Here is a 55147-nt window from a genome sequence, read left to right on the forward strand (position 1 = left end):
GGTCGGTGACGCGGACGAACTGGGATTCGCCTTCCGGCCGGCCATCCTCGAGACGGGGCGGGCCGTTCGCCGCGCCGAGCACGCTCGGGAAGTAGCGGCTGTGCCGATGGTCCATCGAGAGGTGGCGGAAGGCCTCCAGGGCCAGGATCTGGTTGTTGCGCGACGGCACGGCGGGATCGGGCCGCCGCCGCAGGCGCACGACCAGGCGGAACTCGCGGCTGGCGACCTCGAGCGGCCCGGCGATCGCACCGAGCGCGGCGAGGGTCGCCGCATCGAGGCCCGGCGCGTCCAGCGTGACGCTGCCGTTCGAAGGGTCGGTGCGCCGCGCCTTGAGCCGCACGGAAGCGCCGGTCGCCGGGTTGGCGACCTCCAGCAGCGTGCCCGGCTCGACGCCGGTCAGGCTGCTCAGGCGCACCTGCAGCGGCGGATTCAGCGCGACCGTATGGGCGCGCGCCAGGAGGCCGTTCGGCTCGTCCTCGACCGAGACCAGCAGCCGGTTGCCCCAGGCGCCGACGTCGAGGGCCTCTAGCTCGATCAGGGCCTGCCGCTCGACCGCGGTCTCGCCCATCTCGTGGGTCCGGGCGAGACCGGCGTTCAGGGTGACGAGGCCGGTATTGGCAGGCACGGCGCTGCCCGCGATCCGATGATAGCTGACTGCGCCGTCCGGCAGCCGCAGCCGGACCGCGTCGCCGGCGGCGTAGTTCTGGCCGGCGGCGACCAGCAGCTCGCCGTCACCGGCCTCCGCGGTCAGCAGCGTCGCCGTCGACTGGTGGCCGCCGCCGGGGAAGGCCGGCGGGTCCTGCGCCACGACCGCGGCGCCCGCGGCGTGCTCGCCCGACAGGCCGTGCGCCAGGGTGACGTTGCCCGCGTCCGGGGCCGCGCCGCGCTCGCCGGGGATGGCGATGACGGTGCCGAACTCCTCGTCCAGGCCGGCGCCGACGCGCAGGACCTGCCCGACCGCGAGGTCGACCCGGTCGTTCAGGGCGAGCACGCGGGTTCCGGGGCCGGCGGCGCCGGTCAGGGTCTTGGCGGCGATGGCCCCGTCGGCCAGCGTCACGTGCGCCACGGCGCTGCCGGCCGGGGCCGGCTGGGGCAGCGGCTGCTCCAGCGCCAGCGTGCGCAGCTCGCCCAGGCGGCGCACCTCGTGGTTCGGCGTGCCGGCATCCAGCTCGACCAGCATGTCGGCGAAGGCGACGTCGGCGTCGGCAAAGACGACAGCGTCGCCGGGCGCGGCCGGCACCGCCAGCGTGCTGGCGCCGGCGGCGCTGGAGAACAGCTCGACCGCCGTGCCGGCCGGGTAGGCCTGGCCGAGCTGCTCGTTCAGGGCGACGCGGAACAGGCTGCCGCCGAGGCTGACCGGCGCCGCGATCACCGCGGCGAGATCGCTGGCGCCGTTCGCGCTCATCTGCAGCAGGAAGGGCAGCGCTTCGGCGGCCAGGTTGACGGGGCTGTCGACCACGACCACCCCGGCCCCGGCCGCGACGTCGGCGTCGAGCGAGAAGGGACCTCCGGCGATCGCCGCGGGGGCGTGGATGCTGAGCGCGTTCGCGGTCGTCGCGTGAGACCGCGCCAGGGGCCGGCTGAGCGGGACGTGACGGTCGGCGGCAAGCGGCGCGCCCACCACCTGGAGGTACTCGGCGCGGCTGCCGTCGCCGATCCGCAGGAACTCCCCGGCAGCGACGCCGGATGTATCAAGCAGGTAGAGCAGCGGCGTTCCGGCGGCCCCCTCGCCCTGGCCGGCCCGGCGCAGCAGCACGGTCTCGGCGTCTCCGGGGGCGCCGCGGTCGAACAGGGCCATCCGTGCCCGCTCGGCCTCTTCCGGTGCCACCCGCACGACGTAGAGCCGCTTGCCGCCGTTGGTGAAGAACCCGCGGACCGCGTCCGGCAGGTAGCAGTGCGCCCGGTCGGGGTCGGCCGGATCGGTGAACTCCCCGATCGGCAGGGGTCCGCCGAACCAGCGCTCGAACTCGCCCGCGCTGGTGATCAGGATCGGGCGGTCCAGCGGCCCGCGCTCCGCGAGCCCGACGACGCCGGCGGTCGAGGTGCTGACGCCCTCGATCGGCTTGGCGCCGGTGTCGATCTCTTCGAGGTAGACGCCGGGCGCGAGATACTCAGCCATGGAAGGCCTCCTTGGTGTCGGGGCGGAGCGCGGATGCTGGCGGGCGGAGCATGAGGGTCCTCACGGGAAGACGAGGTCGGCGATGGCTTCGGCCTCGCCGACGAGGGTGACGAGGCGGCGCGCCGGCTGCGGCTGGCCGCCGCCGCTGGCTGTCAGCTCCAGGTGCGCGAGGCGGTGGATCGGCGGCAGCCGGTAGCGGCCGTCCGGGCCGGTCGGCGCCTGCCACAGCGCGAAGCCGTGGTATTCCTCGGCCGCCGGCCCGCCGGAGATCTCGATCGTCGGGTTGCCGGGGGACAGGCCGGCCAGTCCGGCCATGAGCAGCGTCCGGTCGCCGCGTCGCCCGTCCCGGACGAGCGGGTTCGCGGCGCCCGGCACGTTGAAGCCGGTGCGGGCGACCTCGACGCCGGCGGGGTGCGGACGCGCCAGCGGATGGTGCAGGGTGACCCAGGCCGGCTGGTCATCGCTGGAGGTCGTGTCGATGGCCGCGACCGACAGGTATTCGGTGCGCTCCGGGTCGCCCGGCTCGATCGCCAGCGGCCGGTTCAGCAGCAGCCCCTGGCGGTTCGAGAGCTTCAGCCGGGTCGCGCCGGCAGCGGCCGCCTGCAGCAGCCTCTTCGGTCCGGCAAGGATGCTGAGCGTGCGTCGCCGCAGGGTGGCGCCAGCCGGCCTGTCGGCGTAGAGGCCGGCCCACAGGCTGACCCCGTTCGGCGCCGCGCTCGGCCCGAGCAGGGCCTCCACGGTGGCCCAGGCGCCGGTCACAGCGACGGTGGCGCCGGCCACCGGCGCGCCGGCCGCGTCGACCGCCCGGCCGCCGATCGCGGTCGGCCGTCGGTGCAGGCCGACGGTGCCGAAGTCGAGCGGCAGGAAGCTCGCCGGAAAGCCCGGCTGCGGCGGCAGGTCGGCGGCCAGCGAGAGGGGCAGGAAGCCCGCCGCCTCGACCGCAAGCGCGACGCGCGGCGCCACGCCCGGCCAAGGATCCGGATAGAGCGCCGCGGGCCGCCCGGCTAGGCCGACGAGTCCGCCGGCGCTGGCGCAGGCGTCGAGCCCGCGAAGCGGCGTCGAGGCCCGTGCCGGCACCCGCGGCGGCGCGCCGGTCAGCTCGTCGACGAGCTGGGCCCGGGCGATCACCTGGTAGCGGGCTGCGGCCGGTGGCGCGGTCTCGGCCCAGTACTGCCAGTCGAGTCCGCCGGCGGTGACGAGGGTGCTGGTCATGGCAGCGCCCCCTCGAGCAGGAGCGGTCGGGCCTGCCCGAGCTCGGGCTCCGAGCGCAGGACCGGCGGCCCATGGGCGTCGGGCTGCTCGCTCTCGACCTCGACGACGCTGACCTCGTAGCAGAGGCTGGCCCGGTAGGGCTGGTCCAGGGTGTCCCAGACACGGGCGAGCTCCTCCAGGCCGGGACTCTCCAGGCGCACGCTGATCTGGCGGTCCGTGCCGCGAAGCGCGCCGGCGAGCGCCGCGCCGGCGAGGATCGGCTGCTGGTGGAAGCTCCGCAGGACCGCCCCGAGCACGTGCTGGTCGGTCTCGGGGGCGGGCTCGCCGGCGTTGCCGCGCATCATCGGCGTCATCAGGTAGTGGAGCCGCATCGGCAGGGGCGGCGGACGCAGGCGATCCGGGGGCAGGCGGGACGGCGGCCGGTTGAGCAGCTGCTCGTCGCGGACGACGCGATAGAGCCAGACCGAGACCCCGGTCTGGTCCTGGTCGACCATCCCGTCGGGCGTCGCCAGGGAGACCACGGAGGGGCCGAGCGGCGGAAACAGCACGCTCAGGATGCCGTCGCCCTGGAGGGCGGCGAGCAACACGGCCTGAAGCGTCTGGCTGGCGGCGAGAAGGGCGGTGCTCATGCGCACCCTCCGGGGCACGGGCTAGGCCCAGTCGGGGCCTGGGTCGGAGTCGGAGTCGGGGTCGTTCGCGGACCACAGGACGGTCGAGTCGGGGTTGACCCGGCGCCGTACCTGTCCGGCCTCCGCCAGGAGGGCGAGCGCGGCCTCGACCTGCTCGGACGTCGGCGGCGGTTGCATCCCGCGGAGCCACCACTCGCGCACGCCGCGCGCGGTATCGACGGCGGCCGGCTGGACCCTGAGATAGGCCAGGATCTCGCGCGCCGCCTTTGCTGTGCTGTCACCCGCATCGGCCTCGGTCATCCCACGGTTCCCGCCGGTTCATCAGCAAGGCCCATGCCATTTTGCGAAACCGTGTGAATGCAAGGGGTTGGCCTTGCCGTCGGACAGGCCTGGGGGTGTCGCGACCCACCCGGTCCTGGTCGGGCGACGGCGGGCTCGCGCCCGGAGCTGCGCGGGCTGCCGGGTGGCTCGCCGGGCCGGCGAGGCCGGGGCGGTATCGGCACAGTGGGTGCGGAAAGACCCGCCCTCGGCGGCGCTCTCAGATGCTCGGCAGCAGCAGCTTCGCGCGACGCAGGTAGGCGGCGCGGTCGGCCAGGCCCGTGAGGCCGCCGTTGACGCGGCGGGTGACGGCCGCGAGGTCGTCGCGGTCGGCCAGCTCGTTGAGGGCGTGGCGGGTCCAGAACCAGATCGCGGCGGCGACCGCGAGCGCCGGCTCGACGGCGAGGCGACGCGCGCCGGCCTCGCTCAGCAGGTCCTGGCCGACCGCCTCGCCGAAGGCGCGGTAGTTGGCCCGGCCGGTCAGCTGGATCAGGCCGCGGCCCTTGAAGCGGCGGCCGTCGCCGGGCTCGCGATTGCCGAGGTCGCGGCGACCCTCGTAGGCGTCGCCGGAGGCCAGCTCCTCGGTCCAGCGCAGGCCGCCGCTCTCGTGGCCGATCTGGGCCAGGAAGTGGGCCCGGCGCAGCGGCGTTGCGATGCCGGCCGCGGTCATGGCCCCGACCAGCGGCGCATGGAACTGCGCGACCCGCGCCCGGTCGGAGGCGAGCACGCAGGCGAGCCGCTCGAGGGACAGGCCGGGCGGCAGGGCGGCGCAGAGGCCGGCCAGCTCTGCCGCGCCCGGCCGCACCAGACCGTCGGGCCGGCAGCGGCGCAGGGCGCTCTCGGTGCGCGCGCCCCACAACCCGTCCTCGGCGAGCGGTACGGCGAGGCCGAGGCGGCGGCGGTTGGCGTTGAGCAGGATCTGCAGGAGGCGGACGTCGTGGCTGCGGTTCGGGCAGGCAGGCCCGACCGCCTGGTCGATCGGCATGGCGCGGGGGTTCCCCTTGGCTGCGCCGTCCTCCCGGCCGCCTCGGGTCCGCCCAGGATAGCGCCAGCCGCCGCGCGTCGCTCCTGCGACGGCCCCTTAGCCGCGCGGCGCGGCGGCGCGGGCCAGGCGGTCGCGGATCGCCAGGCCCAGGCCCTCGGCCGGCACGGCCATGGCGGCGATCGCCCGGCCGGGGCCGGCGTCGAGGCGGCGCAGCGCCTCGAACAGGTGGGCCGCCGCTTCGCGGGTGTCGCCGGTGGGGCTCAGGTTGATGGTCGCGGCGGCGCCCGCCGGCACCTCGGGGCCGAAGGCGAGCAGCGCTTCGTCGGGCGCGACCGCGGTCGATTCCAGGCGCAGCGGCTTGCTCGGCGCGTAGTGACTGGCGAGCAGGCCGGGCGACAGGCGCGCGGCCCGGCTTCCGCTCGACTCGAGCCGCCCGAGCGGGCCGGCCAGCGCCTCGATCTCCTCGAGCGGCAGGCCGCCCGGGCGCAGCAGCAGCGGCTCGGGTCCGACCAGGGAGACGACGGTGGATTCCAGGCCGATCGCGGTCGGGCCGTCGTCGAGGTAGAGCGCGACCGCGCCCCCCAGCTCCTCGGCGGCGTGCTCGGCGCGGGTCGGGCTGATCCGGCCCGAGCGGTTGGCGCTGGGCGCCGCAACCGGCCGGCCGACCGCCTGCAGCAGGGCGCGGGCGACCGGCTGGGCCGGCACGCGCAGGGCGACGCTGTCGAGTCCCGCCGAGCAGAGCAGGGCGATCCGGCTGTCGGCGCGGCGCGGCAGCACCAGGGTCAGGGGGCCCGGCCAGAAGCGCTCCGCCAGGCGCACGGCGAGCGCCGGGAAGACCGCTTCGCGGGACGCCGCCTCGAGGTCCGGCAGGTGGGCGATCAGCGGGTTGAAGCTGGGCCTGCCCTTGGCCGCGAAGATCGCCGCGACCGCCGCCGGGTCGGTGGCGTCGCCGCCCAGGCCGTAGACCGTCTCGGTCGGGAAGACGACCAGGCGGCCGGACCGCAGCGCCGCCGCCGCGCGCTCGATCGCCGCCGGGCTCGCCGGCAGGATCGCGCCGGCCTCGAGCGCCGTCGCTGCGTTATTGCCTTGGGTCCGGCTCATCCGCCTATTATGTTGCAGTTGCGAACAATCTGCGCTCACCACGCCGATGCGGCGTCATAGGGGGAAGAGGCGATGGCAGCAACGGTCATCACCGTGGCCCAGCAGAAGGGCGGCGCCGGCAAGACGACCCTGGCCGCGCACCTTGCCGTCGCCTTCACCGCCATGAAGCGCTCGGTCGCGATCGTCGATATCGACCCGCAGCAGTCCCTTAGCGCCTGGTACCGGATGCGCGAGGCCGCCTTCGGCGATGCCGGCGCTGGCGTCCTGGCCAGCCAGATCAAGGGCTGGCGGACCAAGAACGAGGTCGACCGCCTGGCCCGCGACTACGACATCGTGCTCATCGACTCGCCGCCGCACATGGAGACCGAGGCCAAGATCGCGGTGCGTGCCGCCGGCCTCGTCGTGGTGCCGGTGCAGCCCTCGCCGATGGACCTTTGGGCGACCCAGCCGACCCTCGAGCTCGCGCGGGCCGAGAAGGTGCCGGTGCTGATCGTGCTCAACCGCGTGCCGCCGCGCGGCACCCTGGCCGAGGCCATGATCGCGGCGATCGGCGAGCTCGGTGTCCCGGTCGCCCGCACGCGCGTCGGCAATCGCGCCGTCTTCGCCTCGGCGCTCGCCGAGGGCCGCGCGGTCGGCGAAGTCCAGCCGCGCAGCAAGGCGGCCAAGGAGATCGCGGCGTTGGCCAAGGAGATCCTGAAGGCCGCAGGGTAGGCAGCGGGCCGGGGCTTCCACGCCCTCCGCCTGTCGAAGGGCGTGGGCGCGCGGCCGGGCGAGGAGCCCGCCGCTTCAGCCGCCTTCCTCCCCCGGCAGGGTCAGGCCGGCGTTGCGGGCGTAGACCTTGGCAACGGCGGCGTCGTCCTCGCGGCCCAGGCCCAGGCCGCTGGCGGCCAGGAACTGCTGCAGGGCGGCGGCGCTGAGCGGCGCCGAGAAGCGGGCCGCGCGGGCGATGTCGGAGACGATGCCGAGGTCCTTGACGAAGATCTCGACCGCCGAACGCGGCCGATAGTCGCCCTCGGCGATGTGAGGTCCCCGGTTCTCGAACATCCAGGAGCTGCCGGCGCACTGCGAGATCACCCTCAGGCAGTCGGCCGGCGCCACGCCCTGGGTCATGCCGAAGGTCATGGCCTCGGCGGCGGCGGCGATGTGCACGCCGGCGAGCAGCTGGTTGACCATCTTCATCGCCGAGGCCGGCCCGGCCGTGTCGCCGAGCCGGAAGACCGTCGCCGCCATCGCCTCGAGCAGCGGCTCGGCGGCGGCGAAGGCCTGGGGGCTGCCGGAGGCCATCATGGTCAGGGCGCCCTCGGCGGCCTTGGCGGCGCCGCCGGAGATCGGCGCGTCGAGATAGAGCAGGCCCGCCTCGCCCAGGCGCTGCTCGAAGTCGCGCGCCGCCGCCGGCGCGACGGTGGCGCAGCCGAGGACGAGCGCCCCGGGCTTCAGCGCCGCGGCGACGCCGGACTCGCCGAACAGGACGGTCGCCATCTGCTCGGCGTTGACCACGACAAGCACCAGGGCGTCGAGCGCGCCGGCGACCTCGGCGAGCGCGCCGCCCCGGCCGCCCTCCGCCTCGAAGCGCGCGACCTGCTCGGGGGCGAGGTCGAAGCCGTGCACGGTGAGACCGGCGCGCAGCAGCGAGCGCCCCATGCCGTAGCCCATGGAGCCGAGACCGACCAGACCGACCGTGGACATCTTCCTTCCTCCCTTGGCGGCGACGCCGGGAGCCTCGCCGAGCGCTACTTGCCGCCGAAGGCGACGAAGTGCGGGTTGCGCCAGCCCGGCTTGCCGTAGGCCAGGCGCTGGCCGTCGAGCGTCTCGACGCGGCCGCCGGCGGCCTCCAGCACGGCCTGGCCGGCGGCGGTATCCCATTCCATGGTCGGGCCGAAGCGCGGGTAGAGGTCGGCGCGGCCGCTGGCGATCAGGCAGAACTTGACCGAGGAGCCGGCGGCCAGGGTCTGGCCGATCTGGAAGCCGGCCAAGTAGTCCTCGATCTGCGCGTCGTCGCCGTGACGCCGGCTCGCGACCACGGTCAGGCCCTCCTCGGGCACCTCGCGCACGGTGATCGGCATCGGCGGCTGGTCGGTCTGGGAGAAGGTCGCCTTGCTCTCGCTGCCGGCCCAGGTCATCGCCAGCGCCGGCGCGTGGACGACGCCGGCGATCGGCCGGCCGTCCTGGATCAGCGCGATGTTGACGGTGAATTCGCCGTTGCGCGACAGGAACTCCTTGGTGCCGTCCAGCGGGTCGACCAGCCAGAACAGGTCGTGCGGGCCGATCCGCGGCTCGACGCCGTTGCTGAAGGACTCCTCCGAGACCACCGGCACGTCGGGCGTCAGCTTGGCCAGGGCGTCGAGGATGAACTCCTCGCAGGCGACGTCGGCGGCGGTGACGGGGGAATCGTCGGCCTTCTGCAGGACCTCGATGGCTTCACCCTCGGCATAGTAGCCGAGCACGACCTTGCCGGCCCGCTCGGCGATCAGCCGGAGGACGGAGAGCAGATCGTCGGCGGTGGCGTCGTCATCGTTCACCGGCGGCTTCATCCTCCGTGCGACTCGTCTCACGCCGCGCTGCGCTGCCCGGCGCGGATCGCGCGCCAGATCTTCTCGGGCGTCGCCGGCATGTCCAGCCGCTCGACGCCGACCTCGGAGAGAGCGTCCAGCAGGGCGTTCATGATCGCCGGCGGCGCGCCGATCGCCCCGGCCTCGCCGGCGCCCTTCACGCCCAGCGGGTTGGTCTTGCAGGGGTAGTCCTGGATCAGTTTCAGCTCGATCTCCGGCGAGTCGTCGGCCCGGGGCATGCAGTAGTCCATGAAGGAGGCGGTTAGCAACTGCCCATCCTCGTCGTAGACCGTGTGCTCGAGCAGCGCCTGGCCCAGGCCCTGGATGGTGCCGCCGTGGACCTGGCCGGCGGCCATCAGCGGATTGACCACTGTGCCGAAGTCGTCGGCGATGCAGTAGCGCAGGATGCGCACCTGCCCGGTGTCGGCCTCGACCTCCAGCTCGCAGACGTGGCAGCCGTTCGGGAAGGTCATGCCCTCGGCCGTGTAGTCGCCCTTCTCCTCGATCGGGCCGCCCAGGCCCTCGGGCAGGGCGTCGCCCTGGGTCGCCCGCGCGACCTCCTCGAGCGACAGCCGCCGGTCGGTGCCGACGATGGTGAAGGTGCCGTCGGCGAACTCGATGTCGCCGGCCGCGGCCTCCAGCAGATGCGCGGCGACCTGCTTGGCGCGCTCGACGATCCGGTCGGAGGCGCGGTTGACCGCGACGCCGCCCATCAGCAGCGAGCGCGAGCCGCCGGTGCCGCCGCCGCGCTCGACGACATCCGAGTCGCCCTGCAGCATCCGCACCTTCTCCGGCGCGATCCCGAGTTTGTCGTTGATCAGCTGGGCGTAGGCGGTCAGGTGCCCCTGACCGTTGGTCATGGTGCCGATCACCAGCTCGATTCCGCCCTCGGGCGTCAGCGTCATCCTGGCCTCTTCCTCGCCGATGCCGCCGCAGGCCTCGACGTAGCTGGCCAGGCCGATGCCGCGCAGCTTGCCGGCCTTGCGGGACTCGGCCCGGCGTGCCGCGAAACCCTCCCAGTCGGCCATCGCCGTCGCCTCGTCGAGCAGCCGCGGGTAGTCGCCGGAGTCGTAGAGCCGGCCCATCGGCGTCTCGTAGGGCAGGTCGGCCGGGCGGATGAAGTTGCGCCGACGGATCTCGCGCCGGTCCAGGCCGGCGACCCGGGCGCACTCGTCGACCAGCCGCTCCATCATGTAGGCGGCCTCGGGGCGGCCGGCGCCGCGGTAGGCGTCGATCGGCACGGTGTGGGTGAAGGCGCAGCGCACGTTGGCGTAGATCGCCGGGATCCGGTAGAGCCCGCTGAACATCTGGGTCGAGGCGCCGGTCGGGATGAAGGGCGCGAAGTTCGAGAGGTAGGCGCCGAGGTTGGCCGCGGTCGAGACGCGCATGCCCAGGAAGCGCCCCTCGGCGTCCAGCGCCATCTCGACGCCGGTGACGTGGTCGCGGCCCTGGGTGTCGGACAGGAAGGCCTCGGTGCGCTCCGAGACCCACTTGACCGGCCGCTCCAGCTTGCGCGCCGCGTAGAGGCAGAGGATCTGCTCGGGATAGGAGAAGATCTTCATGCCGAAGCCGCCGCCGACATCGGGGGTGACGATGCGCAGCCGCTCCTTCTCGACGCCCAGGATCTCGGCCAGCTGGCTGTGCAGGCGGAAGATGCCCTGGCTGCCGGTGTGCAGGGTGCTGCGGCCCGACGCGGGATCGTAGTCGCCGATCGCGACGCGCGGCTCCATCGAGTTGACGACGATGCGGTTGTTGACGAGCTCGAGGCGCGCGACCTGGGCCGCCGCGGCGAAGGCCTGCTCGGTCCGCTCCCGGTCGCCGTGCTCGTAGTCGAGGCAGAGGTTGCCCGGCGCCTCCTCGTGGACCTGCGGCGCGCCCTCGGCGAGCGCCTTGTCGGCCTCGGTCACCGCCGGCAGTGCCTCGAAGTCGGTGACGATCAGTTCCAGCGCGTCGCGCGCCTGGGCCAGGGTCTCGGCGACCACGCAGGCGACCGGCTGGCCGACGAAGCGCACCTTGCCCTGGGCCAGGGCGGGATAGCGCGGCGCCACCGGCTTGCTGCCGTTGCGCCCCGGCACCATCGCCAGGCAGGGGATCGTGCCGATGCCGTCGGCCGCCAGGTCGGCGCCGGTAACGACCGCCCGCACGCCCGGCGCCCGCCGCGCCTCCTCTACGTCGATCGGGCCCACCTCGGCATGGGCGACGGGGCTGCGCAGGATCGCCAGGTGGAGGGCGCCGGGCAGGGAGATGTCGTCGGTGTAGCGGCCGTCGCCCGTCAGGAACCTCGCGTCTTCCAGGCGTCGCAGGCCTTGACCAACACCGAACTGACCCATGCCGTCGCTCCGTCTTCCGTTGCTGGCCGAGTGGGGAGGGCGCCTGCCGGGGAGGCGCAGGGAGGCATGATAGGCAAGCCCTCGACGGGGGCGAAAGGGAAAACTGGCCGCCGGCCGTGGCGCGGGTCAATCCTCGGCGAGGCGCGGCGCCTCGATGGAATCCAGGGCGTCGCCGCCGCTGGGCGGGGCGGCGTCGAAGCTGGCCCAGCCGTACTTGCGGCCGGTCGGTGGCAGCAGTTCCTGGGCGCCGTGGGCGTGCAGGTAGGCCTTGGCGACCATGTGGGCGGTGATCGGCGCGGTCAGCAGCAGGAACAGCGTGATCAGCAGCTCGTGCAGCGTGAAGGTGCCGCTCGACAGAAAATAGACCATCGAGGCGAGCAGGGCGCCGCCGACGCCCAGCGTCGTCGCCTTGGTCGGGGCGTGCAGCCGGGTCATCAGATCCGGCAGCTTGGCCAGGCCGTAGGAGCCGACCAGGCCGAAGACGCCGGCGATCACGATTAGCAGCACGACCAGCAGCTCGGCGAGGACGTCCAGTGGAAAGCTCTCCATCGTCATGCGCTCCCGGTCACTCGATGATGTCGCCGCGCAGCACGAACTTCGTGAAGGCGACGGTCGAGATGAAGCCGACCATGGCGAACAGTAGCGAGGCCTCGAAGTAGACCGTCGTGCCGAACTGGATCCCGAACAGCATCAGGATGGCGATGCCGTTGATGACCATGGTGTCGAGGGCCAGGACCCGGTCGGCGATGGTCGGGCCCTTGGCGAGGCGCCAGAGGTTGAGGCCGAGCGCCAGGCCGAAGCAGCCGAAGCCGAAGAGCAGCGCGTACTCGATCATTCGAAGATCTCCTTGAGCCGGGTCTCGTAGCGTCGCTTGATGGCGTCGCGCGCCGCCTCCGGGTCCGGCTCGTCGAGACAGTGCACCAGCAGGCTGCGGCCGTCGGCCGAAAGATCGGACGAGACCGTCCCCGGCGTCATGGTGATGGTTCCGGCCAGGACCGTGATCGCCTCCGGCGTGCGCAGGTCCAGGGGGATGGTCACGAAGCAGGGCGCGAGCCTCCGGTTCGGCTTGAACACGATGACTTTGGCGACGACGACGTTGGCGACGACGATGTCCCAGAGCACGAGCAGGACGTAGCCCGCGATTTTGAGCGGTCCGCGCGGGGTCGCCCGGTCGGGCCAGAAGCGCTGCGTCGCCAGCGGGATCAGCAGGCCCAGGATCGCGCCCAGAAGCAGCCCGCCCAGGGAAAAATTGTTGAGCAGCAGCAGCCAGACCACGGTCAGCGCGACCGAGAGCAGCGGGTGGGGCAGGAGCTTGCGGAACATGGCCTCGCCTCCCTCCGGTCAGCCGCCGGCCGCGCGCTCGGCGCCGAGCACGGCCTCGATGTAGCCGGCTGGCGCATAGAGCTGCTCGGCCGTTCCCTCCAGGAAGCCCGTCACCGGACCGGCCAGCGCGCTCAGCACGACCATGCCGGCCAGCACCGCCGCGGTCGCCACGATCGGCAGCACCGGGCGCGCCGCCGCCGCGGCCTCGATCCGGCCCTCGAGCGCCGCGCTCTTCCAGAACAGCGCCGAGCCGGCGCGCGCGAAGCCGACGATGGTGACCAGCGAGGTCGCCAGGATCAGCGTCCAGATCACCGCCGTCGCCTCGCCGCCGCGCGCGCTGTCGAGCACCAGGAGCTTGCCGAGAAAGCCGCTGAGCGGCGGCATCCCGGCCATGCCGATCGCGGCCAGGAAGAACAGGCTGGCGAGCAGGCCGGTCTGGGCGAAGCGCGGTGCGGCCTCGAGCCGATCGCCGAAGCGGCCGCGGCGCGCCGCTACCAGGTCGGCGACCAGGAACAGCGCCGCCGCCGCCAGGGTCGAATGGACGAGGTAATAGAGCGCCGCCGCGGTCGCCGCCGGCGTGAACAGCGCGACCGCGGTCAACAGCGTGCCCATCGAGGCGATCAGCGCGTAGCAGATCAACCGCATCAGGCCGCCGGCACCGAGCACCCCGGCCGTGCCGAGGACCAGGGTGACCAGGGCCGCCGGCAGCAGCCAATCGCCGGCCGAGGCGGCGCCGTCGCCGGCCCCGGCGCCGAAGACCAGGGTATAGACCCTGATGATCGAATAGGCCCCGACCTTGGTCATGATGGCGAAGAGCGCGGCGACCGGGGCCGGCGCGTTGGCATAGGTCCCGGGCAGCCAGAAGTGCAGCGGCACCAGCGCCGCCTTGACCGCGAATACGACCAGCAGCAGCAGGGCGCCGACGCGCAGCAGGGCCTCGTCGCCGGGCGCCACCTGCTGCACCTTGACCGCGAGATCGGCCATGTTGAGCGTGCCGGTGACGGCGTAGATCGTGCCGACCGCGAAGAGGAACAGGGTCGAGCCGGCCAGGTTGACGACGATGTACTGGACGCCCGCCTTGAGGCGCTCGGCGCCGCCGCCGTGGAGCATCAGGCCGTAGGAGGCGATCAGCAGGACCTCGAAGAAGACGAAGAGGTTGAAGAGGTCGCCGGTCAGGAAGGCGCCATTGACGCCCATCAGCTGGAACTGGAACAGCGGGTGGAAGTGCCGCCCCCGGGCGTCCCAGCCGCTGGAGATCGCGTAGGTCAGCACCGCCGCCGCGAGCAGACCCGTCAGCAGGAGCATCAGGGCCGAGAGGCGATCGAGCACCAGCACGATGCCGAAGGGCGCCGGCCAGTTGCCGAGCTCGTAGATCTCCGGCCCGCCGCCGGCCGCGCGCAGGGCGAGGCCGAGCGAGACCGCGACCAGCGCCGCCGTGCCGACGGCCGAGAAGACGCGCTGCAGGGTCAGGCTGTGGCGCACCGCCAGCACCAGCAGCGGCGCGAGCATTGCCGGCAGGATGACGGGGACGACGATCCAGTGGTTCATCGGCGCTCGGCCTCCGCCGCCTCGCCGGCTGGACCGGTTTGGATCCCCCACTCCTGCGCCGTGGCGTCGAGCTCGGGGGTGTCGACGGCGTCGGTGCCGCACTCGAGGTAGGCCCTCAGCGCCAGGATCGTGACCAGGGCCGTCATGCCGAAGGAGATCACGATCGCCGTCAGCACCAGCGCCTGGGGCAGGGGATCGGTGTAGCCCGCGGCGTCGTCGGAGATCACGGGCGGGCGATGGACCGCAAGGCGGCCGGTCGCGAAGAGGAAGACGTTGACGGCGTAGGACAAGAGGGCGACGCCGATGATCACGGGAAAGGTGCGGGCGCGCAGCAGCAGGTAGACGCCCGCGGCCGTCATCGCGCCGATCCCGCTGGCGACCAGCAACTCCATGTCAGCTTCTCCCTGCGGTGCGCGGGTCGAGCGAAGGATCGATGTCCATCGGCCGGTCGCTGACCGGGCCCTCGGTGCGCCTGAAGACCCTAGACAGGTTGGCCAGGGCCAGCATCACAGAGCCGACGACGGTCAGGAACACGCCGACGTCGAAGCCCATGGCGGTGGCCAGCTCGAACTTCTCGAGCGGCGGGATGGTGACGTAGCCGAAGTCGCTGGTCAGGAAGGGCCGCCCGGCCAGCCACGCGCCGATGCCCGTGAGGCCGGCGATGATCACGCCGGCGGCCATCACCCCGTGGTAGTTGAGCTGCATGCGCTGCTGCGCCCAGGCGAAGCCGCTGGCCATGTACTGCATGAGCAGCGCGATCGCCACGACCAGGCCGGCGATGAAGCCGCCGCCCGGCGAGTTGTGGCCGCGCAGGAAGATGTAGAGGCCGACCATGATCGACAGCGGCAGCATGACCCGCGTCGCCACGACCAGCATCAGCGGATGGAGATCCTGGGCGCGCCGCTGGTCCGGCTGCCAGTTGCTGAGGCGTCTGAGGGCGGGCCCGTGGAGGGCGCCGTCGAGCAGCGCGAAGATCGCCAGGGAGGCGATGCCGAGCACGATGATCTCGCCGAAGGTGTCGAAGCCGCGGAAGTCGACGAGGATGACGTTGACGACGTTGGTGCCGCCGCCGCCCGGATAGGACTGCGCCAGGTGGTAGTCCGAGATCGTCTCGAAGTCGCGGGTCATGAAGGCGAAGGCGAGCGCGCCGGCGCCCAGGCCGCTGAGCACCGCCAGCAGGCCGTCGCGGCTCCGGCGCGGCAGGCTGCTGTCGAGCGGCGTCCGCTTGGGCAGCAGGTTGAGCGCCAGCAGCAGCAGGATCGTGGTCACGACCTCGACCGAGATCTGGGTCAGCGCCAGGTCGGGCGCCGAGAGGTAGATGAAGGCCATCGAGACGGTCAGGCCGACGACGCTGGTGGCGATCAGCGCGAGCAGGCGGTTGCGGTGCAGCAGCACCAGTGACAGGCAGGCGCCGACCAGCAGCGCCCAGGCCAGTACCGGCAGCACCGGCGCCGTCAGCATCGGCCGGGTTCCGGCGCCGTGGCCGCCCTGCAGGAAGGCGCCACCGCCGACCAGCAGCACGGCGGTCACGAGGATCGCCAGGTAGCGGCGCAGCGAGCCGTCGTGCAGCGCCTCGGTGGTGCGTTGGCAGATCGTCGCCGCCGCCTCGACGCCGCGGTCGAACAGCCGCTTGGCCTCGGGGCGCGGCAGCGCCAACCACCAAGCCTCCAGCGGGCGGTGGCGCCAGAGCAGCACCAGGCCGCCGAGCACCGCCAGCAGGCTGACGCCGAGCGCCGGGGTCAGGCCGTGCCAGAGCGACAGGTAGTAGTCGGGCAGCGGCCCGCCGATCACCGCGCCCGCGGTCAGCGCGACCAGCGGCCCGGCGACGAGCGCCGGGAGCAGGCCGATCGCCACGACCGCGGCGACCAGCAGGGCCGGGGCCAGCCACATGCCGGTCGGCGGGTCGTGCGGGTGGTGGGGATAGTCGTCGCGCTTCGGCCCCAGGAAGACGTGGGCCACGAAGCGGAAGGAATAGGCGGCCGAGAGGAGGGCGCCGAGGGCGACCAGCGCCGGCAGGATCCAGGGATTGCCGGCCCAGGGCGTGTGCAGCGCCTCCTCCAGCATCATCTCCTTCGAGATGAAACCGTTGAGCGGGGCGACGCCGGCCATCGAGAGCGCCGCGACGATGCCGATGGTGGCGGTCACCGGCATCAGGCCGGCGAGGCCGCCCAGGCGCTTGATGTCCCGGGTGTGGGTCTCGTGGTCGATGATGCCGGCGGTCATGAAGAGCGCCGCCTTGAAGGTCGCGTGGTTGAGGATGTGGAAGACCGCAGCGACCGCAGCCATCGGCGTGCCGAAGCCGAGCAGCATGGTCACCAGCCCGAGGTGGCTGACGGTCGAGTAGGCAAGCAGCGCCTTGAGGTCGTCCTTGAACAGGGCGATCCCGGCGCCGACCACCAGGGTGACGAGGCCGGTCGTGGCGACCAGGTAGAACCAGGCCTCGGTGCCGGCCAGTACCGGCCACATCCGCGCCATCAGGAACAGCCCGGCCTTCACCATGGTCGCCGAGTGCAGGTAGGCACTGACCGGCGTCGGCGCCGCCATGGCGTGGGGCAGCCAGAAGTGGAAGGGGAACTGAGCCGACTTGGTGAAGCAGCCGAGCAGGATCAGCACCAGGGCCGGCAGGTAGAGCGGCGAGGCCTGGATCGCCTCGCGCTGCTGCAGGATCGTCGTCAGGTCGTAGGAGCCGGCGATGTCGCCCAGGATCAGCATGCCGGCGATCATCGCCAGGCCGCCGCCGCCGGTCACCGCCAGCGCCATGCGCGCGCCCTGCCGGCCCTCGGGCAGGTGCTTCCAGTAGCCGATCAGCAGGAAGGAGCTGAGGCTGGTCAGCTCCCAGAAGACCAGCAGCAGCAGGATGTTGTCCGACAGCACGATGCCGACCATCGCGCCCTGGAACAGCAGCAGGAAGACGTAGAACTGACCCATCGGGTCGTCCTTGGAGAGATAGAAGCGGGCGTAGAGGATGATCAGCAGCCCGATCGTCAGGATCAGGCCGGCGAAGAACAGCCCGAGGCCGTCCAGGAAGAAGGTCGCCTGCAGCCCGAGCAGGGGCACCCAGTCGAAGCGGTTCTGCACGACCTCGCCGTTCAGCACGGCCGGCGCCTCGGCGAGCAGCAGCACCAGCGCGGTCAGGGTCACCGCGCCGGTCGAGAGGGCGCAGGCGTTCCGTCCCGCCCGAATCATCAGCGCCGGCAGCAGGGCGCCGGCGAAGGGAAGCAAAGCGATCAGTACCAGCGACATGCCCGGCCTATCTGTCCCACCCCATCCAGCGGCCGCGCGCTTCGAAGGCCCGGCGCGCCGCCGACGCCCCGCGACGGCGCTCGCGGGCCATAGCTACCATCCTTGCGCACGATTCCTCTAGCTTGCGCGGTCTCGCGGCCCGGCTAGGGCCTAAACGGTCCGGCTGTCCGGATCAATTCCCCCTGCGCCCCGCCGCTCGTTTTTGTTCGATCTGGGGCAGGGACCCAACCCGGCAAGCTGAAGTGCGCGCGAAAGGGCGCGGCGCGTTGACCTGCGACTGAAGCGGGCGTTCAATTCGCCGTACCCACAACCAGTGCCTGGAATCGGCACAGAGGCGAACAGGGGAGACAGAGATGGGACAGGACCAAATGAAGGAATCGGCCCGAGCGCAGGAAGGGGAGCGGCCCGCCGATCCGCAGGTGACCTCGGAGGCGCGGCGCCGCTTCCTGCTCTCGGCGGGCGCGACGGTGGCCGGCGCCGGTTTCCTGGCGCACCAGCTGAGGGGTGCCGGGTCGGCGCACGCGGCCGGTCCCGGCCCGACGCAGCTGGCCCAGGCTGCGGAGACGCCCGTCGGTCCGCAGTGGTGGCCGTCCAAGTGGGGTGCCGACGACCAGCTCGGCGCCTCCAACCACATGACCCCGGCCAAGACCATGGAAGCGGCGAGCCTGATCAAGACGGGCAAGGTCTACCCGATCGGCCACGTCTACGAGCCGGAGATGCCGCTGTTCGGCCAGCGGGTCTGGGCCCTGCGCATTCCCGGCGCCCCGACCGGCGGCGCCTTCGCCGACAACAAGGTGATCTGGAACGACGAGTTCCTGGCCACCGAGATCGGCCAGGTCGGCACCCAGTTCGACGCCCTCGGCCACATCGGCGTCGAGATCGACGGCCCGGGAAACCAGGCCGAGAAGCGCTTCTACAACGGCCACGCCATGTCGGAGATCGCGACTGCCTACGGCCTCACCAAGCTGGGCGTCGAGCACGTCAGGCCCTTCTTCACGCGCGGCATCCTGGTCGACGTCAAGGGCCTGAAGGGCGGGACCCTGACGGCCGGCCAGGAGGTCACGGTCGCCGACATCGAGGCGGCGCTCGATAAGCAGGGGCTCTCGGCCGAGGAGATCCGGCCCGGCGACGCGGTCTTCTTCCGCACCGGCTGGACCGACCACTGGATCGTCGACAACGAGACCTACAACGGCGGCGAGCCCGGCATCGGGCGGCCGGCCGCCGAATGGCTGGCCGAGAAGGACGTCTGCCTGGTCGGCGCCGACTGCTGGGGCGTCGAGGCGGTGCCAAATCCCGAAGGGCTGGCCTTCCCGGCGCACCAGATCCTGCTCGTCATGCACGGCATCTATCTTCACGAGAACCTGCAGTTCGAGGCGCTGGCGGCCGACGGCGTCTCGCTCTTCGCCTACATCTTCGCGCCGCTGCCGATGAAGGGCGCCACCGGCTCGCCGGGCGCGCCGATCGCGGTCGTGTAGCGCGGGGGTCTCAGGCCGCCGCCTCCTCCAGGCGCTCCAGCACCAGCTGGGCCAGGGCCAGGGAGGCGGTCAGGCCGGGGCTCTCGATGCCGTAGAGGTTGACTAGGCCGGGCACGCCGTGCCCGGCCGGTCCCTGGACGAGGAAGTCCGCCGGCGGGCGGCCCGGCGCCTGCAGCTTCGGGCGCATGCCGGAGTAGCCGGGCAGCAGGGCCCCGTCGGGCAGCTCCGGCCAGTAGCGGCGCACGGCCTCGTAGAAGGCGTCGGCGCGGCGCGGGTCGACGTCGAAGTCCTCGGGCCGCTCGACCCACTCGACGTCGGGGCCGAAGCGCGCCTGGCCGCCCAGGTCGAGAGTCACGTGGACGCCGAGGCCGGCGCTTTCCGGCATCGGGTAGATCAGCCGCCCGAAGGGCGAGCGGCCGGCCAGGGTGTAGTAGTTGCCCTTGGCGAACCAGGTCCTGGGGATGCTCTCGGCCGGCAGGCCGGCGATCCGCCCAGCGACCTCGCTGGCGTGGAGCCCGGCGGCGTTGATCACCGTGCCGGCGAGCAGCGCCATGGGCGCCGCGCCGCCGACCTCCAGGCGAATGCCGCCCGGCTCGCGCGCGCCGGCCTCGACCGGCGCGTCGAAGGCGAGCATGGCGCCGGCGGCCTCGGCGTCGCCCCGGTAGGACAGCATCAGGCCGTGGCTGTCGAGGATGCCGGTCGAGGGCGACAGCAGGGCCCCCGCCGAGCGCACCGCCGGCTCCAGCGCCGAGACCTCCTGCGGCGTCTGAAAGACCAGGTCCCCGACGCCGTTGGCCGCGGCCTTGTCGCGGAGCGCGCGCAGCGCCGGCAGCTGGCTCTCGTCGGTCGCGACGATCAGCTTGCCGCAGCGCCGGTGCTCGACGCCGTGGCTGGCGCAGTAGTCGTAGAGCGCCTGCTTGCCGGCGACGCAGCTCAGGGCCTTGAGGCTGCCGGTCGGGTAGTAGATGCCGGCGTGGATGACCTCGGAGTTGCGCGAGGAGGTACCGGTGCCGATCGCACCGGCGGCCTCGAGGAGGATCACCTCGCGGCCGGCGAGCGCCAGCGCGCGGGCGCAGGCCAGGCCGACCACCCCGGCCCCGATCACCACGGCATCGATGGGTTCCGCGCTCATCGGCTCTAGCTACTCCATGCGCCCCGCGGCGGGGAAGAGCCGCGGGCGCAAGCCCCTTTGCACTGGCGCACCTGCGCGCCATCTCTGCTAGTGTCGCCCACCCACGTGACCCTTCGAGAGGACCGCCCGCAATGAGCGTGCAGACCGCCCCCGCCCCGACCCCCGCGACCGCTTCCGCCACGCCGGAGGCGCTGCTCGAGAGCCTGCGCGAGCTGCTCGGCGAGCGGCTCTCGACGTCGGCGGCCGTGCGCGAGCAGCACGGCAAGGACGTCTCCTTCCACGAAGGCTTCCCGCCCGACGCCGTCGCCTTCGCCCACTCGACCGAGGAGGTCCAGGCGATCGTGCGGCTCTGTGCGAGCCACAAGACGCCGATCGTGCCCTTCGGCACCGGCACTTCGCTGGAGGGCCACATCGCCGCGCTCAAGGGCGGCGTCTGCATCGACCTTTCGCAGATGAACAGCGTGCTCCAAGTCAACGACGAGGACCTGGACTGCCGGGTCCAGGCCGGGGTCACCCGCAAGCAGCTCAACGAGTACCTGCGCGAGACCGGCCTGTTCTTCCCGATCGACCCCGGCGCCGACGCCTCGCTCGGCGGCATGGCCGCCACCCGGGCCAGCGGCACCAACGCCGTGCGCTACGGTACCATGCGCGAGAACGTGCTGGGCCTGACCGTGGTGCTGGCCGACGGCCGGGTCATCAAGACCGGCGGGCGGGCGCGCAAGTCGGCGGCCGGCTACGACCTGACCCGCCTGTTCGTCGGCTCGGAGGGCACGCTGGGCGTGATCACCGAGATCCAGCTCCGGCTCTACGGCATCCCGGAGGCGATGTCGGCGGCGGTCTGCTCCTTCGACACGCTGGAGGGCGCGGTCAATACCGTGATCCTGACCATCCAGACCGGCGTGCCGGTCGCGCGCATCGAGCTGATCGACGAAGTCCAGATGGACGCCATCAACCGCTACTCCAAGTTCGACTACCCGGTGAAGCCGACGCTCTTCTTCGAGTTCCACGGCACCGAGGCGAGCGTGCGCGAGCAGTCCGAGACCGTGGCCGCCCTGGCCGAGGAGCTCGGCGGCTCGAACTTCGTCTGGTCGACCCTGCCGGAGGAGCGCTCGAAGCTCTGGCAGGCGCGCCACGACGGCTACTGGGCGGCCAAGGCGCTGAAGCCCGGCGCCGGCGGCTGGGCGACCGACGTCTGCGTGCCGATCTCGCGTCTCGCCGAGTGCATCCTGGAGACCAAGAAGGACATCCAGGCCTCGAACCTGCTGGCCCCGATCGTCGGCCACGTCGGCGACGGCAACTTCCACCTGACCTACCTGATCGACCCCGACGACCCGGACGAGCTGAAGCGGGCTTCGGCGGCCAACGACCGCATGGTCATGCGCGCCATCGGCATGGGCGGCACCTGCACCGGCGAGCACGGCATCGGCTACGGCAAGATCGGCTTCCTCCAGGCCGAGCACGGCGAGGCGGTCAGCGTCATGCGCACCATCAAGCAGGCCCTCGACCCCGACGGCCTGATGAACCCGGGCAAGGTGCTGCCGGCCTAGAGGCTCGTCCGCCGGCAGCTCCCGCCGGCCGCACCGCCTCCACCAGTTACCTCCGGTTTACTCCGACGCTCGTCTGTACTACTCTTAAGTCCATTCGCGGCTGGCGGACGGAATGCACGAGCGCGTGCCTGGGGCGCAATCCCCGGAGCGCACGGCGGAGGCAGAATGGGCAAGCGCGAAAGTCCGGGATTCTCCCGGCGCCATCGGGCTACAGCGACGTCGCGCTCGCCATGAGCGACGCCGGTTTCGGGAGGCTCCTCGGCCAGATCTACGACGCCGCCCTCGATGCCGATCTCTGGCCGGGCGTGATCGCAGAGATGGCCGAGCTCGCCGGGGCCAAGTCTCACTTCCGTCATCCGACCGCAGGAGCGGCCCCCGAAGACCCGAATCCCGGGGCTCAAGGTCCTGGAGCCCGCGATGACTGAAGAGGAAGACGCCGAATTCAGCCGCACCATCGCCGCGCTCTACGAGGCCAGCGCGGCTCCCGACCTGTGGCCCGCGGCTGCGGCGGCGATGGCGCTCTATTGCGGCGCCGACGCGGCGCAGTTCATCCAGGTTCACGCGCATTCGCCGGTCCAGGTGCTCTCCTACGCCGGAGGGCCCGGCCATTCCCCCGCCGCCGAGAAGGCCTACGTCGACTACTATTGGAGGATCGATCCGCGCCAGCGGCATATGGATCGGGCGCCCGGCCGGCTGTTCCTGTGTCATGAGGTCTTCGACGAGGCCTTCGTCCGGACCAGCGAGTTCTACAACGACTTCTCGATTCCCCACGGCTTCCGCTGGATCATCGGCGGCCAACTGGTTTCGACAGGCGACGCGAAGCTCCAGCTTGCGCTGCTCCGCTCGACCGGCCGGCCGCATTTCACCCGCCGTGAGCTCGATCGCGCCGGCCGGGTCGTCCCTCACCTCGCCCGGGCCGCCCGCCTGGGCCACGGCTTTCTCGAGGCCCAGCATCGCTCCGGCGTGGCCCAGGCGGTGCTCGACAGCCTGCCCTGGGCCGTCGCCGTGGTCGCGGCCAGCTTGAAGGTTCTGGCGGCCAACGCCATGGCCGCCGCCCTGATGGAGACCGGCAGGCTTCCCTTGCGCGGAGGTCGGCTGTCGATGCCGGACCCGGCGACCGAGGCTCGCCTGAGAGAGCTCGTCGGCGATGCGATCCGCACGGCGGAGCGTCGTGGCGGCCGCGGCGGCGGGGCGCTGGCGCTCGATCGATCCGACGCGCCGCCCTGCCGACTCTTCGTCTCGCCGCTGCCGCCGCAGGCCGAGGCGGGCCTGATCGCCCCGCGGTCCGGCGACGGCTGTGCGCTGATCGCCGTCCAGCAGGCGGATGCGCGCGCCCGCCCGACCGCCCGCGCCCTGATGGATCTCTTCGGCCTGACCCAGGCCGAGGCGCGAGTCGCGCTCGAGCTGGCGGAAGGGCAGCGACTCGGGGAGATCGCCGAGAGGCGCGGCCTCTCGCCGAACACCCTGCGGAGTCAGGTCAAGGCGATCCTTGCGAAGACGGGGTGCCACGGCCAGGCGGACCTGCTCCAACGCCTGGCCTCGATGCCGTCGCTGTAGCCAGTCGGCACCGCCGAGCCCTCCCGCGCCGCCGCCCGGGCTTCCCTCCAGGCGGTTGTCTCCCCTGCGCCTTTGGCGTCGCCAATCCTTCGCCCGCGGCCGGAGAAAGCGCTTCATCACCCATCCGAAGGATGAACGCAGGGGCCCGTTGCGGAAGGATCGTGGCGGGGCAGGTTTCACGACCGTCCTGTCCCGGGGTGGGGGGCATTCCGGGGCCAAGCCCTCGGACGGACAGGGAGAGACGAGATGAGGAACTTGATCCTGGGCACGATCGTGGGACTGGCGCTCGCCGCCTGCGCGTCCAAGGCGGAGCAGATGGCCGAGGCCGGCAAGGAGCCGCTCGGATCACAGGCGGCGCTTCGCTTCATCGCCGATACCACGGAGCGCGGGACCGCGGATAACGGCAGCGACTACGTGATCTATTGGGATCCCTCGGGGGAGATGCGCGGACTGGCCACCTGGAGCGGCGGCAGCGAGACGGATCGCGGCCGCTGGTCTGTGAGCGAGGACGGGCTCTTCTGCCGCCAATGGCAGGAGTGGCGCGATGGCGGCGAAGGCTGCTGGCGCCTTTACGACGCGGGCGAGGAGGTGGTCTTCGCGCGCGTCTCCGGCACGGCCAGGGACGGCACGCTGAAGAAGGAGGAGATCGTCCAGGGCAACGTCGACAACATCTGACGCCGCGATGGCTCCGGCCCGGGGGCGTCGCAAGCCTGCTCCTGGGCCGCAGGACGGAGAGTGAAGCTGCCATTTCGCCGGCCACTTCACGCTCTCCGGCAGGCTCGGGACGAAGCAGCTAGGTCCCAATCGCTTCGTTCCGAGCTTGTCCGAGGCGCCGTCCCCCGACGGCGAAGCCAACTCCTTCGCTGCCGCCCGGACTTCCGGAAGCGGGTCTCGACACTCGGGCCGGGGCCGCCGCGGCCGGGCTCCTACTCTCGCTGCAGCGGCGCCGTCGCGGATTCCAGCCAGCGCCTGTCCGCTTCCCCGAGCAGGGGCGACAGGCTTTTGCGCACGCGGGCGTGGTAGGCGTCGAGCCAGGCCAGCTCCTCCCCGCTCATCAGCGAGGGCTCGATGGCGGAGCGGTCGATCGGCGCCAGGGTCAGGGTCTCGAAGGCGAGCATCGGCTTCTCGTCGTCCGGCCGGGCGTCCTCGACCACCGCGACGAGGTTCTCGATGCGGATGCCGTAGGCGCCCTCCTTGTAGTAGCCCGGCTCGTTCGAGACGATCATGCCGGGCCGCAGCGCCACGGCGTTCGGCAGCTTGGAGATGCGCTGCGGGCCCTCGTGCACGCCGAGATAGCTGCCGACGCCGTGCCCGGTGCCGTGATCGAAGTCGAGGCCGTCCTGCCAGAGGCGGCTGCGCGCCAGGGCGTCGAGCTGGCTGCCGGTGGTGCCGGCGGGAAAGCGCTGGCGGGCCAGGGCGATGTGGCCCTGGAGCACCCGGGTGAAGCGCTGCCGCAGCTCCACCGCGACCGGCCCGATGGCGACCGTGCGGGTGACGTCGGTGGTGCCGTCGAGGTACTGCGCGCCCGAATCGACCAGCAGGAACTCGCCGCTCTTCAGCCTCCGGTTGGTCGCCGGCGTCGCCCGGTAGTGGATGACCGCGCCGTTCGGGCCGCTGCCGGCGATGGTGTCGAAGGACAGGCTGCGGAAGCGCTCTTCGGCGGCGCGGAAGCGGGCCAGGCGCTCGATCGCCGCCAATTCGTCCAGACTGCCGTTCGACGCCTCCTCCTCGAGCCAGTGCAGGAAGCGGCTGAGCGCGGCGCCGTCGCGCCGGTGGGCGGCGCGCGCGCCCTCCAGCTCGACGGCGTTCTTGCAGGCCTTGGGCAGCAGGCAGGGGTCGTCGCCCTCGACGATCTCGCTGCCGCCGTCGGCCAGGCGGTCGAAGATCCAGGCGCCGGCGCTGCCGGGATCGGCCAGCACGCGCCGCTTGCCGAGGGCCTCGAGGGCAGCGCCGAGCGCCTCGGGCGGGCGCAGGGCGACGCCGTTGCCGAGGTGCTCGGCGAGCTGCGGGTCGGCGACCTTGGCGGAGGCCACGAACCACTCCACGGTGGCGTCGTCGCGCAGGATCGCGAAGGACAGCGGCAGCGGCGTCCTGGTGACGTCGCCGCCGCGCACGTTGAGCAGCCAGGCGATCGAGTCCGGCTGGGTCAGCACCGCCGCCGCGATCTTCTCGGCGCCCAGCCGCTCGGCCAGCTCCGCCCGCTTCTCGGCCGAAGGCCGGCCGGCGAAGTCCAGCGGGTGGGGCACGACCGGCGCGGCCGGCGGCGCCGGGCGGTCGTGCCAGACGGTGTCGAGCGGATTGCTCTCGACTGGCACCGCCTCGCCGCCGGCGCGCCGGCAGTCGGCCTGCAGCCGGCGCACCTGGGCTTGGCTGTGCAGGTGCGGGTCGTAGCCGAGGCGGCGGCCGCCCAGGTGCTCGCCGAGCCAGGCCGAGAGCGGCTGCTCGCTCATGTGGCGCGGCTCGAAGAGGGCGGTGTCGACCTGCTGGCGCGCCTGCAGGGTGTAGCGGCCGTCGACGAAGATCGCCGCGCGCTCGGCCAGCACGGCGGCGCTGCCGGCCGAGCCGGTGAAGCCGGTCAGCCAGGTCAGCCGCTCGGCCGAGGGCGCCAGCTCCTCGCTCTGGTGTTCGTCGGCATGGGGCACCAGGAAGCCGTCGAGGCCGCGCCCGGCGAGCTCGCGGCGCAACGCCTGCAGGCGCTGCGCGCTCTCGGACGTGGCGGTGGCGCTCTCGGACGTGGCGGTGGCGGTCTCGGACGTGGCGGTCTTGGGCGGGGCGGTCGGGGTCGGGGCGGCGCGGGTCTGGGGAGAGGCGGGGTTCATGAGCGAAAGCTATGCGCGCCGCCTCGGCATCGCAAGCGGGCCCCCCGCAGGAAGTCCTTGCGCACCAGCCACGGGGACCGTGGCAAGCCTTTCGTTGGGCTTAACGCAAGGCATGACGGCCCCGCAATGCTGCAGTGCAAAATGCCCGCTCACGCCCGACGCGCCGGAGGCTTATCTCCTTTGAGTGAACGCTCGCTCCTACCAATTTCTGATGGAAGCGGGCCCAGCAGAACGCGCTAAAATTGGAAGGACAGACTTGTGACCCGCCTTATCGACCTCGAGGGCCAGCGCCGCATCGACGCGGCACTCTTGCCCTTCGAAAGCCCCGAGCGCCTGATGATGCGTGCCCGCCGCGAGCAGGCCCGCTACATGGGCGAGTTGACCCGGATGACGGTCTCGGCCGTGACCCGCGTCACCGGCCTGGCCGCGCTCAGCGACTCGCTGCGCCGCCACACCGTCTACCGCCGCACGGTCGACGAGCTCAGCCAGCTCGACGACGCCGTGCTCGCCGACATCGGCATGACCCGCTCCGAGATCCGGCGCCGGGCCCTCGAGTGCTCGCGCGATGCCGTCCCGGCCCGCCAGCGCTGGTGGAACCGCGCCGCCGCCTGGCTGGCCACCGTGCGTGACGAGCAGCGCACCGTGCGCGAGCTCTCGGCCCTCGACGAGCGCATGCTGCGTGACATCGGCATCGAGCCCGGCAGCCTGCGCGGCACCGCCGAGCGCATGACCGGCCCGAGCCGTCCGATGGTCATCGAGGCCGTCTCGGCCCTGCGCGAGGCCGCCGTTGTCATCTTCACGCCCTTCAAGCAGGCGCGCGACCAGCAGATCAGCCAGGCGCTGACCGAGGTCGGCCAGACCACCGGCAAGCGGGCGGCCTGAGGCATGGCAGCAGGCCCACGGGCGAAAGCTTCGTACTGAGCGGGGCGAGTCGGGATCGGCTCGCCCCGTTTGGTTTTGCGCTCACCCCGGCCGCTGCAGCAGCAGCACCGACCACTCGTTGAAGTGCCAGCGCCCGAGCAGCCGCAGGCCGACCGCCCGGTGCTTGGCCAGGACCCGGCGCTCCTGGCGCACCAGCAATCCCGACAGCACGACCAGCCCGCCCGGCGCCAGGTGCCGCGCCGTGCCCAGCGCCAGCCGGCAGAGCGGCCCCGCCAGGATGTTGGCGACGATCAGGTCGTAGGGCGCCGCGCCGCGCAGCCGCGGGTGAGCGTAGCCCGTGGCGCCCAGGGTCTCGATGCCCGGTGCGCCGTTGGCGCGGACGTTCTCCCTGGCGACCCGGACCGCCGCCGGATCGATGTCGGCGGCAAGCACGCGCGCCGCCGGCCACAGCCGGGAAACCGCCAGCGCCAGCACCGCCGAGCCGCAGCCCAGGTCGAGCGCCCGAGCGACCCGGTGCCGCTTGGCCAGCTCGGTCAGCGCGACCAGGCAGCCGTAGGTCGTCTCGTGGCGGCCGGTGCCGAAGGCCTGGTTGGCGTCGATGCGGAGCGGCAGGGTGCCGGGCGGCGGCGGCGTCGTGACGTGGCTGCCGTGCACCCAGAAGCGGCCGGCCTGGATCGGCTTGAGCTCGGCCTGGCTCTCGGCCACCCAGTCGGTCTCGGGCAGCAGGCCGAGCTCGAAGTCGGGCATGGCGCCGCCCGTGGCCAGGGACGCCGCGGCGAGGCGCGCCGTCACCCAGCCGCGGTCGGGCTCGTCGCCGAAGTACCAGGTCATGCGCACCCGGCCGTCGCTGCCGGGGACGTCGGTCGCCAGCGCGCCCTCGAGCGCGGCCAGGGCGCGGTCGAACAGCTCGGCGGCGGCGGCGGGCGCCTTCAGGCTCAGTCGGTAGATCGCGGACATCGGCCAGCCTCTGGACGAGGCGGCGCCGCCGGTCAAGCGGCTTCACGCGCGTCCTGCCGGATCGCCCGCCGCCAAGCCTTCGGTCGCGGTCAGTCCAGCTTGTCGGAGAGGTAGCCGGCCCCGGCGCCGAGCGCGCCGCCGATCGCCGCGCCGCAGGCGACGCAGCCGCCGGTGACCACCGTGCCGACGGTGCCGACGGCGGCGCCGATGGCACCGCCCGAGAGGGTCCGCTGCTCGCTGTTGCTCATGCCCGAGCAACCGGCGAGGCCGAAGGCGGCAACCAGTGCCGCCGCGAGAGTCCAGGTGCGCATTGCGATCTTCTCCTTCGTCCCCTGAAGCGTCCGCGCCCTTAAGCGCCGTTGCTCCGAAAAAGTTGCAGCGGGGTAAGGAGATGGCCGCGATTGGGTCGTCGGCGAGTCCCTCGAGCGGCCGAAATGAGGCGGCGAGCGGCCGCTCCGGCTTCAGCCGGCCTGGTCGGCCGGCACCAGGAAGGCGGCCATGACCTTCTTCTGGTCGCCGTGGTCGAAGGCGACGGTCAGGCGCTCGCCCTCGACGGCGGTGATCGTGCCGTAGCCGAACTTCTTGTGGAAGACCCGCTCCTCGCACGCGAAGCCGTGAGCCACCCTGGCGGCGCCTTCCACGCGCCGCGCCTCGAGGTCCAGCGTCGGGCCGCGGCCGGCGAAGCGCTCGCCGCCCTCGGCTGCGCGTGCCTTCTGGGCGCGCAGCATGCCCGGCGTGGCGCGCGTCTCGCCCCACTCCTTGAAGCCGCTCCCGAAGCCGCCGCCGGAGCCGCCACTGGCGAAGGCGGTGCCGCCCCAGGCCGCCGCCGAGGCGCCGTAGAGGCCCTGGTCGCTCTCCTGCTCGACGTGCTCCGCCGGCAGCTCGTCGACGAAGCGCGAGGGAATCGCCGCGTTCCAGGAGCCGTGCAGGCGCCGGTTGGCGGCGAAGGAGACGATCGCGCGCTTGCGGGCCCGCGTCAGCCCGACGTAGGCGAGGCGGCGCTCCTCCTCGAGGCCGCGCAGGCCGCTCTCGCCGAGCGCCCGCTGGTTCGGGAACAATCCCTCCTCCCAGCCCGGCAGGAAAACCGTGTCGAACTCCAGGCCCTTGGCGGCGTGCAGGGTCATCACCGTGACCTGGTCGGCGCCGCTGTCCAGAAGGCTTTCCATGACCAGGCTGACGTGCTCGAGGAAGCCGGCCAGGCTGTCGAACTCGGCCAGGGCGTCGACCAGCTCCGTGAGGTTCTCCAGGCGGCCCGGCGCCTCGATCGAGGTGTCGGCCCGCCACATCGCCAGGTAGCCCGACTCCTCGAGCACGATCTCGGCCAGCTCGGGATGCGGGATCGCGCCGACCTGGGCCTGCCAGCGCTCGAATCCGGCGACCAGGGTCGCCAGCGCGCGCCGCGCCTGGGGCCTCAGCTCCTCGGTGCCGACGGTCAGGCGCGCGGCCTGGAACAGCGAGACGCCCTGGCTTCGGCGAACCTGCTGCAAACTCTGCAGCGCGGCCTCGCCCAGGCCGCGCTTGGGCACGTTGAAGATCCGCTCGAAGGCGAGGTCGTCGTCGGGCTGCGCGATCAGGCGCAGGTAGGCGAGGGCGTCGCGGACCTCGCGCCGCTCGTAGAAGCGCGGGCCGCCGACCACCCGGTAGGGCAGGCCGATGGCGACGAAGCGCTCCTCGAACTCCCGCGTCATCGCGCCGGTGCGCACCAGGATCGCGATCTCCGAGAGCGCGTGGCCGCCGCGCTGCAGCGCCTCGATCTCCTCGCCGACGAAGCGCGCCTCGGCCTCGCCGTCCCAGAGGCCGCGCAGGCGGACCTTCTCGCCCTGGTCGCCCTCGGTCCAGAGCGTCTTGCCCAGGCGGCTCTCGTTCCAGGCGATGAGGCCGGAGGCGGCGCCCAGGATATGCGGCGTCGAGCGGTAGTTGCGCTCCAGGCGGATCACCGTGGCGCCGGGGAAGTCCTGCTCGAAGCGCAGGATGTTGCCGACCTCGGCGCCGCGCCAGCCGTAGATCGACTGGTCGTCGTCGCCGACGCAGCAGATGTTGCGGTGGCCGGCGGCGAGCAGGCGCAGCCAGAGGTACTGCGCGACGTTGGTGTCCTGGTACTCGTCGACCAGCAGGTAGCGGAACTGCCGCTGGTAGCGCTTCAGCACCTCCTCGCGCCCCTGGAAGATCGTCAGGCAGTGCAGCAGCAGGTCGCCGAAGTCGCAGGCGTTGAGCTCCAGCAGTCGGGCCTGGTAGGCGGCGTAGAGCTCGCCCATCCTGCCGCCGGCGAGGTCGCCGGCCTCGGCCGCGGAGATCCGGTCGGGGGTCAGGCCGCGGTCCTTCCAGCGCTCGACCACGCTCAGCAGCATGCGCGCCGGCCAGGTCTTGTCGTCGATGGCGAGGGCGGCGACCTGCTGCTTCATCAGGCGCAGCTGGTCGTCGGGATCGAGGATCGTGAAGTTCGGCTTCAGGCCGACCGCCTCGGCCTCGCGGCGCAGGATGCGCGCGGCCAGGGCGTGGAAGGTGCCCATCCACCAGCCCTCGACAGAGGCGATGCCGAGCAGGGCCGCGACGCGGTCCTTCATCTCGCGCGCCGCCTTGTTGGTGAAGGTGACCGCCAGGATCTGCGCCGGGACCGCCTTGCCGGTCCACAGCAGCTGGGCCAGGCGCGCGGTCAGCGCCCGCGTCTTGCCGGTGCCGGCGCCGGCCAGCATCAGCACCGGCCCGTCGAGCGCCTGGACCGCCTGGCGCTGCGGCTCGTTGAGGCCGGCGAACCAGGGCGGCTGGCGGCCGTCGGTGGTCGGGGGGAGTGGGTCGGAAACGGACATGATGCGACTATATAGCGCCGCCGCCCGCGAGTCGGCAGGGCAGGGGGCTAGAAGTTCGGCGGCGGCTTCGCGATCGACGACCGTCTCGACCGCGCAACTTGGAAGGCGGCAGCGCTGCCGGTACGGGTGAGCGGCACCGGCGGGTGCGCGAGGGGGCCGGCGCCTTGCTTGCGCACGAGCCCGGTTGGTAGTTTCCGCTCCGGCATCTGCCAGGCAATCTCAGGAGCCCACGTCTTCGTCGATGGATGATTCCCAGATACCGCCGGCGAACGCTGCGCACGTCACCACCGGACAGCCGGTCCTGCTGGCCCTGTACCGTCACTGGACCGCCTTGTGCGGCGAGCGGCGGTTTCCCCGGCGGCGGGATGTCGATCCCGCAGGGATGTGGCGGCTCATCGAGAACGTCATGATGATCGAGGTGGCCTATCCGGCGGTCGGATCGCCAGCCGACTCGCGTCCGGTGTTTCGCTACCGCCTGATCGGTACCGGCGTGACCTTCGCCGCAGGCTACGACCTGACCGGCAGCAGCTTCGACGACCTGCCCGACCTGGAGTTCCGCGCCTTCTGCCAATCGCTGTTCGAACGAGCGCTGGCCCTGGCGGAGCCGGTGAGCGCCGCCGGAGAGCGCACGATCGACGGCGAGCGCTGGGCGTTCGACTCGATCCTGCTGCCCTTGTCGGAGGACGATCGGAGGATCGACGCCTTCCTGGCCGCCCTGGTCTATCCGAGAAATTGGAACAGGGGCAGGCGGCCGAAGCCACCCTGGAACTGGCACAACGCGTAAGGGCGGGCAGGCAGCGCGTAAGGGCGGGCAGGCAGCCGTCGACCTGCCGCCGGAAGCCGGCCGCCCCGGCTGCCGTGCCCCCGCCCTGGATTTTTCCGGTGCGCCTTGCGAAGGTCCCCGCCTTGCAGCCCCCGGAGCATCCCATGCCACGCCACATCGAGCGCCTCGTCCTGTCCCGGCCGGCTCCCGGCACCGAGCGGGTGCTGCGCGCCTACCGCTGGGGGGCGCCCGACGCCCGGCCCAAGGCCTACCTCCAGGCCGCCCTGCACGCCGACGAGACGCCGGGCCTGCTGGTCGCCCACCACCTGACCCGCCTGCTCGACGCAGCCGAGTCGGCGGGGCAGCTTCGCGGCCAGGTCGTGCTGGTGCCCTACGCCAATCCGCTCGGCCTCGCGCAGTTCGTCAACGGCCAGCAGCTCGGGCGCTACGAACTCTCCGGCGGCGGCAACTTCAACCGCAACTGGCCCGACCTCGCCGCCCTGGCCGGCGACGCCCTGGAGGGCCGGCTCGGTCCCGACCGGGCGCGCAACGTCCAGGTCATCCGCGCGGCCCTGGTCGAGGCGCTGGCGGAGCAGCCGCAGCCGCCGAAGGAGCTCGACCGCCTGCGCCTGGCGCTGGCGCGCCTGGCCTGCGACGCCGACCTGGTGCTCGACCTGCACTGCGACGACGAATCCCTGTTCCACCTGTTCCTGATCCCGCAGCACTGGCCGAGCCTGAGCGACTTGGCGCGCGAGCTGGGCAGCCAGGCCGTGCTGCTGGCCGAGGATTCCGGCGGCGGCTCCTTCGACGAGGCCTTCTCGGGCCCCTGGCTGCGCCTCGCCCGGCGTTTTCCCGACGCCGTGATCCCGCCAGCCTGCGAGGCCGCGACGGTCGAGCTGCGCGGCGCCGCCGACGTCAACGACGAGATCGCCCGGCGCGACGCCGAGGCGCTGCTGCGCGTCCTCGTGCGCCGCGGCTTCCTCGACGGCGCGGTCGGCGAGTTGCCGGAGGCGCTCTGCGAGGCCACCAGCCTCGATGCCGTCGACACCATCAAGGCCCCGGCCGCCGGCGTGCTGAGCTACCGGGTCGGTCTCGGCGCCGTGGTCCGCAAGGGCGAGGTCGTGGCCGACCTGATCGACCCCGCCGCCGAGGATCCCCGGTCCGGCCGCAGCGAGATCTGCGCCGCGACCGACGGCTTCCTGCTCTCACGCCGGGCCCACAAGTTCGTCGCCGCCGGCGATTCGGTGGCCAAGGTCGTCGGGCGTGAGCCCCTGCCGCACCGCACCGGCTACCTGCTGGAGGATTGAACGGCCCCGCCCCTTGCCGGGCCGCGGCGCCGGCGCACCTTGGAAGGGAGTCTCCAGTCACCCGACTCCCGGACACAGGTGGTCGCGATGCGCCCGATGAAGAACCTGCTGTCGGCCCTGCTCCTTCTGCCGCTGGCGGCGGCCGGCGCGCTCGCCCAGGGCGGGGAGCGGCCGCTCGACCCGCGGAGCCTGGATCTCTCCGCCGTGGTCGGCATCGAGGCGACGATCCTGCCCGAGGGCAGCACCGCCGGCAGCCTGGGGTCGACCCGGCTCGGCAACGGCGTGCTGATCGACGCCGCCGAGGGCCTGGTGCTGACGATCGGCTACGTCGTGCTGGAGGCGGCGGCGGTCGACCTGCTGATCGCCGCACCGGACCCGGCGGCGGCAACCCGGCGCGTCCCGGCCGAGGTGCTGGCCTACGACGGCGAGACCGGCTTCGGCATCCTGCGCGCCAGCGCTCGGCTCGGCCTGGAGGCGATGGCGATCGGCGAATCGGCCGCCCTCGAACCCCGCGACCCGCTGCTCAGCGTGACCTGGAGCGACGCCGGGCCGGTGATCGCGCCGGCGCTGCTGATGGCGCGGCGCGAGTTCGCCGGCTACTGGGAGTACCTGCTGCCCGACGCGCTCTTCGCCGCGCCCTCCCGGCCGAACTGGGCGGGCGCAGCCCTGCTCGACGCCGAGGGCCGGCTGGTCGGCCTCGGCTCGCTGCAGGTCGGCGACACCATCGGCGCCGCCGAGGCCGGCGGGCCGGTCATAGCGGGCAACATGTACGTGCCGATCGACGCCCTGAAGCCGATCTACGGCGAGCTGGTCTCCTTCGGGCGCAGCCGCAAGGCCGCGCGGCCCTGGCTCGGCCTCCATTCCACCGAGCTGCGCGGCCAGGTCGTCGTGGTCCGCACGACCGAGCGCAGCCCGGCCGCCGAGGCCGGCATCGAGCCGGGCGAGATCGTCCAGGCGGTCAAGGGCGAGCCGGTGACCGGCCTCGCCGACTTCTACCGCAAGCTCTGGGCTCTCGGCGACGCCGGCGTCGAGGTGCCGCTGACCCTGCGCGGCCCGGACGGCCGGCGCGAGCTGACCGTCAAGTCCGTCGACCGCGTCAGCCGCCTGCGCCTCGACCAGACGCTTTAGCTTCCGGCGGTCTCACGGCCGGCCGCCGGTCTCCTCCGCCTGGCCGAGCAGCAGGGCGCGGTGATAGGCGGCCATGACCTCGTGCTCGTGAGCGAGGCCGAGCAGGCGGCGGCTGTCGCGGTCCTCGATCACCGGCAGGTGCGCCTCGCCGGTCTGGCGGAAGACCCGGATCGCGGTCTCCAGGCCGTCGTCGGCGGCGAGCAGGGGCGGGCTGGTGCGCGCCAGGGCGAGCGCGTCGAGCTCGGGGTGCTCCTCGCCGTCGAAGGCGACGGCGGCCAGCTCGCCGTAGGTGATCAGCCCCTTCAGCACGCCCTTTTCGTCGACCACCAGCAGCTCGCCGTAGCGGGCGCCGGCGAAGGCCTCCCGCACGCTCGCGAAGGAGGCGTCCGGCGGGACGCTGGAGAAGGCCTCGTCGAGCAGGCCGCGCACCTTGGCGTCGCGCAGCAGGCCGACGTCGCGGCCGCCCTGGACCAGGACTCCGCGGCGCGCCAGCTGCCAGGTGAAGTAGGAGTGCCCGTGCAGGTGCTGGACGATCAGGCTGGCGATGGCGGTGGCGATCATCAGGGCGATGGTCAGGGCGTAGTCGGCGGTCATCTCGAAGACGATCAGGATGGTCGAGATCGGCGCGCCCAGCACGGCGCCGGCGACCGCGCCCATGCCGACCACCGTGTAGGCGCCCGGTCCCGAGGCGAGCTCCGGAAAGACGCCGCCGGCGAGCAGGCCGAAGGCGCCGCCGACCATGGCGCCGACGAACAGCGAGGGCGAGAAGATGCCGCCGCCGAAGCCGGCACCCAGGGTGACGGCGGTCGCCGCGGTCTTGGCGACGACCAGGGCGAGCAGCAGGGCCAGGCCGTAGTGTTCCTGCAGCGCGGCGTCGGTCGCCTCGTAGCCGACGCCCAGCACCTGCGGGAACTCCAGCGCGACGAGGCCGACCAGCAGGCCGCCGACGGCCGGGCGCAGCCAGCGCGGCAACCGGCTGCGCTCGAAGCACCAGTCGGAGAACAGGATGGCGTTCATGAAGAGCAGCGCCGCCACCGCCGCCGTGACGCCGAGCAGGGCGAAGGCCGGGAACTCCAGGAAGGAGACGCCGAGCTGCGCCTCCGGCAGGATGAAGGCCGGGAAATTGCCGTAGTGCATGCGGCTGACCAGCGTGCCCATGACGCTGGCGATGACGATCGGCGCGAAGGTCGAGAGCGCGTAGTGCCCGACCACAACCTCGAGCGCGAAGAAGACGCCCGCGATCGGCGCGTTGAAGGAGGCCGCGACCGCTGCCGCCACGCCGCAGCCGAGCAGCATGCGCATCTGGCGGCGGCCCAGGTGCAGGCGGCGCGCCAGATGCGAGCCGATGGTGGCGCCCAGGTGGACGACCGGTCCCTCGCGCCCGGCCGAGCCGCCGACGCCGAGCGAGACCGCCGAGATCACGGCCGCCTTGATGCCCGTGGTCAGCGACATGCGTCCGCCCTTCAGCGCCGCCGCCTCGATGACCTCGCCGACCGCCTGGGGCCGGCCGCCGGGCATCAGGCCGCGCACCAGCAGGCCGACCGCCAGCCCGCCGAGCGTCGTAACCAGCAGCAGCTGCCACCAGGGGAGCGCGGCCGCCGCGCTGGCTAGGTTCTCGCCGGCGGTGCCGAAGCCGAGCCACTGCACCGCCCCGATCAGGCTGCGGAAGCCGATCGCCGCGGTGCCGGCGAGCAGGCCGATCAGCACGGGCGCGACGGCGATGATCAGGTAGTCGGTGCTGGCGATCTGCCGCAGGCCCGTCACCAGGCGGCGCCGCGACAGCAGCGGCGGGGCCGCCGCCGGGCTCTCCGTCCGGCGCGGCCGTCCCTCCGGCGGGCGGCCCGCAGGCCTGTCGCTCTTCACGGTCATCGTCCTCGGCGGCTTCCCTGGGGCGCCTCCCGGCGCCCCGAAACCGCCCCCTTCCTCCGACTGACGTCGCGCGGCGTGGGACGCTAGACTGCGGCGGCCGGCGGCGTCGGCACAAGGTTCGATGCAGGGCAGCAGGGGAGAGCGGCGGTGCCAGAGGTGACGATCCGAGCGGCCGTCGAGGCCGACTGTCCCGCGATGCTGGCCCTGATCCGGGAGCTCGCCGCATTCGAGGGCCTGCTCGACCGGGTGAGCGTGGACGAGGCGCGCCTGCGCCGCGACGGCTTCGGGCCGCAGCCCCGCTTCCACTGCCTGCTCGCCGTGCAGGACGGCGGCGCCGGCCGGGACGAGCCGGTCGGCCTGCTGCTCTACTTCCCGATCTACAGCACCTTCGCGGGCGAGGCCGGGCTCTACGTCGAGGATCTGGTGGTGCACGCGGGCGCGCGCGGGCGCGGCGTCGGCCGCGCGCTGCTCGCCGCCTGCGCCGCCGAGGCCGAGCGACAGGGCTGCTCGCGGCTGCAGCTCGCGGTGCTCGACTGGAACGAGCCGGCGCGGCGCCTCTACGAGAGCCTGGGCTTCCTGCAGCCCGCCGCCTGGCAGGCCTACGGGCTGGTCGGCGGCGCCTTCGACGCCCTCGCCCGTGAGGGCCGGGCGCCGCTATCCTAGCGCGGCGTCGGCATGACGATGGCCTTGCCGACGATCGCCGGGCGGGGCAGGGCGGCGTGGGCCCGCCCGATCGCCTCGACCTTGGCGTAGATCTCGTCGGGCATGGCGGTGACGCGCCGGGTCGCCAGGTCGACGAACAGGCTCATCCATTCGACCGTGGCGGCCAGGAAGCCCTCCTCGGCGTGGTGCATGGTCATCACGGTGTGCAGGCGCTTGCGGTCGTAGCCGACCAGCTGCAGCGCCATGACCAGCGGCGCCTCGACCTTGAGCTCCGCCTGGTAGGAGACGTGGGCCTCGACCGCGAAGATCGTGCCGCCGGTGCGGTCCCGGAACGCCTTGTCGACGCCGACCGAGTCCATGAAGACGTCGTAGGCCCGGTCGAAGGCGACGAGGTAGTAGGCGACGTTCATGTGGCCGTTGTAGTCGATCCAGTCGGGCTGGACCTTCAGGCGCTTCAGTTCCAGCGGCCCCTCGCTCGGCATCGGGCGCAGCTCCTCTTGGCAGGGGTGTTTTCGGAAGGCGGCGGTGTTTCGGAAGGTGGCGGAGCCTAGCCAATTGGCCGGGTCGGGGAAAGCCGGCTAGTTTGGCGCAGAAGCGCATCCGCCGGCCCGGCCGGTGCCGCCCCTCTGTCTCGCGGAACCCCTCTTGGCTCTCCTCGCCTTCCTCGGCCGTCACGGCCCCAAGGCCCTCTTCCTGGGCGTCTTCCTCGGCATCGCGCTGCCCGACCTGGCAAGCCTCGCCCGGCCCCTGGTCGGTCCCTCGGTGACGCTGCTGCTGCTGCTCGCACTGCTGCGCGTCGAGTGGCAGGCCATGGGCGCCGTCGTTCGCCGACCCCTGCTGTGCGGCGGCCTGATCGCCTGGATGATGCTGGCCTCGCCGCTCGCCATGGCGGCGGTCCTGCACCTCCTGCCGCTGCCGCTGCCGCAGCCCCTGGTGATCGCCCTCGTCCTGATGACCGCCGCGCCGCCGATCGTCGGAGCGGCGGCGGTGGCCATGCTGGTCGGCCTGGACGGGCCGCTGGCGATCGTCATCGCGCTCGGCTCGACGCTGCTGGCGCCGCTCACCGTGCCACCGCTGGCGCTGCTGCTGCTCGACCTGCAGCTCGAGGTCGGCCTGCTCGAGCTGATGGCGCGCCTGGCGCTGATCGTCGTGCCGGCCTTCGTCGGCGCCTGGCTGCTGCGCCGCCTGGCCGGCCTGCCGCGCCTGCGCGGCCTGACCCACCAGATCGACGGCCTGGTCGTGGTCGTCATGCTGGTCTTCGCCGTGGCGATCATGGACGGCGTCACCGCGACCCTCTTCACCCGGCCCGGCACCGTGGCGCTCTGGCTGCTCGCCGCCTTCGTCGCCAATCCGACACTGCAGCTGGTCACGACCCTGGCCTTCCGGCCGCTTGGCCTCAAGCGGGCGCTGACCGCCGGCCTGCTCGCCGGCAACTGCAACATGGGGATGATGCTGGCGGCGCTGCCGAGCGGTTCCGACTACGACATCGTCCTGTTCTTCGCCCTCGCCCAGCTGCCGATGTACATGCTGCCGGCGCTCTTCCTGCCGGTCTACCGGCGGCTCCTGGCGCGCGCCGGCGGCACCACGGCCGCGTGACGTGCGCGGCCTCGGGGGCACAGCGACTGAGGCAAATCTGCCACAGGCCCCGCGGCGGACTGGGGGAGGATCGGCGACCCATCTGGCGCCGGACGCGGTCCTATGATATCCGCATTCCCGCTAGGGTCCGAAGTTGTGGGGTGCCAGGGGGGCCGTAACGGCCACCGATCCGGCAAGCTGCCCTTAACTTTTTCGGCCCAGACTCCCGGGGCGCCTTCCCCTCGATGGAGAGGCGCCGCAAGGAAACGGGGGTGTGACGTGAGAGGGCGGATCGGGAAGACCATGGGTTCAGAACTCGCCTCCGACCGGCGCGCCTCCGACCGGCGTGCCTCCGACCGGCGTGCCTCCGACCGGCGCGAGGGCGTCCGGCGCAGCGTGATCGGCGCCGTGGCGGCCTGTACGCTCGGCCTGCTGGCGGGCTGCGCGCAGACCGGCAGCGACGTGCCGCGGACCGAAGCCTCCGCCGGCCTCGCCGAGGCGGCGGGGCCGGGCGACCAGCTCGCGCAGAACGCCCTGTCCGACATCTACGCCGACGGGGCCGGCGGCTACGGCGAGATCTGGGATCCCCTCGAGCCGGTCAACCGCTTCATCTTCGCGATCAACGAGACGATCGACATCTTCCTGCTGCGGCCGATCGCCGTGACCTACCGCTTCTGGACGCCTGACGGCGTCCAGCACACGGTGACCAACTTCGTGCGCAACCTCGACGCGCCGGTCGTGCTGGTCAACGACCTGCTGCAGGGCGAATGGGTGCGCGCCGAGAACACGGCGGGCCGCTTTTTCATCAACTCGATTGCCGGCTTCGGCGGGCTCTTCGACGTGGCGACGCCCTCGGGCTATCCCTACCACGAGGAGGACTTCGGCCAGACCCTGGGCAGCTACGGCGTCGGGCCGGGCCTCTACGTCGTGCTGCCGCTGTTCGGGCCTTCGAACGCGCGCGATGCGGTTGGCCTGCTGGTCGACTCCTACACCGACCCCTGGAACAACCTGGCGCGGGCCAAGGACGCGCCGGAGTACATGTACGCCCGCGGCGCGCTGAAGGGGCTCGACCTGCGGGCCCGCAACATCGACACGCTGGACGAGGTCAAGCGCGACGCGATCGACTACTACGCGCGCCTGCGCTCGCTCTACACCCAGCGCCGCGCCGACCAGATCCTCAACGCCTCCGACGAGGAGGACGCGGCCGGCACCGTGATCTCGGAAGCAGAGCAGCGCAGCTCGCTCTGACCGGATCCGCCCGGACGCCCATCTGGGCCTGCACGGTCTAGGGAAAGGTGCCTGGCCGGGTGCGGGCCGGCGATCATCGACGCTGTGGCGGCCCGCCGGAAACGCCGGTCGCCAGGCCGTACAGGAAGGAGCTTCGATGCAAGTTACGCCCATTCGACCGCGCCGGCGACCGACCGGATTGGCCGCCGTCCCGGCCCTGCTCGTCGCCGTGGTGCTGGTCCTGGCGCCGGCAGCCTCGGCGAGCGAGACGGCCGACGCCTATCTGAAGCACTACGGCGAGACGGCCCTGGAGCAGCTCGGCGAGCCCGGCCTCAGCGAGGAGGAACTCGCCACGCGGTTCGAGAAGCTGCTCCGCGAAGGCTTCGACGTGCCGGCCATCGGCCAGTTCGTCGTGGCGCGCTACTGGCGCGCCGCCGGCGAGCAGGAGCGCAGCGAGTTCCTGGAGGTCTTCGGCGAGTACCTGACCCAGCGCTTCCTGCCGGTGTTCCGCGACTACCAGGGCGGCACCTTCGAGACCCAGGCGCCCAAGGTCACCGACAGCGACGGCGTCGTCTGGGTGCCGCTGCGCCTCGAGCGCTCCGGCGGCGACCCGATCAGGACCGAGTGGCTGCTGCGCGAGTCGGACGACGGCGGGTTCAGGATCCTCGACATCAAGGCCGAGGGGACCTCGATGGCGATCACGCTGCGCGACGAGTACGCCAGCGTGATCCGGCGCGAGGGCAGCCTGGACGGCCTGACCAGGGAGATCCAGCGGCTGCTTGCCCAGGGCGCCTTCGCGCCGAGGAACGGCTGAGCCGGGCCGCCCCTCCGGGGGCGCTCCTCCAAGGCGGCCATGCGCGGGCGGGCGACGCAAAGCGCGGACGACGGCCGGCGGGCGAGCCAGTAGGCTCGCGCGCCATGACCGAGTCGCTTCGATCCCCCGTCGTCCTCCGCCCCGCATGAGCCTGCTGCACCGCCTCTACGAGTGGTCGCTGGCCCGGGCGCGCTCGCGCCACGCCCTGCCGTCGCTGTTCGGCATCTCCTTCATCGAATCCTCGGTCTTCCCGATCCCGCCCGATGTGCTGATCCTGCCGATGGTCCTGGCCCGGCGTGAGCAGGCCTGGATGGTCGCGACCGTGGCGACGCTGGGCTCGGTGCTCGGCGGGCTCGCCGGCTACGCCATCGGCTACTTCTTCTACGAGGCGGTCGGGCAGCAGATCCTGGACTTCTACGGCTACCTGGAAAAGTTCACCGACTTCACCGCCGCCTACAACGAGTGGGGCGCCTGGATCGTCGCCGGCGCGGGTTTCACGCCTTTTCCCTTCAAGGTCATCACCATCGCCAGCGGCGTCACGCGGCTCGATCTCGCGGTCTTCCTGGCTGCCTCGGTGGTTTCGCGCGGCGCGCGCTTCTTCCTGGTCGCCGCCCTGCTGTGGTGGTACGGGCCGCCGATCCGGCGCTTCATCGAGGCCTACCTGCCGCAGCTCACCCTGCTGTTCTTCCTGCTTCTGGTCGGCGGCTTTGTCGCGCTCAAGTACCTGTTATGACGCCAGGAAAGCTCCCATATTGAGCACCATGTCCGAGCTTCTCGCGCGTCACCCGCTGCTCGCCCCGCTCGTCGGCCTGCTGGCCGGACCGGCGGCGATCGCCCTGGCGCTGGTCGCCCAGCACGGCTTCGGGCTGGAGCCTTGCGTGCTCTGCATCTGGCAGCGCTGGGCCCTGGGCATCGCGGCGCTGCTGGCGCTGCCGGCCGTGATCTGGCGCGGTCCGGCCCGCCGCCTGTCCCTGGCCGCCTCGGGGCTCGGCTATCTTGCGAGCGCGGCGATCGCCGGCTTCCACAGCGGCGTCGAGAACGGCTGGTGGCAGGGCACCGCCGGCTGCCATGCGCCCAGCTTCCAGGGGGCGACGAGCGCCGAGCAGCTCCGCGAATCGCTGATGGCGACGGCCGTGGTCGCCTGCGACGAGGTCTCCTGGTCGCTGCTCGGCCTCTCGATGGCCGACTACAACCTGCTTTACAGCGCCGCTCTTGGGCTGTTCCTGCTGGTCGCGGCGCGCCTCCTGACCCGAAGAAAGGCGCGGCCATGACGGCGCCCGGCCCCGAGGCCGCTCCGCCCCGCAAGCGCCGCCGGCGCCTGCCGGGCGACCCGCCGGCGCCGGCGCCGGTCGCGCGCATGCTGCGTGTCGACCAGGCCGGGGAGTACGGCGCCCGGCGCATCTACGAGGGCCAGCTCGCCGTGCTCGGCCGGACCCGGTCCGGACCGATGCTGCGCCACATGTGGGAGCAGGAGAAGCTCCACCTCCAGGCCTTCGACGACCTGCTGCCCGAACGCCGGGTCCGGCCGACCCTGCTCTCGCCGCTCTGGCACGTCGCCGGCTTCGCGCTCGGCGCCGGCACGGCGCTGCTCGGCTCCCGGGCGGCCATGGCCTGCACGGTCGCCGTCGAGGAAACCATCGACCGCCACTACGCCGCCCAGGCCGAGGCGCTCGAAGGGCGCTCCGAGGAGGTCGATCTGCGCGACACCATCGAGCGGTTCCGCGCCGAGGAGCTGGAGCATCGCGACACCGCCCTGGCCAACGAGGCCGAGCTGGCACCGGCCTACCCCCTGCTCTCGGCGGCGGTGCGGGCCGGATCGCGCGCGGCGATCTGGCTGAGCGAGCGCCTCTGACGTCCGTCAGATCTGTTGCAAGCAACTGAAAAGCAACGGATTCTTAAGCAGATCCGCTAACGGTTTATTGGCTTTTCCAGTCTAGAAAGGCAGGGCACACCCCTGTCTGGAAGGCCACGGCCATGTCGGCACTGTCGTTCAAAGGCCCGCTGCACCCGCCGACCTGGTGGCCGGAGGCAAAGCGCATCGTCGCCCTGGTTATTCTCGGACCGACCCTCGGCAGCCCCAAGGCGCCGCAGCCCGACACGGTCGAGCTGGCCCGCGACGGCAAGATCTTCGACTGGCTGCGCCTCGACTGAGCCACCTCGCCCGGCGTCAGGACTCCAGCTCGGAATCCCAGTAGAGAAAGTCGCTCCAGCTCTTGTGCAGGTAATTCGGCGGGAAGCCCCGGCCGTTCTCCTGCAGATGATAGGTCGTCGGCATGTCCGGCGGATCGAGCGGCAGCATCTGGCAGTCGCGCGGCATCCGGTTGCCCTTGCGCAGGTTGCAGGTCTGGCAGGCCGTGACGACGTTCTGCCAGGTCGTGCGGCCGCCGCGCGAGCGGGGCACGACATGGTCGAAGGTCAGATCCTCGGAGGGGAAGCCGTCGCCGCAGTACTGGCAGCGGAAGCTGTCGCGCAGGAAGACGTTGAACCGGGTGAAGGCCGGCCGCCGGTCCATCGTCACGTATTCCTTGAGGGCGATCACGCTCGGCAGCTTCATCGAGTAGCTTGGCGAGTGGATCACCCGGTCGTACTGGGAGACGACGTTGACCCGGTCCAGGAAGACCGCCTTGATGGTGTCCTGCCAGGCCCAGAGGGACAGCGGAAAGTAGCTCAGCGGACGAAAGTCCGCGTTCAAGACCAGAGCAGGAAAGCTTTCTCCGGGGCTCAAGCCGCCGTCTCCCTCTACTGAGTTCCTTCGACTCTAGACCGTTCAAGGTCATCGTGAATAGCCCGCCGCAGAAGCCGGCACAAGATCTTGTGCGTGGCCGTCTGCAGACTTCACCGATCTGTCACGCGGGCCGTCAGTCCCGTCAGCCGGCGAAGCGCTCGGCAAGGAAGGCGATCGCCGCCCGCAGGCCGCCTTCGTCGATCGAGTGGCCGAGGCCGGGCCGCGCCAGGCTCTCGACCGGCACGGCCAGATCCCGCAGGCCGTGCTCGCAGGCCTCGAGGGCGCCGAAGGGCACGACCGGATCGGCCTCGCCGTGGACCAGCAGCACCGGGGGGCGGCTGACGAGCTCGCCGGCCAGGCGGTCGGGTGCGACCAGCAGCCCCGAGAAGCCGACTATGCCGGCGACCGGCTCGGGCCGCCGCAGGGCGGTGTGGAGCGCCATCATGGTGCCCTGGGAGAAGCCGACCAAGGCGAGCGCCTCGGCACCGAGGCCGTGGCGCGCCAGCTCGGCGTCGAGGAAGCGGTCGATAGGGCCCCGTGCACCCTCGGCGCCCCAGTAGAGCTGCTGGGCGTCGCGCACCTCGAGGCTGAACCACTGGAAGCCCATGGGCGCCCGGTCGCAGGGGAAGGGCGCGTTCGGCGCCGCGAAGGCGGCGTCGGGCAGGGCCTGGGCGAGGTAGGGCGCCAGGCCGATCAGGTCGTCGCCGTCGGCGCCCAGGCCGTGCAGCAGCACGACCAGCTGCCTGGCCGGCCCGCCGCTGGCGGGCTCCTGGCGCGGTCCGTCGAGTCCGGTCTTGTCGTTCATGCAGTCTCCGGGAATTGCGGGTTCAGGGAAGCACCTCGGCAGGCATCCCCGCGGGCGCCTTGCCGTGGCTGCGGTAGTGCCAGAGCAGCCGCGCCGCGACCGCCCGCAGGGGTCGCCAGGGCTCGGCCAGGGCACGCATAGCCTTGGCATCGGGCCGCTCGGCAAGGCCCTTCAGCTTCTGCGCGCCCATCATCAGGCCGACGTCGTCGGCCGGCCAGACGTCGGGCCGGCCGAGCGAGAACAGCAGGTAGACCTCGGCCGACCAGCGGCCCAGGCCCTTGACCGCCGTGACCTCGGCGATCGCCGCCTCGTCGTCCAACACCTCCAGCGCCGAAACGTTCAGTCGCCCGGCCAGCATGGTCTCCGCCAGGGAGCGGGCGTAGCGCGCCTTCTGGCGCGACAGGCCGACCGAGCGCAGCTCCTCCTCCGAGCGTTCCAGGATGCGCTCGGGCACCAAAGGCTCGCAGGCGGCCTCGAGCCGCGCCCAGATCGCCGCAGCCGAGGCCAGGGAGACCTGCTGCGCGACGATCACGCGCAGCAGGGTGGCGAAGCCCGGCGGGCGATAGCGCAGCGGCGGCGGGCCCGCTTCCTCGATCGCCCGGGCGCAGTCGGGGTCGAGGCGGCCGAGGGCGGCCAGGGCCTCCGGCAGGCCGTGCTCGTCGATCCGCAGCATGGGCTGGACAATAGCCGACGGGCCGGCTACCGCCAGCCCCCATGGCAGAGACGACGCGCTTCGCTCCCTCCCCGACGGGGCTCCTGCACCTGGGCCACGCTCACTCGGCGCTCTTCGCCGCCGCGGCGGCAGGCGGTCCGGGCGGGCGCTTCCTGCTGCGCGTCGAGGACATCGACCGGCCACGCTGTCGGCCCGAGTTCGAGGCGGCCATCCTCGAGGACCTCGCCTGGCTCGGCCTTGCCTGGGAGGCCCCGGTGCGCCGCCAGTCGGAGCATGCCGCCGACCACGCCGCCGCCCTCGCGCGGCTGGAGGCCGAGGGCCTGCTCTATCCCTGCTTCTGCACGCGCCGCGAGATCGCCGAGGAGATCGCGCGCAGCGCCGGCGCACCGCACGGGCCCGAGGGTCCGCTCTACCCGGGGACCTGCCGGCGCCTCGCTGGCTCGGAGCGCGCCGAGCGTCTGGCCGCCGGCGTCTCGGCGGCCCTGCGCCTCGACGTCTCGGCGGCACAGGCCCGCAGCGGGCCTCTGACCTGGCAGGACGCCGCGCAGGGCGAGATCCGAGCGGCGCCCGAGACCCTGGGCGACGTCGTGCTCGCGCGCCGCGACATCGGCACCAGCTACCACCTGGCGGTGACGGTCGACGACGCCCTGCAGGGGATCACCCTGGTGACGCGCGGCCAGGACCTGTTCCACGCGACCCACGTCCACCGCCTGCTGCAGGCCCTGCTCGGGCTGCCGGTGCCGCGCTGGCACCACCACGGCCTGCTCGCCGACGAGAGCGGGCGGCGCCTGGCCAAGCGCCACGACGCCCTCTCGCTCCGCGTGCTGCGCGAGGCCGGCCACGCCCCCGAGGCGGTGCGGCGGATGGCGGGGTTCGCCTAGCCGCCAACGGCCGGCTCAGCCGAAGCCCTTCTCCGAGGTCAGCACGGTCTCGACGCCGTGGATCTGGCGCAGGCAGCGGGCGATGTAGTCGCAGAGCTCCGGCTCGAGGTCCCGAACCTGGATGTCGATCGCCAGGGTCTCGCCGCCGCGGCCCTGGCCGGCCGGCAGGCGGTCGCTGTGCCAGCGCAGCGGCACCAGGTTGCGCTTGGCGAAGAGCTCGAGCACGCGCGGCATGACCCCGGGCTCGGCGGCGGCGGCGACGGAGAAGCAGAAGACCGGCGCGGGCGCGGGTCGCGCGGCGGCTCGCCGAGAGGTCTCGGAAAGTGGACTAGTGGTCGACATGGGACGCAGTCTCCAGAAGAGCGGTGGCAATCGAACAGGCACGACCCGGCAGCCCGTGGGGCGCCGGGTGGCTAATTCGAAGGCCAGCGATCATCCGAAGATGCGTCATGGCCGAAGCTTAGGAGCCCGCGGCCACCGGGGTCAAGGCGGGCGGCGCGCCTGGCCTGTGGCGGGCAGCCGTCGCTGCGGATCGCGCGGGGGAGCCGCTCTGTCGAGGCGGTCGCGCGGGCGAATTCCGGTCGCCACACCTTCGCAGGTATGTTTCAGTTTGATGACGGTTGCGGCTCGCTTCTGCGCTGCGGCAATCGGCACCGCCTCTCAGGCGAACCATCCCGGCGAGGCGCCGGGCAAGGAACACAACAGAATTTGGAGGAGACGATGAGTCTACCGACAGGGAGATGGATCGGCAGCGGGCTCGCCCCGATGTCGTTGCTGGCGGCCCTTGGGCTGGCCGTGGCGCTCGGCGCCGCGCCGGCACAGGCACAGGATTGCCCCGACCGGGGCGCGCTCGACTCGATGTACTGCGACCGCGACGGCGACCTCGTCGCCGACGCGCCGAGCGACCCCTCGAAGCTGGTGAACCCGGACACACTGGTTTTCGCCTACACGCCGGTCGAGGACCCGGCGATCTACGCCGATATCTGGCAGCCCTTCATCGACCACCTCGAGGAGGTCACCGGCAAGGAGGTGCGCTTCTTCGCCGTGCAGTCCAATGCCGCCGAGGTCGAGGCCATGCGCAGCGGGCGCCTGCACATCGCCGGCTTCTCGACCGGTCCGACGCCCTTTGCGGTCAATCTGGCCGGCGCCGTTCCCTTCGCCCTGATGGGCGCCGAGGACGGCCGGTTCGGCTACACGCTGCAGCTCTTTACCCGCAAGGACAGCGGCATCGAGAGCCCCGAGCAGCTGAAGGGCAAGACGGTGGCGCACACCTCGCCGACCTCCAATTCCGGCAACCAGGCGCCGCGCGCGCTCTTCCCCGCGATCGGGCTGGTGCCGGACCAGGACTACGAGGTCGTCTATTCCGGTTCCCACGACCAGTCGATCCTGGGCGTCGTCGCCGGTGACTACGACGCCGCGCCCGTCGCCTCCGAGGTCGTCGAGCGCATGGCCGAACGGGGCCTCTACGATCCGGAAGAGCTGAGGCTGCTCTACGAGTCGAAGCCCTTCCCGACGACCTCCTACACCCACGCCCACGACCTCGACCCGGCGCTGGTGGAGAAGATCAAGGAAGCCTTCTTCAGCTTCGACATGTCCGGCACCGCGCTGGGCGAGGAGTTCAAGGGCGTCACCAAGTTCATCCCGATCTCCTACAAGGAGGATTGGGAGGTGATCCGCGAGATCCAGGAAGCCAACGGCGTCACCTACACGCAGGGCAACCTGAAGTAGCCGGTCCTGCCGGCCCGGCCGGGCGCCTGCGCGCCCGCCGGGCCGGTCTCTTCCGGACCTTCGCGGGGACTCGAATGCTGAAAATAAGCGGACTGTCGAACAGCTACGGCAGCGACCAGCCGGTGCTGAAGGATCTCGACCTGACGGTGCCGGGCGAGTCGGTGGTCGCCATAATCGGCGCCTCCGGTGCCGGCAAGAGCACGCTGCTGCGCTGCATCAACCGGCTGGTCGAGCCGACCGCCGGCTCGATCGAGCTCAACGGCCTCGAGCTGACCCGGCTCAACGGCCGCGAGCTGCGCCGGGCGCGCCGCCGCATCGGCATGATCTTCCAGAGCTTCAACCTCGTCGACCGGCTGACGGTCATGGAGAACGTGCTGTCGGGCCGTCTGGGCTACGTCCCCTTCTGGCGGGCGGCGTCGCGGCGTTTCCCGCAGGCCGACATCGAGCGCGCCTTCCACCTCATGGAGCGCGTCGGCATCGTCCACTACGTCAACAAGCGGGCGGACGAGCTGTCGGGCGGCGAGCGCCAGCGCGTCGGCGTCGTGCGGGCGCTGATGCAGGAACCGCAGATCCTGCTGGCCGACGAGCCGACGGCCTCGCTCGACCCCAAGACCTCGCGGCAGATCATGGAGCTGCTGCAGTCGCTGGCCAGCGAGCTGCAACTGCCGGTCCTGATCAACATCCACAATGTCGCCGAGGCCAAGGAGTACACCCAGCGGATCGTCGGCATGCGCTACGGCAGGATCATCTTCGACGGTTTGCCGGCGGACCTGGACGAGGCGGCGATGGAAGAGATCTACGCCGGCATGCCCGCCGCTGAGCGCGAGCAGACCGGCCTCGACGCCCCGGTGCGGGAGGCCGCCCTGCCATGACGCCGACGCCCGAGGCGCGCACCGCGGGGCGCCCGCCGACCTGGCGCAAGCCGGCTTTCATCCGCAACCCCTACGTCCGCTGGACGGTGATCCTGGTCGCCGTCGCCTACGTCTGGTGGGCGCTCTCGATGCTGCCCTTCGACCTGCAGCGCATCCAGGAGGGCCTTCCCCGCGCCGCGCGCATCTTCTCGGGCGCCTTTCCGCCCAGCTTCGCGCGCAGCCAGCTGCTGCTCGACGGCTTTCTCGAGAGCATCAAGATCGCGGTGCTGGCGACCGTGCTCGGTGTTGGCCTCAGCGTGCCCATCGCCTTCCTGGCAGCGCGCAACATCGTGCCGCGCCTGGTCTACCTGGTCGGGCGCGCCGTCATCATCGTGGCGCGCAGCTTCCACCCGGTGATCGTCGCCATCCTCTTCGTCAAGGCGGTCGGCTTCGGTCCGCTCGCCGGAGTCCTGACGCTGACGATCTACTCCATCGGCTTCGTCGCCAAGATGCTGGCCGAGAAGATCGAGGAGATCGACTGGGGTCAGGTGGAGGCGGTGCGGGCCAGCGGCGCCGGCTGGATGACGACGCTGCTCTATGCCGTGATCCCGCAGATCATGCCGCGGCAGATCGGCCTCAGCATCTACCAGCTCGACAGCAACCTGCGCGCCTCGGCGATCGTCGGCCTGGTCGGGGCCGGGGGCATCGGCGCGACCCTGATGAACGCCTTCGGGCGCTACGACTACGACTTCGCACTCGCCATCACCCTCTGCATCATCGGCGTCATCCTGGTCAGCGAGGCGATCAGCGGGCGCATCCGGAGGAACCTGTGGTAGCGGCCGAGCCGGGCGAAGGCATCGCAGAGCGCGAGTGGCGGCGCTACACGCCGCGTCAGCGCTGGCAGCGGCTGGCCGGCTTCGCCGCCGCGGTGGCGGCGACCGCCTGGGCGCTGAGCACCATCGATGTATTCTGGCCCTGGCTGTTCGACGCGCCGGAGCAGATGGGCGACCTCTTCGGCCGGATGGTCCCGCCGGACGTCTCGGCCTGGCGCGCCATCGCCGAGGCGCTCCTGGAGACCGTGAACATCGCGACCATCGCGACGCTGATCTCGGTCTTCCTGTCCCTGCCGATCGCGCTGCTGGCCGCCCAGAACACGACGCCGAACCGCGCGACCCTGTGGCTCGGGCGCTTCATCCTGGTCTCCAGCCGGTCGGTCAACACGATCATCTGGGCGCTGCTCTTCGTCGCCATCTTTGGGCCCGGCGCGCTGGCCGGAATCCTGGCGATCATCTTCCGGTCTATCGGCTTCCTCGGGAAGCTGGTCGGGGAGGCGATCGAGGAGATCGACCGGCGGCCGATCGAGGCCCTGGAGGCGACCGGCGCCTCGCGCTCCAAGATCCTGCTGTTCGGCGTCGTGCCGCAGGTCATGCCGACCTTCTTCGCGGTCTCGATCCTGCGCTGGGACATCAACCTGCGCGAATCGACGGTGCTCGGCCTGGTCGGCGCGGGCGGCATCGGGCTGATCCTGCAGGGCTCGATCGACACCTTCGCCTGGCAGACGGTCTCGACGATCCTGCTGGCGATCATCGCCCTGGTGCTGTTCGGCGAGGCGGTCGCCGCCTGGCTGCGCGAGAGGATCATCTGACGCCGCAGCGGCTCGGCGAAGGTGAGAATCGCAAAGGCCTATCGCTCCGGCGGGTCGGCAGTCTCGGCCTGCCTGTCGACCAAGCTGGGCAACAGGAGTTCCGTCCCTGCCTGCCAATCGCCTGCTCGGCGAGCCCCGCAAGGGCTGAACCTCTCGCCGTTTCCTGTCAATTCAACCGACGCGCTGGGTGTCGTTCCGTCAGCGCTCCTTACACTTGTGCCCCCTGTCTCGGCGCCGACTTGGCTCATTTCCGCCACTGGCGTGGAGTATGCGTTCTGGAGTTGCCGAACTTCTGGGAGGACCAAGCCATGCGCTGGCAGGTCAACACGGCCCGCTCGTTCGTCGCGCTCAACCTGCCGGGCTACGAGGCCCTTCGGCGCTGGAAGCGGAAGCGCTCGGGATACCAGCCCGACCTGTCGAACCTCGGCTCCACCATCGTCGACCTGCGCTCTCAGGCGGATCTGCTGAAGGCCAACGGGCTGTCGTTCGCCGGAAAGGCGGTGCTGGAGATCGGATCGGGCTGGTTCCCCGTCGTGCCGCTGCTCTACCGATGCATGGGTGCTCGGCAGGTCGTGATGACCGATATCAACCGCTACATGGACCAGGGCACGCTCGACACCGCCAGGGCCTTCGTTCTCGAGAGCCTGCCGGAACTCGCTGGCAGGCTGGGCTTCGATCCGGATCAACCGTGGCTGCGCCAGGGGCGGACCTTCGAAGGCCTGGGCCTCGTCTACCGTGCGCCCTTCGAGCCAGCAGGCTCCGGCATCGTCGTGGACTGCGTCACTTCGCGCACCGTGCTGGAGCATATCCCGCCGCAGGAACTGGCCCGCCTTTCTCGCGCGTGGCTCTCCCTGCTCTCACCGGACGGCTTCATGCTTCACAGCGTGGATCATTCCGACCACCGCCAGCACGGCGACAAGCGGCTATCCCGCATCGACTTCCTGACATGGAGCGAGACGGGCTGGGACATCCTGACCCGGCTCGGCAAGAAGCAATGGCGGCTTCGGCATCCCGACTATCACCGGCTCTTCGGCTCGGCGGGTTTCGATCTGGCGGATGAGGCCACCGTCACTGATCCCAAGGCCGTCGACGATGCCCGCCGCCTGTTTCTCAAATACCCCTACGACAGTCTCTACACGCCCGAGGAACTCGGCGTTCTCTTGAGCCACTACCTGCTGCGCCCCAGGGGTGCGGCGCTCGCCCTCGCTGCGGAGTAGCCCGGGCAGCAAGAGAGCGGAGAGACGAGAGGAAGAGGCTCGGATAAAATTGGAGCGTCATCGTCCGACGGAGCCGCGCCGCTCGGCGTACGCCGAGCGACACCGCCCGAACCCGAGGCTTCGGCTCAGGCGATCTGGCGGCTGACGAGGGCGGCGAATACGCCCTGCTTGGCGATCAGCTCGTCGTAGCTGCCGGACTCGGCCAGGCGGCCGCCGTCGATGACGAAGATGCGGTCGGCGCGCCGGATCGTGCTCAGGCGATGGGCGATGGCGATGCGGGTGCAGCGCAGCTCGTCGACGCCGCGGCTGACGATCGACTGGGTCTCGTTGTCGAGCGCGCTGGTCGCCTCGTCGAAGATCAGGATGCGGGGATGCCGCACGAGGGCGCGCGCGATCATCAGCCGCTGGCGCTGCCCGCCCGAGACCGTGGTGGCGGCGTCGTTGAGGTAGGTGTCCATGCCCATCGGCATGGCCTCGACGTCCTTGTCGAAACCGGCCCGCCGCGCCGCGTCCCAGGCCTCCTCCCGCGTCGCGTCGGAGCCGGCGGCGATGTTGTCGAAGATCGTGCCGCTCAGCAGCTTGGCGTCCTGCAGCACGACGCCCAGGCTCTGGCGCACCAGCCGGCTGTTCAGCGTCGCGATGTCGAGGCCGTCGATCAGCACCGAACCGGCCTCCGGCTGCTCGAAGCCGAGCAGCAGGCGGATCACCGTCGACTTGCCGCTGCCGGAGGGGCCCACGAAGGCGACGAACTCCCCGGGCTCGATGGCGAGCGACAGGTCGTCGAGGACCGCCGGCGTGCCGGGCGCGTAGCGGAAGCGGATGTTGCGCAGCTCGATGCCGCCCCTGATCTCCCCGGGGTCCTTCTTGCCGCTGTCGTTCTCTTCCTCGGCCTGCAGGATCGGCGTCACGCGCTCCAGCAGCGGGCGCACCAGGGTCAGCTGCACCGCCACGCCGACCAGCCCGATGACGGCCGTGGTGAACTGCACGTAGGCGGTGATGAAGGCGCTGAAGTCGCCCGGCGTCATGATGTCGGAGAAGGCCGCCGCCTCGATCTCCTGCCAGCTGCGCGAGAAGTCGAAGAAGGCGTCGAGCTGGCCCGACTGCCAACCGATCACCGCCAGCACGATGACGACCGCGACGAAGGGGAAGACGCCGTTCATGACCTTGACCAGGTTGGTCCAGCCGTTCTGGCGGTTGGTGAAGCCGGCGTACTTCAGGAAGTCGCGCTGCCAGAGCCCGAAGGCCGTCGCCTCGCTGCCGGTCACCCGCAGCTTCTCGACGGCGCCGAGAAGCTGGAAGAGCAGGCCCTGCACCTTGCCGTCGAGGAACATGCGCTTGCGGTTGAGCCCGACGATGGCGCGGCCGATCAGGTATCCGATGAGGGCGTAGGCCAAGCTGACGCCGCCAACCAGTAGGCCCAGCAGCCAGTCGTAGACGACCATGAGTCCGAGGCTGAAAAGGCCCATGATGCCGGCGATCGAGGAGTTGATGACCGAGCCGGTGATGAGCTGGCGGATCTGGCCGATCGATTGGGCGCGGTTGGCCAGGTCGCCGACGGTGTACTGGCGGAAGAAGGGCGCGCGCAGCTTCAGCAGGCGGTCCCAGACCGCCGCCTCGACGCGCTGGTCGAGGCGTCCCTCTATGCGCAGCATCGCGATCGACTGCACGAAGTTGAAGACCGCGGCGGCCAGCAGGGAGGCGAGCACCACCAGACCCAGCACCAGGAGCTGGCCGATCTCGGCGCTCGGGATGATCGTGCTGACGATGTAGCCGGTCGCGACCGGCGTCACGATCGAGGCAATGCCCGCGAGCACCACCATCCCGACGATGTAGGCGAAGTCGCGCGCATTGCCCGGGATGCTGAAGTCGAGCAGGCGGCGCCCGTCGATCTTGCCCTCGGGCAGCGGCTTGTAGAGCAGGTGGACGACCGGCTCGATCTGCCGCGCGAGCGCCGCCGTGACGTCCTGGTCGATGCCGGCTGCCGGATCGACCAGGCGATAGCGTCCCATCGCGGTCGGCAGCAGCGCGCAGGGCCGCCCGGCCGGGCCGTAGCGGCCGATCAGGGGGCCGTAGTCGTCGTGCAGCCAATCCTCCGGCAGGGTCACGCGCCGGCACTGCACCGCCGAGCGGGCACAGAGGTAGAGCAGGGGGTCCTGGTCCTTCGGCACCGCCGCGAGCCCGCCCTTGGGAAGCGAGAGCGCGATGCCCAGCTCGCCCGCCGCCGCTTCCAGGGCCGCGACCAGCGGCTCGCCGGCCGCCACGCCAGCCACCGGCTTGCGCTGCTCGATGACTGCCGTCAGGCTGCCGACGCTCGCCGACAGGCGCTCCCGCTGCACCGTCTCGCGCCGGGCCAGGCGCGCCACGACCTCCTCCTCCTGGCGCGCCGCGGCGGCCTCGAGGAGCGAAAGGGCGAGCCGCGCGTAGCCGGCGAGGTCCTCGGCGACCGTGCCCTGGGCCAGCCAAGCGGAGGTGTCGAGGCTCTTCAGGTCGGCCGCCCGCTCCAGGACGATCCAGCTTTCAGGCGTCAGCGGCAGGTGGTGCCCGCTCCAGCCGAGCCCGGCCAGCGGGCCCACCGAGGCGAACTGCGCGTCGGCGGCGGGCGCAGCCAGCCAGCAGGTGTTCCTCCTGGCCAGGAACAGTCCCTCGGCCTCGCCGGACGCCGAGCTGCCGGCCTCGAGGCCGACGGCCTCCGGCGGCGGTGGCGGCAGCGCCATGGCCTCGGTCAGTCTCGCGATCCAGCCCTCGAGCAGGCCAGCGGCCGTCGTCGCAAGGGCGCCGTCGCGCGCCGTCGCGAGCAGGGCCGCCAGGGTGCCGGCAGCGATCCGGCCGCTGCTGGCCGGCACCGCGGTCACGCTCGCTCCGGTTGCCCTGCCGGATCCACCGGCGGGGGCCGGCAGGCCTACGATCAGCTCGCCGGCGCCGAGGCGCGCCAGATGCTGCCGCGGGCCGGGCCGACCATCGCCGCGCGGCAGGGTGACGAACAGGTCGACGGCGCCCTCGGTCACCAGCCAGGCGCGGCTCTCGTCTTGCGGTGCGAAAGCCTCGTCGCGGCCGAGCGCACCGGGCGCCGGCGTCGAGAAGCCGAGGGTTTCCGCCAGCGCCGCGGGCGTCGTGCCGCCGTCGGCGCGCTCGTCCCGGCGGCCTTCGCCTGTCGCAGCCTCTTCGGTCATGCCATCGACACCAGTTCTGCGTACCGGCCCTTCCGAGCGATCAGGGCGTCGTGGCCGCCCCGCTCGACCACGCGGCCCCGGTCCAGCACGATGATCTCGTCGGCGTCGCGGATCGTGCTCAGGCGGTGCGCGATGATCACGCAGGTGCAGCCGCGGCGGCGCAGGTTGTCGTCGATCGCACGTTCCGTCTCCGAATCGAGGGCGGCGGTCGCCTCGTCGAGCACCACCAGGCGCGGGTCGCGCACCAGCGCCCGCGCGATCTCGATGCGCTGGCGCTGCCCGCCGGAGAAGTTGACGCCGCTTTCGGCGACCCGCGAGTCGTAGCCGCCCGGCCGCGCGCTGACGATCTCGTCGATGCAGGCGTCGCTCGCCGCGCGCCGCACCGCTTCCGCCGGCAGCGAGTCGTCCCACATGGTGATGTTCTCGCGCACCGTTCCATCGAACAGGAAGATGTCCTGGTCGACGTAGCCGACCGACCCGATGAACAGCGCGCGCGGGATGCGCTCGACCGGCAGGCCGTCGAACAGCACCTGCCCGCCGGTCGGGCGGTACAGGCCGACGATCAGCTTGCCCAGCGTGGACTTGCCGCTCCCGGAGCCGCCGACCAACGCGACCCTGGCACCCGGCTCGAGCTCCAGATCGAAGTGCTCGATGAGCGGATCGGTGACCGGGCTGTAGGAGAAGCTCACGTCCTTCAGGCTCAGCGCACCCGACAGCCGGGCCGCTTCCGGCTCGTTGGCGCGCCGGCCGTCGCTGCTCGGCTGCCTCGCGAGCAGGGGGTCGACGGGATAGTCCAGGACGTCGTCGAGGCGGCGCAGGTTGCTCTGCAGGAGCTGCAGGTTCTGCGTCACGTTGACGAGCTGTTGCATCGGCGTCGAGAAGCGCTTCAGCAGCCACTGGAAGGCGATCAGGTCGCCGACCGACATGGCGCCCCGGATTACGAAGATCGCGCCGAAGCCGAGCACGCCGGCCACGGTGAGCGCGTTGAGCACCGAGGGCACGGCGTCGAGACAGAGCGAGATCCGCCCCGACTCCTGACGCGCATCGACCACCTCGCTGTTGGTGCGCGCCCAGTTGCGGAAGAAGTAGGGCTCCGTGCCCATCGCCTTCAGCGTCTCGATCGCCTGCAGGCCGCTCATGCCGATTGCCGTCAGCCGGGCCTCCTCGTTCAGCTGGCGGCCGTTGATCTGCTTGCGCTTCTCGCGGACCAGGCGTACCGCGACGACGTTCATCACCGTCAGCAGGACGGCGAAGGCGGCCAGCTCGACGTTGAACAGGAACAGCAGCGGCCCGAAGAAGGCGACCATCACGAGGTTGAGCAGGTTGGTGCTGACGCTCTCGGCCAGCAGGTCGCCGACCTGCGCCGTCGTGCGATAGCGCGCGACGATGTCGCCGACCTGGCGCAGCCCGAAGTACTGCACCGGCAGCTGCAGGGCGTGCCACAGGAAGCGGCCGGCGGTGCCGATGGCGACGCCGATTTGCAGGCGCTTGAGGTACCACTGCTGCACGGTCAGCAGCAGGCCGTCGAGCAGGCCGGCCAAGACCAGGCCGATGATCAGCGGCAGCAGCCAGC

52 protein-coding genes (2 of these 52 cut by a window edge) are annotated in these 55147 nt (G+C 72.0%); 24 read left to right on the top strand and 28 right to left on the bottom strand.

Features of this window, described 5'->3' with window-relative positions; translation table 11 throughout:
• The 6 genes from WD341_RS16295 to WD341_RS16320 form a co-directional block, all read right to left on the bottom strand.
• Positions 1-2119, bottom strand: the 5' portion of a protein-coding gene (locus tag WD341_RS16295) for a phage tail sheath subtilisin-like domain-containing protein (protein ID WP_368426535.1). The gene continues 1025 nt to the left of window position 1, outside the view; 2119 of the gene's 3144 nt are visible here — the first part of the coding sequence; it begins with the start codon at positions 2117-2119; its stop codon lies off the left edge, out of view.
• A 60-nt stretch (positions 2120-2179) separates the two neighbouring features.
• Positions 2180-3331, bottom strand: a complete 1152-nt coding sequence (locus WD341_RS16300) for a hypothetical protein (RefSeq protein WP_368426536.1) — start codon at positions 3329-3331, stop codon at positions 2180-2182.
• Complete coding sequence (locus tag WD341_RS16305; protein WP_368426537.1) at positions 3328-3960, bottom strand: Pvc16 family protein; 633 nt, start codon at positions 3958-3960, stop codon at positions 3328-3330. Before WD341_RS16305 ends, WD341_RS16300 begins: the two co-directional genes overlap by 4 nt.
• A 21-nt stretch (positions 3961-3981) precedes the next feature.
• Positions 3982-4260 carry a hypothetical protein gene (locus WD341_RS16310; protein ID WP_368426538.1) on the bottom strand — a complete coding sequence of 93 codons (279 nt, stop codon included), beginning with the start codon at positions 4258-4260 and terminating at the stop codon, positions 3982-3984.
• Positions 4261-4498: 238 nt separating this feature from the next.
• Positions 4499-5263, bottom strand: coding sequence for a glycoside hydrolase family 19 protein (locus WD341_RS16315; protein WP_368426539.1), 765 nt, complete (start codon positions 5261-5263; stop codon positions 4499-4501).
• A 96-nt stretch (positions 5264-5359) separates the two neighbouring features.
• The gene (locus tag WD341_RS16320; protein WP_368426540.1) at positions 5360-6364 is read right to left on the bottom strand and encodes an L-threonylcarbamoyladenylate synthase; all 1005 of its coding nucleotides are present in this window, start codon (positions 6362-6364) and stop codon (positions 5360-5362) included.
• A gap of 72 nt (positions 6365-6436) precedes the next feature.
• Here WD341_RS16320 and parA point away from each other — a divergent pair, with 72 nt between their 5' ends.
• Entirely contained in the window at positions 6437-7075 is a 639-nt protein-coding gene (parA, locus tag WD341_RS16325) for a ParA family partition ATPase (protein WP_368426541.1), read from the top strand.
• A 75-nt stretch (positions 7076-7150) separates the two neighbouring features.
• Here parA and ltnD read toward each other — a convergent pair whose 3' ends face one another.
• From ltnD to WD341_RS16370, 9 genes are all read right to left on the bottom strand, one after another.
• Positions 7151-8050, bottom strand: a complete 900-nt coding sequence (gene ltnD / locus WD341_RS16330; RefSeq protein WP_368426542.1) for an L-threonate dehydrogenase — start codon at positions 8048-8050, stop codon at positions 7151-7153.
• A 44-nt stretch (positions 8051-8094) separates the two neighbouring features.
• Positions 8095-8883 (bottom strand): 3'(2'),5'-bisphosphate nucleotidase CysQ, encoded by a 789-nt coding sequence (cysQ, locus tag WD341_RS16335; RefSeq protein WP_368426543.1) that lies wholly within the window; start codon positions 8881-8883, stop codon positions 8095-8097.
• A 29-nt stretch (positions 8884-8912) separates the two neighbouring features.
• Positions 8913-11243, bottom strand: coding sequence for a xanthine dehydrogenase family protein molybdopterin-binding subunit (locus WD341_RS16340; RefSeq protein ID WP_368426544.1), 2331 nt, complete (start codon positions 11241-11243; stop codon positions 8913-8915).
• A gap of 126 nt (positions 11244-11369) precedes the next feature.
• A complete protein-coding gene (locus WD341_RS16345) occupies positions 11370-11792 on the bottom strand; it encodes a Na+/H+ antiporter subunit G (RefSeq protein ID WP_368426545.1) in 423 nt (140 codons plus the stop codon).
• 16 nt (positions 11793-11808) lie between these two features.
• A complete protein-coding gene (locus WD341_RS16350) occupies positions 11809-12078 on the bottom strand; it encodes a K+/H+ antiporter subunit F (protein WP_368426546.1) in 270 nt (89 codons plus the stop codon).
• Positions 12075-12566 (bottom strand): Na+/H+ antiporter subunit E, encoded by a 492-nt coding sequence (locus tag WD341_RS16355; RefSeq protein WP_368426547.1) that lies wholly within the window; start codon positions 12564-12566, stop codon positions 12075-12077. The genes WD341_RS16350 and WD341_RS16355 overlap by 4 nt, the downstream gene beginning before the upstream one ends.
• Positions 12567-12584: 18 nt before the next feature.
• Positions 12585-14114, bottom strand: a complete 1530-nt coding sequence (locus WD341_RS16360; protein WP_368426548.1) for a monovalent cation/H+ antiporter subunit D — start codon at positions 14112-14114, stop codon at positions 12585-12587.
• Positions 14111-14506, bottom strand: a complete 396-nt coding sequence (locus WD341_RS16365; protein ID WP_368426549.1) for a Na+/H+ antiporter subunit C — start codon at positions 14504-14506, stop codon at positions 14111-14113. The genes WD341_RS16360 and WD341_RS16365 overlap by 4 nt, the downstream gene beginning before the upstream one ends.
• Position 14507: 1 nt before the next feature.
• Positions 14508-17357 carry a monovalent cation/H+ antiporter subunit A gene (locus tag WD341_RS16370; protein ID WP_368426550.1) on the bottom strand — a complete coding sequence of 950 codons (2850 nt, stop codon included), beginning with the start codon at positions 17355-17357 and terminating at the stop codon, positions 14508-14510.
• A 353-nt stretch (positions 17358-17710) separates the two neighbouring features.
• Between WD341_RS16370 and WD341_RS16375 the strand changes: the two genes are divergently transcribed.
• Positions 17711-18832 (top strand): cyclase family protein, encoded by a 1122-nt coding sequence (locus WD341_RS16375; RefSeq protein WP_368426551.1) that lies wholly within the window; start codon positions 17711-17713, stop codon positions 18830-18832.
• Between the two features lie 10 nt (positions 18833-18842).
• Here WD341_RS16375 and WD341_RS16380 read toward each other — a convergent pair whose 3' ends face one another.
• Positions 18843-19964 (bottom strand): NAD(P)/FAD-dependent oxidoreductase, encoded by a 1122-nt coding sequence (locus WD341_RS16380; protein ID WP_368426552.1) that lies wholly within the window; start codon positions 19962-19964, stop codon positions 18843-18845.
• Between the two features lie 131 nt (positions 19965-20095).
• On the opposite strand from WD341_RS16380, the gene WD341_RS16385 reads away from it, so the two are divergent.
• The 4 genes from WD341_RS16385 (at position 20096) to WD341_RS16400 (ending at position 23743) form a co-directional block, all read left to right on the top strand.
• A complete protein-coding gene (locus WD341_RS16385; RefSeq protein WP_368426553.1) occupies positions 20096-21511 on the top strand; it encodes an FAD-binding oxidoreductase in 1416 nt (471 codons plus the stop codon).
• A 230-nt stretch (positions 21512-21741) separates the two neighbouring features.
• Complete coding sequence (locus WD341_RS16390) at positions 21742-21936, top strand: hypothetical protein (RefSeq protein ID WP_368426554.1); 195 nt, start codon at positions 21742-21744, stop codon at positions 21934-21936.
• On the top strand, positions 21929-23068 hold the full coding sequence (locus tag WD341_RS16395; protein WP_368426555.1) for a helix-turn-helix transcriptional regulator: 1140 nt from the start codon (positions 21929-21931) through the stop codon (positions 23066-23068). Before WD341_RS16390 ends, WD341_RS16395 begins: the two co-directional genes overlap by 8 nt.
• Positions 23069-23314: 246 nt before the next feature.
• Positions 23315-23743, top strand: coding sequence for a hypothetical protein (locus tag WD341_RS16400; protein ID WP_368426556.1), 429 nt, complete (start codon positions 23315-23317; stop codon positions 23741-23743).
• Positions 23744-23994: 251 nt separating this feature from the next.
• On the opposite strand, the gene WD341_RS16405 is transcribed toward WD341_RS16400, so the two are convergent.
• Positions 23995-25887: an aminopeptidase P family protein gene (locus WD341_RS16405; RefSeq protein WP_368426557.1), complete on the bottom strand. Its 1893-nt coding sequence runs from the start codon at positions 25885-25887 to the stop codon at positions 23995-23997.
• A 258-nt stretch (positions 25888-26145) separates the two neighbouring features.
• Between WD341_RS16405 and WD341_RS16410 the strand changes: the two genes are divergently transcribed.
• The gene (locus WD341_RS16410; protein WP_368426558.1) at positions 26146-26769 is read left to right on the top strand and encodes a DUF1127 domain-containing protein; all 624 of its coding nucleotides are present in this window, start codon (positions 26146-26148) and stop codon (positions 26767-26769) included.
• A gap of 81 nt (positions 26770-26850) precedes the next feature.
• Here WD341_RS16410 and WD341_RS16415 read toward each other — a convergent pair whose 3' ends face one another.
• From WD341_RS16415 to WD341_RS16425, 3 genes are all read right to left on the bottom strand, one after another.
• Positions 26851-27726: a 50S ribosomal protein L11 methyltransferase gene (locus tag WD341_RS16415; RefSeq protein WP_368426559.1), complete on the bottom strand. Its 876-nt coding sequence runs from the start codon at positions 27724-27726 to the stop codon at positions 26851-26853.
• An 89-nt stretch (positions 27727-27815) separates the two neighbouring features.
• Positions 27816-28037 carry a hypothetical protein gene (locus tag WD341_RS16420; protein ID WP_368426560.1) on the bottom strand — a complete coding sequence of 74 codons (222 nt, stop codon included), beginning with the start codon at positions 28035-28037 and terminating at the stop codon, positions 27816-27818.
• Between the two features lie 150 nt (positions 28038-28187).
• A complete protein-coding gene (locus WD341_RS16425; protein WP_368426561.1) occupies positions 28188-30533 on the bottom strand; it encodes an ATP-dependent helicase in 2346 nt (781 codons plus the stop codon).
• 241 nt (positions 30534-30774) lie between these two features.
• On the opposite strand from WD341_RS16425, the gene WD341_RS16430 reads away from it, so the two are divergent.
• The 3 genes from WD341_RS16430 (at position 30775) to WD341_RS16440 (ending at position 33731) form a co-directional block, all read left to right on the top strand.
• Entirely contained in the window at positions 30775-31317 is a 543-nt protein-coding gene (locus tag WD341_RS16430; protein ID WP_368426562.1) for a PAS domain-containing protein, read from the top strand.
• Between the two features lie 143 nt (positions 31318-31460).
• Positions 31461-32603, top strand: coding sequence for a succinylglutamate desuccinylase/aspartoacylase family protein (locus tag WD341_RS16435; protein WP_368426563.1), 1143 nt, complete (start codon positions 31461-31463; stop codon positions 32601-32603).
• Between the two features lie 96 nt (positions 32604-32699).
• Entirely contained in the window at positions 32700-33731 is a 1032-nt protein-coding gene (locus tag WD341_RS16440) for a S1C family serine protease (RefSeq protein ID WP_368426564.1), read from the top strand.
• Positions 33732-33743: 12 nt separating this feature from the next.
• Here WD341_RS16440 and WD341_RS16445 read toward each other — a convergent pair whose 3' ends face one another.
• Positions 33744-35600 carry a chloride channel protein gene (locus tag WD341_RS16445; RefSeq protein WP_368426565.1) on the bottom strand — a complete coding sequence of 619 codons (1857 nt, stop codon included), beginning with the start codon at positions 35598-35600 and terminating at the stop codon, positions 33744-33746.
• A gap of 156 nt (positions 35601-35756) precedes the next feature.
• Here WD341_RS16445 and WD341_RS16450 point away from each other — a divergent pair, with 156 nt between their 5' ends.
• Positions 35757-36263 (top strand): N-acetyltransferase family protein, encoded by a 507-nt coding sequence (locus tag WD341_RS16450; RefSeq protein WP_368426566.1) that lies wholly within the window; start codon positions 35757-35759, stop codon positions 36261-36263.
• Here the strand turns inward: WD341_RS16450 and WD341_RS16455 are convergent.
• Positions 36260-36745, bottom strand: coding sequence for a thioesterase family protein (locus tag WD341_RS16455; protein ID WP_368426567.1), 486 nt, complete (start codon positions 36743-36745; stop codon positions 36260-36262). The two genes, WD341_RS16450 and WD341_RS16455, sit on opposite strands and share 4 nt — an antisense overlap.
• Before the next feature lie 163 nt (positions 36746-36908).
• On the opposite strand from WD341_RS16455, the gene WD341_RS16460 reads away from it, so the two are divergent.
• From WD341_RS16460 to WD341_RS16490, 7 genes are all read left to right on the top strand, one after another.
• Positions 36909-37859 carry a hypothetical protein gene (locus WD341_RS16460; protein ID WP_368426568.1) on the top strand — a complete coding sequence of 317 codons (951 nt, stop codon included), beginning with the start codon at positions 36909-36911 and terminating at the stop codon, positions 37857-37859.
• Positions 37860-38141: 282 nt separating this feature from the next.
• Complete coding sequence (locus WD341_RS16465) at positions 38142-39086, top strand: VacJ family lipoprotein (protein WP_368426569.1); 945 nt, start codon at positions 38142-38144, stop codon at positions 39084-39086.
• A 178-nt stretch (positions 39087-39264) separates the two neighbouring features.
• Positions 39265-39879 carry a phospholipid-binding protein MlaC gene (locus tag WD341_RS16470; RefSeq protein ID WP_368426570.1) on the top strand — a complete coding sequence of 205 codons (615 nt, stop codon included), beginning with the start codon at positions 39265-39267 and terminating at the stop codon, positions 39877-39879.
• 145 nt (positions 39880-40024) lie between these two features.
• Positions 40025-40612 carry a YqaA family protein gene (locus WD341_RS16475; RefSeq protein ID WP_368426571.1) on the top strand — a complete coding sequence of 196 codons (588 nt, stop codon included), beginning with the start codon at positions 40025-40027 and terminating at the stop codon, positions 40610-40612.
• A 28-nt stretch (positions 40613-40640) separates the two neighbouring features.
• Positions 40641-41150, top strand: coding sequence for a disulfide bond formation protein B (locus tag WD341_RS16480; protein ID WP_368426572.1), 510 nt, complete (start codon positions 40641-40643; stop codon positions 41148-41150).
• On the top strand, positions 41147-41731 hold the full coding sequence (locus WD341_RS16485; RefSeq protein ID WP_368426573.1) for a demethoxyubiquinone hydroxylase family protein: 585 nt from the start codon (positions 41147-41149) through the stop codon (positions 41729-41731). Before WD341_RS16480 ends, WD341_RS16485 begins: the two co-directional genes overlap by 4 nt.
• A gap of 122 nt (positions 41732-41853) precedes the next feature.
• Complete coding sequence (locus WD341_RS16490; protein WP_368426574.1) at positions 41854-42030, top strand: hypothetical protein; 177 nt, start codon at positions 41854-41856, stop codon at positions 42028-42030.
• Between the two features lie 16 nt (positions 42031-42046).
• Here the strand turns inward: WD341_RS16490 and WD341_RS16495 are convergent, their stop codons facing one another.
• The 3 genes from WD341_RS16495 to WD341_RS16505 all read right to left on the bottom strand — a co-directional run bounded on the left by WD341_RS16495 (position 42047) and on the right by WD341_RS16505 (position 44082).
• Positions 42047-42604, bottom strand: a complete 558-nt coding sequence (locus tag WD341_RS16495; protein WP_368426575.1) for an HNH endonuclease — start codon at positions 42602-42604, stop codon at positions 42047-42049.
• A 142-nt stretch (positions 42605-42746) separates the two neighbouring features.
• On the bottom strand, positions 42747-43409 hold the full coding sequence (locus WD341_RS16500) for an alpha/beta hydrolase (RefSeq protein WP_368426576.1): 663 nt from the start codon (positions 43407-43409) through the stop codon (positions 42747-42749).
• Positions 43410-43431: 22 nt separating this feature from the next.
• Positions 43432-44082, bottom strand: coding sequence for a DNA-3-methyladenine glycosylase (locus tag WD341_RS16505; RefSeq protein WP_368426577.1), 651 nt, complete (start codon positions 44080-44082; stop codon positions 43432-43434).
• A 41-nt stretch (positions 44083-44123) separates the two neighbouring features.
• On the opposite strand from WD341_RS16505, the gene gluQRS reads away from it, so the two are divergent.
• Positions 44124-44963, top strand: coding sequence for a tRNA glutamyl-Q(34) synthetase GluQRS (gene gluQRS / locus WD341_RS16510; RefSeq protein WP_368426578.1), 840 nt, complete (start codon positions 44124-44126; stop codon positions 44961-44963).
• Between the two features lie 15 nt (positions 44964-44978).
• Here the strand turns inward: gluQRS and WD341_RS16515 are convergent, their stop codons facing one another.
• Positions 44979-45305, bottom strand: coding sequence for a hypothetical protein (locus WD341_RS16515; RefSeq protein ID WP_368426579.1), 327 nt, complete (start codon positions 45303-45305; stop codon positions 44979-44981).
• 378 nt (positions 45306-45683) lie between these two features.
• On the opposite strand from WD341_RS16515, the gene phnD reads away from it, so the two are divergent.
• The 5 genes from phnD to WD341_RS16540 all read left to right on the top strand — a co-directional run bounded on the left by phnD (position 45684) and on the right by WD341_RS16540 (position 50404).
• The gene (gene phnD / locus WD341_RS16520; protein ID WP_368426580.1) at positions 45684-46691 is read left to right on the top strand and encodes a phosphate/phosphite/phosphonate ABC transporter substrate-binding protein; all 1008 of its coding nucleotides are present in this window, start codon (positions 45684-45686) and stop codon (positions 46689-46691) included.
• A gap of 74 nt (positions 46692-46765) precedes the next feature.
• The gene (phnC, locus tag WD341_RS16525; RefSeq protein WP_368426581.1) at positions 46766-47563 is read left to right on the top strand and encodes a phosphonate ABC transporter ATP-binding protein; all 798 of its coding nucleotides are present in this window, start codon (positions 46766-46768) and stop codon (positions 47561-47563) included.
• The gene (gene phnE / locus WD341_RS16530) at positions 47560-48378 is read left to right on the top strand and encodes a phosphonate ABC transporter, permease protein PhnE (protein WP_368426582.1); all 819 of its coding nucleotides are present in this window, start codon (positions 47560-47562) and stop codon (positions 48376-48378) included. The genes phnC and phnE (WD341_RS16530) overlap by 4 nt, the downstream gene beginning before the upstream one ends.
• Complete coding sequence (gene phnE, locus WD341_RS16535; protein WP_368426583.1) at positions 48372-49187, top strand: phosphonate ABC transporter, permease protein PhnE; 816 nt, start codon at positions 48372-48374, stop codon at positions 49185-49187. Before phnE (WD341_RS16530) ends, phnE (WD341_RS16535) begins: the two co-directional genes overlap by 7 nt.
• Before the next feature lie 308 nt (positions 49188-49495).
• Positions 49496-50404, top strand: a complete 909-nt coding sequence (locus tag WD341_RS16540) for a class I SAM-dependent methyltransferase (RefSeq protein ID WP_368426584.1) — start codon at positions 49496-49498, stop codon at positions 50402-50404.
• 125 nt (positions 50405-50529) lie between these two features.
• Here the strand turns inward: WD341_RS16540 and WD341_RS16545 are convergent, their stop codons facing one another.
• Both WD341_RS16545 and WD341_RS16550 read right to left on the bottom strand, forming a co-directional pair.
• The gene (locus WD341_RS16545) at positions 50530-53574 is read right to left on the bottom strand and encodes an NHLP bacteriocin export ABC transporter permease/ATPase subunit (protein ID WP_368426585.1); all 3045 of its coding nucleotides are present in this window, start codon (positions 53572-53574) and stop codon (positions 50530-50532) included.
• Positions 53571-55147: part of an NHLP family bacteriocin export ABC transporter peptidase/permease/ATPase subunit coding region (locus tag WD341_RS16550; RefSeq protein ID WP_368426586.1), annotated on the bottom strand (this coding region is incomplete at its 5' end). Its footprint extends 578 nt past the window's final position; the window shows 1577 of its 2155 annotated nt. The genes WD341_RS16545 and WD341_RS16550, both read right to left, overlap by 4 nt.

The sequence above is a fragment of the Tistlia sp. genome, from assembly GCF_040905785.1.
Lineage (GTDB): Bacteria > Pseudomonadota > Alphaproteobacteria > Kiloniellales > DSM-21159 > Tistlia.

Bases quoted from the DNA above. Each gene is read 5' to 3' on its own strand.
- WD341_RS16395 (WP_368426555.1), top strand. From the start codon at position 21,929: ATGACTGAAGAGGAAGACGCCGAATTCAGCCGCACCATCGCCGCGCTC.
- WD341_RS16345 (WP_368426545.1), bottom strand. From the start codon at position 11,792: ATGGAGAGCTTTCCACTGGACGTCCTCGCCGAGCTGCTGGTCGTGCTG.
- WD341_RS16365 (WP_368426549.1), bottom strand. From the start codon at position 14,506: ATGGAGTTGCTGGTCGCCAGCGGGATCGGCGCGATGACGGCCGCGGGC.
- WD341_RS16370 (WP_368426550.1), bottom strand. From the start codon at position 17,357: ATGTCGCTGGTACTGATCGCTTTGCTTCCCTTCGCCGGCGCCCTGCTG.
- WD341_RS16480 (WP_368426572.1), top strand. From the start codon at position 40,641: ATGTCCGAGCTTCTCGCGCGTCACCCGCTGCTCGCCCCGCTCGTCGGC.
- WD341_RS16515 (WP_368426579.1), bottom strand. From the start codon at position 45,305: ATGTCGACCACTAGTCCACTTTCCGAGACCTCTCGGCGAGCCGCCGCG.
- WD341_RS16415 (WP_368426559.1), bottom strand. From the start codon at position 27,726: ATGTCCGCGATCTACCGACTGAGCCTGAAGGCGCCCGCCGCCGCCGCC.
- WD341_RS16320 (WP_368426540.1), bottom strand. From the start codon at position 6,364: ATGAGCCGGACCCAAGGCAATAACGCAGCGACGGCGCTCGAGGCCGGC.
- WD341_RS16465 (WP_368426569.1), top strand. From the start codon at position 38,142: ATGGGTTCAGAACTCGCCTCCGACCGGCGCGCCTCCGACCGGCGTGCC.
- gluQRS (WP_368426578.1), top strand. From the start codon at position 44,124: ATGGCAGAGACGACGCGCTTCGCTCCCTCCCCGACGGGGCTCCTGCAC.
- phnD (WP_368426580.1), top strand. From the start codon at position 45,684: ATGAGTCTACCGACAGGGAGATGGATCGGCAGCGGGCTCGCCCCGATG.
- WD341_RS16440 (WP_368426564.1), top strand. From the start codon at position 32,700: ATGAAGAACCTGCTGTCGGCCCTGCTCCTTCTGCCGCTGGCGGCGGCC.
- WD341_RS16300 (WP_368426536.1), bottom strand. From the start codon at position 3,331: ATGACCAGCACCCTCGTCACCGCCGGCGGACTCGACTGGCAGTACTGG.
- WD341_RS16355 (WP_368426547.1), bottom strand. From the start codon at position 12,566: ATGTTCCGCAAGCTCCTGCCCCACCCGCTGCTCTCGGTCGCGCTGACC.
- WD341_RS16545 (WP_368426585.1), bottom strand. From the start codon at position 53,574: ATGACCGAAGAGGCTGCGACAGGCGAAGGCCGCCGGGACGAGCGCGCC.
- WD341_RS16315 (WP_368426539.1), bottom strand. From the start codon at position 5,263: ATGCCGATCGACCAGGCGGTCGGGCCTGCCTGCCCGAACCGCAGCCAC.
- WD341_RS16500 (WP_368426576.1), bottom strand. From the start codon at position 43,409: ATGAACGACAAGACCGGACTCGACGGACCGCGCCAGGAGCCCGCCAGC.
- phnE (WP_368426582.1), top strand. From the start codon at position 47,560: ATGACGCCGACGCCCGAGGCGCGCACCGCGGGGCGCCCGCCGACCTGG.
- ltnD (WP_368426542.1), bottom strand. From the start codon at position 8,050: ATGTCCACGGTCGGTCTGGTCGGTCTCGGCTCCATGGGCTACGGCATG.
- WD341_RS16350 (WP_368426546.1), bottom strand. From the start codon at position 12,078: ATGATCGAGTACGCGCTGCTCTTCGGCTTCGGCTGCTTCGGCCTGGCG.
- WD341_RS16435 (WP_368426563.1), top strand. From the start codon at position 31,461: ATGCCACGCCACATCGAGCGCCTCGTCCTGTCCCGGCCGGCTCCCGGC.
- WD341_RS16420 (WP_368426560.1), bottom strand. From the start codon at position 28,037: ATGCGCACCTGGACTCTCGCGGCGGCACTGGTTGCCGCCTTCGGCCTC.
- WD341_RS16305 (WP_368426537.1), bottom strand. From the start codon at position 3,960: ATGAGCACCGCCCTTCTCGCCGCCAGCCAGACGCTTCAGGCCGTGTTG.
- WD341_RS16430 (WP_368426562.1), top strand. From the start codon at position 30,775: ATGGATGATTCCCAGATACCGCCGGCGAACGCTGCGCACGTCACCACC.
- WD341_RS16505 (WP_368426577.1), bottom strand. From the start codon at position 44,082: ATGCTGCGGATCGACGAGCACGGCCTGCCGGAGGCCCTGGCCGCCCTC.
- WD341_RS16405 (WP_368426557.1), bottom strand. From the start codon at position 25,887: ATGAACCCCGCCTCTCCCCAGACCCGCGCCGCCCCGACCCCGACCGCC.
- WD341_RS16360 (WP_368426548.1), bottom strand. From the start codon at position 14,114: ATGAACCACTGGATCGTCGTCCCCGTCATCCTGCCGGCAATGCTCGCG.
- WD341_RS16380 (WP_368426552.1), bottom strand. From the start codon at position 19,964: ATGAGCGCGGAACCCATCGATGCCGTGGTGATCGGGGCCGGGGTGGTC.
- WD341_RS16400 (WP_368426556.1), top strand. From the start codon at position 23,315: ATGAGGAACTTGATCCTGGGCACGATCGTGGGACTGGCGCTCGCCGCC.
- WD341_RS16475 (WP_368426571.1), top strand. From the start codon at position 40,025: ATGAGCCTGCTGCACCGCCTCTACGAGTGGTCGCTGGCCCGGGCGCGC.
- WD341_RS16385 (WP_368426553.1), top strand. From the start codon at position 20,096: ATGAGCGTGCAGACCGCCCCCGCCCCGACCCCCGCGACCGCTTCCGCC.
- parA (WP_368426541.1), top strand. From the start codon at position 6,437: ATGGCAGCAACGGTCATCACCGTGGCCCAGCAGAAGGGCGGCGCCGGC.
- WD341_RS16485 (WP_368426573.1), top strand. From the start codon at position 41,147: ATGACGGCGCCCGGCCCCGAGGCCGCTCCGCCCCGCAAGCGCCGCCGG.
- WD341_RS16340 (WP_368426544.1), bottom strand. From the start codon at position 11,243: ATGGGTCAGTTCGGTGTTGGTCAAGGCCTGCGACGCCTGGAAGACGCG.
- WD341_RS16490 (WP_368426574.1), top strand. From the start codon at position 41,854: ATGTCGGCACTGTCGTTCAAAGGCCCGCTGCACCCGCCGACCTGGTGG.
- WD341_RS16375 (WP_368426551.1), top strand. From the start codon at position 17,711: ATGGGACAGGACCAAATGAAGGAATCGGCCCGAGCGCAGGAAGGGGAG.
- WD341_RS16390 (WP_368426554.1), top strand. From the start codon at position 21,742: ATGAGCGACGCCGGTTTCGGGAGGCTCCTCGGCCAGATCTACGACGCC.
- WD341_RS16425 (WP_368426561.1), bottom strand. From the start codon at position 30,533: ATGTCCGTTTCCGACCCACTCCCCCCGACCACCGACGGCCGCCAGCCG.
- WD341_RS16445 (WP_368426565.1), bottom strand. From the start codon at position 35,600: ATGACCGTGAAGAGCGACAGGCCTGCGGGCCGCCCGCCGGAGGGACGG.
- WD341_RS16455 (WP_368426567.1), bottom strand. From the start codon at position 36,745: ATGCCGAGCGAGGGGCCGCTGGAACTGAAGCGCCTGAAGGTCCAGCCC.
- WD341_RS16310 (WP_368426538.1), bottom strand. From the start codon at position 4,260: ATGACCGAGGCCGATGCGGGTGACAGCACAGCAAAGGCGGCGCGCGAG.
- WD341_RS16540 (WP_368426584.1), top strand. From the start codon at position 49,496: ATGCGCTGGCAGGTCAACACGGCCCGCTCGTTCGTCGCGCTCAACCTG.
- phnC (WP_368426581.1), top strand. From the start codon at position 46,766: ATGCTGAAAATAAGCGGACTGTCGAACAGCTACGGCAGCGACCAGCCG.